Annotated in this window: 60 protein-coding genes, 8 tRNA genes and 1 riboswitch (2 of these 69 cut by a window edge); of the genes, 28 read left to right on the forward strand and 40 right to left on the reverse strand. The window is 58.8% G+C overall.

Translation table 11 applies throughout. The features are described from left to right. The 5 genes in view from surA to BW958_RS17525 are tightly spaced (at most 6 nt apart) and all read left to right on the forward strand, a layout consistent with a single transcriptional unit that may run on beyond the window. Positions 1-310: the end of a peptidylprolyl isomerase SurA gene (gene surA, locus BW958_RS17505; protein WP_076577196.1), read on the forward strand. Its footprint begins 989 nt before the window's first position; the window shows 310 of its 1,299 coding nt (coding positions 990-1,299); its start codon lies beyond the left edge, outside the window; it ends in the stop codon at positions 308-310. Continuing rightward, positions 310-1,293 carry a 4-hydroxythreonine-4-phosphate dehydrogenase PdxA gene (pdxA, locus tag BW958_RS17510; protein ID WP_076577197.1) on the forward strand — a complete coding sequence of 328 codons (984 nt, stop codon included), beginning with the start codon at positions 310-312 and terminating at the stop codon, positions 1,291-1,293. Before surA ends, pdxA begins: the two co-directional genes overlap by 1 nt. Further along, complete coding sequence (gene rsmA / locus BW958_RS17515) at positions 1,290-2,102, forward strand: 16S rRNA (adenine(1518)-N(6)/adenine(1519)-N(6))-dimethyltransferase RsmA (RefSeq protein ID WP_076577198.1); 813 nt, start codon at positions 1,290-1,292, stop codon at positions 2,100-2,102. Before pdxA ends, rsmA begins: the two co-directional genes overlap by 4 nt. Continuing rightward, entirely contained in the window at positions 2,102-2,458 is a 357-nt protein-coding gene (apaG, locus tag BW958_RS17520) for a Co2+/Mg2+ efflux protein ApaG (protein ID WP_076577199.1), read from the forward strand. Before rsmA ends, apaG begins: the two co-directional genes overlap by 1 nt. Before the next feature lie 6 nt (positions 2,459-2,464). After that, positions 2,465-3,286, forward strand: a complete 822-nt coding sequence (locus BW958_RS17525; protein ID WP_076577200.1) for a symmetrical bis(5'-nucleosyl)-tetraphosphatase — start codon at positions 2,465-2,467, stop codon at positions 3,284-3,286. 44 nt (positions 3,287-3,330) lie between these two features. Here the strand turns inward: BW958_RS17525 and folA are convergent, their stop codons facing one another. The 6 genes from folA to rplU all read right to left on the reverse strand — a co-directional run bounded on the left by folA (position 3,331) and on the right by rplU (position 7,156). Continuing rightward, on the reverse strand, positions 3,331-3,825 hold the full coding sequence (folA, locus tag BW958_RS17530; RefSeq protein ID WP_076577256.1) for a type 3 dihydrofolate reductase: 495 nt from the start codon (positions 3,823-3,825) through the stop codon (positions 3,331-3,333). 11 nt (positions 3,826-3,836) lie between these two features. Next, entirely contained in the window at positions 3,837-4,304 is a 468-nt protein-coding gene (locus BW958_RS17535) for a threonine/serine exporter family protein (protein ID WP_076577201.1), read from the reverse strand. Then, positions 4,301-5,098, reverse strand: a complete 798-nt coding sequence (locus BW958_RS17540; protein ID WP_076577202.1) for a threonine/serine exporter family protein — start codon at positions 5,096-5,098, stop codon at positions 4,301-4,303. Before BW958_RS17540 ends, BW958_RS17535 begins: the two co-directional genes overlap by 4 nt. A gap of 116 nt (positions 5,099-5,214) precedes the next feature. Then, a complete protein-coding gene (gene cgtA / locus BW958_RS17545) occupies positions 5,215-6,402 on the reverse strand; it encodes an Obg family GTPase CgtA (RefSeq protein ID WP_076577203.1) in 1,188 nt (395 codons plus the stop codon). A 164-nt stretch (positions 6,403-6,566) separates the two neighbouring features. Continuing rightward, positions 6,567-6,824, reverse strand: coding sequence for a 50S ribosomal protein L27 (gene rpmA, locus BW958_RS17550; RefSeq protein WP_076577204.1), 258 nt, complete (start codon positions 6,822-6,824; stop codon positions 6,567-6,569). Positions 6,825-6,844: 20 nt separating this feature from the next. After that, the gene (rplU, locus tag BW958_RS17555; protein ID WP_076577205.1) at positions 6,845-7,156 is read right to left on the reverse strand and encodes a 50S ribosomal protein L21; all 312 of its coding nucleotides are present in this window, start codon (positions 7,154-7,156) and stop codon (positions 6,845-6,847) included. Between the two features lie 244 nt (positions 7,157-7,400). Between rplU and ispB the strand changes: the two genes are divergently transcribed. After that, positions 7,401-8,372, forward strand: a complete 972-nt coding sequence (gene ispB / locus BW958_RS17560) for an octaprenyl diphosphate synthase (RefSeq protein WP_076577206.1) — start codon at positions 7,401-7,403, stop codon at positions 8,370-8,372. A 70-nt stretch (positions 8,373-8,442) separates the two neighbouring features. On the opposite strand, the gene BW958_RS17565 is transcribed toward ispB, so the two are convergent. From BW958_RS17565 to BW958_RS17610, 10 genes are all read right to left on the reverse strand, one after another. Further along, the gene (locus BW958_RS17565) at positions 8,443-8,631 is read right to left on the reverse strand and encodes a DUF2065 domain-containing protein (protein WP_076577207.1); all 189 of its coding nucleotides are present in this window, start codon (positions 8,629-8,631) and stop codon (positions 8,443-8,445) included. A gap of 60 nt (positions 8,632-8,691) precedes the next feature. Beyond that, complete coding sequence (hflC, locus tag BW958_RS17570) at positions 8,692-9,570, reverse strand: protease modulator HflC (protein WP_076577208.1); 879 nt, start codon at positions 9,568-9,570, stop codon at positions 8,692-8,694. A gap of 3 nt (positions 9,571-9,573) precedes the next feature. Then, positions 9,574-10,737 carry an FtsH protease activity modulator HflK gene (gene hflK / locus BW958_RS17575; protein ID WP_076577257.1) on the reverse strand — a complete coding sequence of 388 codons (1,164 nt, stop codon included), beginning with the start codon at positions 10,735-10,737 and terminating at the stop codon, positions 9,574-9,576. Between the two features lie 46 nt (positions 10,738-10,783). Next, entirely contained in the window at positions 10,784-12,070 is a 1,287-nt protein-coding gene (gene hflX, locus BW958_RS17580) for a ribosome rescue GTPase HflX (protein ID WP_076577209.1), read from the reverse strand. A 53-nt stretch (positions 12,071-12,123) separates the two neighbouring features. Continuing rightward, the gene (hfq, locus tag BW958_RS17585; RefSeq protein WP_076577210.1) at positions 12,124-12,393 is read right to left on the reverse strand and encodes an RNA chaperone Hfq; all 270 of its coding nucleotides are present in this window, start codon (positions 12,391-12,393) and stop codon (positions 12,124-12,126) included. 74 nt (positions 12,394-12,467) lie between these two features. Beyond that, the gene (gene miaA, locus BW958_RS17590; RefSeq protein WP_076577211.1) at positions 12,468-13,415 is read right to left on the reverse strand and encodes a tRNA (adenosine(37)-N6)-dimethylallyltransferase MiaA; all 948 of its coding nucleotides are present in this window, start codon (positions 13,413-13,415) and stop codon (positions 12,468-12,470) included. Continuing rightward, entirely contained in the window at positions 13,387-15,288 is a 1,902-nt protein-coding gene (gene mutL / locus BW958_RS17595) for a DNA mismatch repair endonuclease MutL (protein WP_076577212.1), read from the reverse strand. Before mutL ends, miaA begins: the two co-directional genes overlap by 29 nt. 2 nt (positions 15,289-15,290) lie before the next feature. After that, the gene (locus BW958_RS17600; RefSeq protein WP_256702066.1) at positions 15,291-16,949 is read right to left on the reverse strand and encodes an N-acetylmuramoyl-L-alanine amidase; all 1,659 of its coding nucleotides are present in this window, start codon (positions 16,947-16,949) and stop codon (positions 15,291-15,293) included. A 3-nt stretch (positions 16,950-16,952) separates the two neighbouring features. After that, entirely contained in the window at positions 16,953-17,411 is a 459-nt protein-coding gene (gene tsaE / locus BW958_RS17605; RefSeq protein WP_076577213.1) for a tRNA (adenosine(37)-N6)-threonylcarbamoyltransferase complex ATPase subunit type 1 TsaE, read from the reverse strand. Positions 17,412-17,431: 20 nt separating this feature from the next. Then, entirely contained in the window at positions 17,432-18,925 is a 1,494-nt protein-coding gene (locus BW958_RS17610) for a bifunctional ADP-dependent NAD(P)H-hydrate dehydratase/NAD(P)H-hydrate epimerase (protein WP_076577214.1), read from the reverse strand. On the opposite strand from BW958_RS17610, the gene queG reads away from it, so the two are divergent. The 3 genes from queG (at position 18,924) to BW958_RS17625 (ending at position 22,065) form a co-directional block, all read left to right on the forward strand. Continuing rightward, a complete protein-coding gene (gene queG / locus BW958_RS17615) occupies positions 18,924-20,072 on the forward strand; it encodes a tRNA epoxyqueuosine(34) reductase QueG (protein ID WP_076577215.1) in 1,149 nt (382 codons plus the stop codon). The genes BW958_RS17610 and queG overlap by 2 nt on opposite strands. Before the next feature lie 78 nt (positions 20,073-20,150). Further along, entirely contained in the window at positions 20,151-20,894 is a 744-nt protein-coding gene (gene ppgK / locus BW958_RS17620) for a polyphosphate--glucose phosphotransferase (protein ID WP_076577216.1), read from the forward strand. A gap of 85 nt (positions 20,895-20,979) precedes the next feature. Further along, positions 20,980-22,065: a threonine aldolase family protein gene (locus BW958_RS17625; RefSeq protein ID WP_076577217.1), complete on the forward strand. Its 1,086-nt coding sequence runs from the start codon at positions 20,980-20,982 to the stop codon at positions 22,063-22,065. A 54-nt stretch (positions 22,066-22,119) separates the two neighbouring features. On the opposite strand, the gene BW958_RS17630 is transcribed toward BW958_RS17625, so the two are convergent. The 8 genes from BW958_RS17630 to orn all read right to left on the reverse strand — a co-directional run bounded on the left by BW958_RS17630 (position 22,120) and on the right by orn (position 24,021). Beyond that, on the reverse strand, positions 22,120-22,575 hold the full coding sequence (locus BW958_RS17630; RefSeq protein ID WP_076577218.1) for a hypothetical protein: 456 nt from the start codon (positions 22,573-22,575) through the stop codon (positions 22,120-22,122). Positions 22,576-22,753: 178 nt separating this feature from the next. Then, a tRNA-Gly gene (locus BW958_RS17635) sits at positions 22,754-22,829 on the reverse strand. 24 nt (positions 22,830-22,853) lie between these two features. Next, positions 22,854-22,929, reverse strand: a tRNA-Gly gene (locus tag BW958_RS17640). A 25-nt stretch (positions 22,930-22,954) separates the two neighbouring features. Continuing rightward, positions 22,955-23,030, reverse strand: a tRNA-Gly gene (locus tag BW958_RS17645). Positions 23,031-23,054: 24 nt separating this feature from the next. Beyond that, positions 23,055-23,130: transfer RNA gene (locus BW958_RS17650), tRNA-Gly, on the reverse strand. Between the two features lie 24 nt (positions 23,131-23,154). Then, positions 23,155-23,230 (reverse strand) — tRNA-Gly (locus BW958_RS17655). Between the two features lie 22 nt (positions 23,231-23,252). Next, positions 23,253-23,328 (reverse strand) — tRNA-Gly (locus tag BW958_RS17660). A 147-nt stretch (positions 23,329-23,475) separates the two neighbouring features. Further along, positions 23,476-24,021, reverse strand: coding sequence for an oligoribonuclease (gene orn / locus BW958_RS17665; RefSeq protein ID WP_076577219.1), 546 nt, complete (start codon positions 24,019-24,021; stop codon positions 23,476-23,478). Between the two features lie 79 nt (positions 24,022-24,100). Between orn and rsgA the strand changes: the two genes are divergently transcribed. The 5 genes from rsgA to BW958_RS17690 are packed head-to-tail and all read left to right on the forward strand — an operon-like array spanning position 24,101 to position 26,950. Beyond that, the gene (gene rsgA / locus BW958_RS17670; protein ID WP_076577259.1) at positions 24,101-25,141 is read left to right on the forward strand and encodes a small ribosomal subunit biogenesis GTPase RsgA; all 1,041 of its coding nucleotides are present in this window, start codon (positions 24,101-24,103) and stop codon (positions 25,139-25,141) included. Positions 25,142-25,165: 24 nt separating this feature from the next. Continuing rightward, a complete protein-coding gene (gene asd / locus BW958_RS17675) occupies positions 25,166-26,032 on the forward strand; it encodes an archaetidylserine decarboxylase (RefSeq protein WP_076577220.1) in 867 nt (288 codons plus the stop codon). A 4-nt stretch (positions 26,033-26,036) separates the two neighbouring features. Beyond that, entirely contained in the window at positions 26,037-26,270 is a 234-nt protein-coding gene (locus BW958_RS17680) for a VF530 family protein (RefSeq protein ID WP_076577221.1), read from the forward strand. 17 nt (positions 26,271-26,287) lie between these two features. Next, positions 26,288-26,539, forward strand: coding sequence for a DUF2960 family protein (locus tag BW958_RS17685; protein WP_076577222.1), 252 nt, complete (start codon positions 26,288-26,290; stop codon positions 26,537-26,539). Positions 26,540-26,542: 3 nt separating this feature from the next. Further along, a complete protein-coding gene (locus BW958_RS17690) occupies positions 26,543-26,950 on the forward strand; it encodes a hypothetical protein (RefSeq protein WP_143233137.1) in 408 nt (135 codons plus the stop codon). A 52-nt stretch (positions 26,951-27,002) separates the two neighbouring features. On the opposite strand, the gene BW958_RS17695 is transcribed toward BW958_RS17690, so the two are convergent. After that, positions 27,003-27,500, reverse strand: a complete 498-nt coding sequence (locus tag BW958_RS17695; RefSeq protein ID WP_076577224.1) for a hypothetical protein — start codon at positions 27,498-27,500, stop codon at positions 27,003-27,005. Positions 27,501-27,654: 154 nt separating this feature from the next. On the opposite strand from BW958_RS17695, the gene BW958_RS17700 reads away from it, so the two are divergent. Next, positions 27,655-29,643 (forward strand): sensor domain-containing protein, encoded by a 1,989-nt coding sequence (locus BW958_RS17700; protein ID WP_076577225.1) that lies wholly within the window; start codon positions 27,655-27,657, stop codon positions 29,641-29,643. A 47-nt stretch (positions 29,644-29,690) separates the two neighbouring features. On the opposite strand, the gene rraB is transcribed toward BW958_RS17700, so the two are convergent. The 3 genes from rraB to BW958_RS17715 all read right to left on the reverse strand — a co-directional run bounded on the left by rraB (position 29,691) and on the right by BW958_RS17715 (position 31,867). Next, complete coding sequence (gene rraB / locus BW958_RS17705) at positions 29,691-30,038, reverse strand: ribonuclease E inhibitor RraB (RefSeq protein WP_179078878.1); 348 nt, start codon at positions 30,036-30,038, stop codon at positions 29,691-29,693. Positions 30,039-30,285: 247 nt separating this feature from the next. Beyond that, a complete protein-coding gene (locus BW958_RS17710) occupies positions 30,286-31,602 on the reverse strand; it encodes a HipA domain-containing protein (protein ID WP_083687393.1) in 1,317 nt (438 codons plus the stop codon). Next, entirely contained in the window at positions 31,586-31,867 is a 282-nt protein-coding gene (locus BW958_RS17715; RefSeq protein WP_076577227.1) for a helix-turn-helix domain-containing protein, read from the reverse strand. The genes BW958_RS17710 and BW958_RS17715 overlap by 17 nt, the downstream gene beginning before the upstream one ends. 566 nt (positions 31,868-32,433) lie before the next feature. On the opposite strand from BW958_RS17715, the gene BW958_RS17720 reads away from it, so the two are divergent. Both BW958_RS17720 and BW958_RS17725 read left to right on the forward strand, forming a co-directional pair. Continuing rightward, positions 32,434-32,509 (forward strand) — tRNA-Phe (locus tag BW958_RS17720). 7 nt (positions 32,510-32,516) lie between these two features. Further along, a tRNA-Asn gene (locus BW958_RS17725) sits at positions 32,517-32,592 on the forward strand. Between the two features lie 54 nt (positions 32,593-32,646). Here the strand turns inward: BW958_RS17725 and BW958_RS17730 are convergent. Further along, entirely contained in the window at positions 32,647-33,132 is a 486-nt protein-coding gene (locus BW958_RS17730; RefSeq protein ID WP_076577228.1) for a hypothetical protein, read from the reverse strand. A 171-nt stretch (positions 33,133-33,303) separates the two neighbouring features. Here BW958_RS17730 and BW958_RS17735 point away from each other — a divergent pair, with 171 nt between their 5' ends. Then, positions 33,304-34,569 carry an alpha/beta fold hydrolase gene (locus BW958_RS17735; protein ID WP_076577229.1) on the forward strand — a complete coding sequence of 422 codons (1,266 nt, stop codon included), beginning with the start codon at positions 33,304-33,306 and terminating at the stop codon, positions 34,567-34,569. 42 nt (positions 34,570-34,611) lie between these two features. On the opposite strand, the gene BW958_RS17740 is transcribed toward BW958_RS17735, so the two are convergent. The 4 genes from BW958_RS17740 to trmB all read right to left on the reverse strand — a co-directional run bounded on the left by BW958_RS17740 (position 34,612) and on the right by trmB (position 37,986). Further along, on the reverse strand, positions 34,612-35,913 hold the full coding sequence (locus BW958_RS17740) for a rhodanese-like domain-containing protein (protein WP_076577230.1): 1,302 nt from the start codon (positions 35,911-35,913) through the stop codon (positions 34,612-34,614). 34 nt (positions 35,914-35,947) lie between these two features. Continuing rightward, entirely contained in the window at positions 35,948-36,862 is a 915-nt protein-coding gene (glsB, locus tag BW958_RS17745; protein WP_179078879.1) for a glutaminase B, read from the reverse strand. A 62-nt stretch (positions 36,863-36,924) separates the two neighbouring features. Continuing rightward, positions 36,925-37,257 (reverse strand): YggL family protein, encoded by a 333-nt coding sequence (locus tag BW958_RS17750; protein WP_076577232.1) that lies wholly within the window; start codon positions 37,255-37,257, stop codon positions 36,925-36,927. A 15-nt stretch (positions 37,258-37,272) separates the two neighbouring features. After that, complete coding sequence (trmB, locus tag BW958_RS17755) at positions 37,273-37,986, reverse strand: tRNA (guanosine(46)-N7)-methyltransferase TrmB (protein WP_076577233.1); 714 nt, start codon at positions 37,984-37,986, stop codon at positions 37,273-37,275. A gap of 274 nt (positions 37,987-38,260) precedes the next feature. On the opposite strand from trmB, the gene BW958_RS17760 reads away from it, so the two are divergent. After that, positions 38,261-39,331: a M28 family metallopeptidase gene (locus BW958_RS17760; protein WP_076577234.1), complete on the forward strand. Its 1,071-nt coding sequence runs from the start codon at positions 38,261-38,263 to the stop codon at positions 39,329-39,331. A 159-nt stretch (positions 39,332-39,490) separates the two neighbouring features. Next, complete coding sequence (locus BW958_RS17765) at positions 39,491-40,672, forward strand: aminotransferase-like domain-containing protein (RefSeq protein ID WP_076577235.1); 1,182 nt, start codon at positions 39,491-39,493, stop codon at positions 40,670-40,672. A gap of 65 nt (positions 40,673-40,737) precedes the next feature. On the opposite strand, the gene ilvN is transcribed toward BW958_RS17765, so the two are convergent. The 6 genes from ilvN to BW958_RS17790 all read right to left on the reverse strand — a co-directional run bounded on the left by ilvN (position 40,738) and on the right by BW958_RS17790 (position 45,879). Continuing rightward, on the reverse strand, positions 40,738-41,232 hold the full coding sequence (gene ilvN, locus BW958_RS17770; protein WP_076577236.1) for an acetolactate synthase small subunit: 495 nt from the start codon (positions 41,230-41,232) through the stop codon (positions 40,738-40,740). After that, positions 41,232-42,950: an acetolactate synthase 3 large subunit gene (locus BW958_RS17775; protein ID WP_076577237.1), complete on the reverse strand. Its 1,719-nt coding sequence runs from the start codon at positions 42,948-42,950 to the stop codon at positions 41,232-41,234. Before BW958_RS17775 ends, ilvN begins: the two co-directional genes overlap by 1 nt. Before the next feature lie 364 nt (positions 42,951-43,314). Next, complete coding sequence (locus BW958_RS20420) at positions 43,315-43,467, reverse strand: hypothetical protein (RefSeq protein WP_143233138.1); 153 nt, start codon at positions 43,465-43,467, stop codon at positions 43,315-43,317. A 44-nt stretch (positions 43,468-43,511) separates the two neighbouring features. Beyond that, complete coding sequence (locus BW958_RS17780; protein WP_076577238.1) at positions 43,512-44,618, reverse strand: MJ1255/VC2487 family glycosyltransferase; 1,107 nt, start codon at positions 44,616-44,618, stop codon at positions 43,512-43,514. Further along, positions 44,618-45,121, reverse strand: a complete 504-nt coding sequence (locus BW958_RS17785) for a phosphatase PAP2 family protein (protein ID WP_076577239.1) — start codon at positions 45,119-45,121, stop codon at positions 44,618-44,620. The genes BW958_RS17780 and BW958_RS17785 overlap by 1 nt, the downstream gene beginning before the upstream one ends. A 125-nt stretch (positions 45,122-45,246) precedes the next feature. After that, positions 45,247-45,879 (reverse strand): TetR/AcrR family transcriptional regulator, encoded by a 633-nt coding sequence (locus BW958_RS17790; RefSeq protein WP_076577240.1) that lies wholly within the window; start codon positions 45,877-45,879, stop codon positions 45,247-45,249. A 415-nt stretch (positions 45,880-46,294) separates the two neighbouring features. Here BW958_RS17790 and leuA point away from each other — a divergent pair, with 415 nt between their 5' ends. The 5 genes from leuA (at position 46,295) to BW958_RS17815 (ending at position 51,968) form a co-directional block, all read left to right on the forward strand. Next, complete coding sequence (gene leuA, locus BW958_RS17795; protein ID WP_076577241.1) at positions 46,295-47,857, forward strand: 2-isopropylmalate synthase; 1,563 nt, start codon at positions 46,295-46,297, stop codon at positions 47,855-47,857. 2 nt (positions 47,858-47,859) lie between these two features. Beyond that, on the forward strand, positions 47,860-48,948 hold the full coding sequence (gene leuB / locus BW958_RS17800; protein WP_076577242.1) for a 3-isopropylmalate dehydrogenase: 1,089 nt from the start codon (positions 47,860-47,862) through the stop codon (positions 48,946-48,948). A gap of 13 nt (positions 48,949-48,961) precedes the next feature. Continuing rightward, positions 48,962-50,359 carry a 3-isopropylmalate dehydratase large subunit gene (gene leuC, locus BW958_RS17805; protein ID WP_076577243.1) on the forward strand — a complete coding sequence of 466 codons (1,398 nt, stop codon included), beginning with the start codon at positions 48,962-48,964 and terminating at the stop codon, positions 50,357-50,359. A 10-nt stretch (positions 50,360-50,369) separates the two neighbouring features. Further along, complete coding sequence (gene leuD / locus BW958_RS17810; protein ID WP_076577244.1) at positions 50,370-50,969, forward strand: 3-isopropylmalate dehydratase small subunit; 600 nt, start codon at positions 50,370-50,372, stop codon at positions 50,967-50,969. 63 nt (positions 50,970-51,032) lie between these two features. Beyond that, complete coding sequence (locus BW958_RS17815; RefSeq protein WP_076577245.1) at positions 51,033-51,968, forward strand: transglutaminase-like domain-containing protein; 936 nt, start codon at positions 51,033-51,035, stop codon at positions 51,966-51,968. On the opposite strand, the gene BW958_RS17820 is transcribed toward BW958_RS17815, so the two are convergent. After that, positions 51,923-52,222, reverse strand: a complete 300-nt coding sequence (locus BW958_RS17820; protein WP_076577246.1) for a PilZ domain-containing protein — start codon at positions 52,220-52,222, stop codon at positions 51,923-51,925. The two genes, BW958_RS17815 and BW958_RS17820, sit on opposite strands and share 46 nt — an antisense overlap. Before the next feature lie 67 nt (positions 52,223-52,289). Continuing rightward, positions 52,290-52,382: riboswitch (TPP riboswitch) on the forward strand. 48 nt (positions 52,383-52,430) lie between these two features. On the opposite strand from BW958_RS17820, the gene thiB reads away from it, so the two are divergent. The 3 genes in view from thiB to thiQ are tightly spaced (each overlapping or abutting the next) and all read left to right on the forward strand, a layout consistent with a single transcriptional unit that may run on beyond the window. Further along, the gene (gene thiB / locus BW958_RS17825) at positions 52,431-53,417 is read left to right on the forward strand and encodes a thiamine ABC transporter substrate binding subunit (RefSeq protein ID WP_076577247.1); all 987 of its coding nucleotides are present in this window, start codon (positions 52,431-52,433) and stop codon (positions 53,415-53,417) included. Continuing rightward, positions 53,414-55,021, forward strand: coding sequence for a thiamine/thiamine pyrophosphate ABC transporter permease (gene thiP / locus BW958_RS17830; protein WP_076577261.1), 1,608 nt, complete (start codon positions 53,414-53,416; stop codon positions 55,019-55,021). Before thiB ends, thiP begins: the two co-directional genes overlap by 4 nt. After that, on the forward strand, positions 55,005-55,166 hold the 5' end (the start) of the coding sequence (thiQ, locus tag BW958_RS17835) for a thiamine ABC transporter ATP-binding protein (RefSeq protein ID WP_076577248.1). The gene runs 537 nt beyond the window's last position; the window shows 162 of its 699 coding nt (coding positions 1-162); it begins with the start codon at positions 55,005-55,007; the stop codon falls past the right edge of the window. Before thiP ends, thiQ begins: the two co-directional genes overlap by 17 nt.

Raw genomic sequence — 55,166 nt, forward strand, 5'->3', positions numbered from 1 at the left:
CTCCGAAGATCCGGGCTCTGCCGTACAAGGTGGTGAACTGGGTTGGTCCTCACCGGACATGTATGCGCCGGAGTTTCGCGACATGGTTAACCGCCTGCAACCGGGTCAGATCAGCCAACCGTTCCGTACCAGCTTTGGCTGGCACATCGTTCAGCTCGAAGATCGCCGCAGCCAGGATGCCACTGACAAGGCACTGGAGCAGCGTGCTTATCAGCTGATCTACAACCGCCGCTTCGCCGAAGAGGTGGCAAGTTGGCAGGATGAGCTGCGCGATGGCGCCTATATCCACATTGAAGGCTCACAAGGCTGATGGTTAGCCGTCTCGTTCTGACCCCGGGGGAACCGTCCGGGGTTGGCCCCGACCTGGTACTGCGCATTGCCCAGCAGCCGTGGCCGCATCAACTGGTGGTCGTGGCCGATCCTGCGTTATTAACCGAGCGGGCCTACCTGCTCGGCTTGCCTATTACGCTGCAACCATACGATCCGGCCCAACCGGCTGCCCCTCAGGCTGCCGGAACGCTGACCGTCTGTGCGATTCCACTCGGGGCGCCCAGCCAAGCGGGACAACTGGACGAGCACAACGGCCACTACGTACTGCAAACCCTGCAACGCGCCTGTGACGGCTGCCTGAGTGGGGAATTTGCCGCGCTGGTTACTGGCCCGGTGCACAAGGGCATCATCAATCAGGCGGGTGTTCCATTTAGCGGCCACACCGAGTTCTTCGCCCAGCAATCCAGCACCCCCGATGTGGTGATGATGCTGGCTACCGAAGGGCTGCGGGTTGCGCTGGTGACCACCCACATACCGCTCGCCTACGTGGCCAAGGCCATCACGCCGGAGCGACTGGTTAAGATTATCCGGATTCTGGATGCCGACCTGCGTGCCAAATTCGGCATATCCAAGCCGCGCATCTATGTCTGCGGCCTCAATCCCCATGCCGGCGAAGGCGGTCACCTCGGTCGTGAAGAGATCGATGTGATTGAACCGACGCTGGCCACGCTGCGTGAGGAGGGGCTGAATTTGGTCGGCCCGCTTCCCGCAGATACCCTGTTCCAGGACAAATACCTCAAGGATGCGGATGCGGTACTCGCCATGTACCACGACCAGGGACTGCCGGTGCTCAAATTCAAAGGCTTCGGTAATTCGGTCAACATCACCCTGGGTCTTCCTTTTATCCGCACATCGGTGGATCACGGCACCGCCCTCGATCTGGCTGGCACTGGCCAAGCCGATCCGGGCAGTCTGCTGACCGCCATCGACCACGCCATCAAGATGGTAGAGAAAAGAACATGAGTAACAGCAAGGTGCATATGGGCCACACGGCCCGTAAGCGTTTCGGTCAGAACTTTCTGCACGATCGCTATGTGATTGGACAGATTGTCGATGCCATCCATCCCCAGCCGGGTGAAAACATGGTCGAAATCGGCCCGGGCTTGGCGGCGCTGACCGAACCGGTCTGCGAGCGCATCGACAAAATGACCGTGGTTGAACTGGACCGGGATTTGGCGGCTCGCCTGCGTGAGCACCCCGTGCTTTCGAGCAAGCTCAATGTCATCGAAGCCGATGCCATGCGCTTTGATTTTTCCACCTTGATGCAACCGGGTCGGCCACTGCGCATTTTCGGCAACCTGCCCTATAACATCTCGACGCCGCTCATCTTCCACCTCTGCGAATATGCCGAGCAGGTGCAAGACATGCACTTCATGCTGCAAAAAGAGGTGGTTCTGCGTCTGGCCGCCGGCCCCGGTAGCAAGGCCTATGGCCGTCTGAGCGTCATGACCCAGTATTACTGCCAGGTCATTCCGGTTCTGGAAGTAGGCCCGGGCGCGTTCAAACCGGCGCCCAAAGTGGACTCGGCCGTAGTTCGCCTGATGCCGCACAAGGAAAAACCCTTTGTTGCCAAGGATGTACGCCTGCTGAGCCGGGTCTGCACCGAAGGCTTCGGCCAACGGCGTAAAACCATCCGTAACTGCTTCTCCAACTTCATCACCGCCGAACAGCTCGCTTCGCTTGGCATTGATGGCAACCTGCGCCCGGAAAACCTGTCGCTGGAGCAGTTTGTCACCATCGCCAACTGGCTGGCCGATCAACAGGCAGCCTGATGTCGAGCGTTCTTGTCCGTACCTTCCCCGAGTATGTGGAAGGCAGCAGCGAGCCGTGGCAGTTTCACTACCGCATCGAGATCGAGAATTGCGGTGAGATCTCGGTGCAGCTGCTGCATCGTCGCTGGTTGATCACTGATGCCAACGGCAAGAAGATAGAAGTGGAAGGGCCGGGCGTCGTCGGTGAACAGCCAGTTATCGCACCCGGAGCCACCTTCAGCTACCAAAGCGGCGTCCCTCTCGACACGCCGGTGGGCGTGATGCAGGGCAGTTACCTGCTACAGGATGAAGAGGGTGAACAGTTTGAAACGACTATCGCCCCCTTCACGCTAGCGGTACCCAACATCATCAACTGAGGTTTCATGGCAAACTGTTTTGTAGGTGATATCCAGGGCTGCTATGACGATTTACGCCGTCTGCTGGATCTCGCCAAGTTCGATCCCAGTCAGGATACCCTGTGGCTTTGCGGCGATCTGGTCGCCCGCGGCCCCGATTCACTGAGCGTACTACGCTTTGTCAAATCGCTCGGCGAGCGCGCCATCACGGTGCTCGGCAATCACGATCTACACCTGTTGGCCGTAGCGGGTGGCCACGCCCCGCTTAAGAAAAAAGACAAAATCGAAGAGATCCTCAAGGCGCCGGATTGCGCTGAGCTACTGGACTGGCTGCGCTTTCAGCCGCTGCTGGCCGAGCATCCCGATCATCCGCTGCTGATGGTGCATGCCGGCCTTTCACCGGCCTGGGATGTCACCACGGCCCGACTCTGTGCCCGTGAAGTCGAGAGTCTGCTGCAAGGCGATCAATACCAATGGCTGCTCAAACACATGTATGGCGACCAGCCCGATACCTGGAGCGACAGCCTGACCGGTATCGATCGCTATCGCTACATCATCAACACCTTCACCCGCATGCGCTTCTGCTTCTTTGACGGTCGCCTCGATTTCAAATGCAAGCAGGGTCCGAAAGAGTCGGTGCCCGGCCTGCGCCCCTGGTTCGAGCAGCGTGAACACCATGTTGACGATCCCGTCATCATCTTCGGCCACTGGGCCGCCCTGATGGGACAGTGCCCGGTCGCCGACATCAAGGCGCTCGATACCGGCTGTGTATGGGGTAATACCCTCACCATGTGGCGCTATGAGGACGATGCCCTGATCGCCACGCCCTGCCCGGCTTACGCAAAATAGCATCACCAAAAAGCAGTGAGGCCACCTTTGGGTGGCCTCTTGTCTTATTGCTCGCACACTCGTTGCAGCGTCTCGAAACGATACGAGTAGGGATTACGCTCATCAGGCTGGTGCCGCTCTTCATCCACCTGCTGCCAGACCAACTGCTGGTAATCAGGGAAGTGGGTATCTCCCTCAACCTCCACATCGATGTGGGTCAGATAGAGTGTATCAGCCTGCTCCAGCATCTCTTGGTAGAGCCGGCCCCCACCAATAACCATCACTTCGTCGACCTCAGCGACAGCCTGCAACGCCGCCTCAGGGCTAGCAAATACTTCAACCCCAACCGGCGCATAAGTGGCATCGCGACTGACGACCAGATTGCGCCGTCCCGGCAGAGGGCGACCAATTGATTCAAAGGTGCGGCGCCCCATCAGGATGGGCTTACCCAGGGTCACGGCTTTGAAATGGGCCAGGTCAGCCGGCAGATGCCAAGGCATGGCATTATCCTTGCCAATTACCCGATGCCTGGCCATGGCAACAATCATGGCGATCTTCATCATGGTCACTCTTAGACGATGGGGCGGTTACGGTACACGACCAGCGATGGGATCGCCAGACCGATACTCAGCGCCGCCACGATAAACAGCGCCTTCAGCCCGTTTTCCAGCGCACTCTCGAGCACCGGCATGGTGACACCGCGGGTGTTAAGGTCAACCAGCGCAATCATCGCCTGGAAGGCAAACTTGCCCGGAATCATCGGGATGATACTGGCAACGCTGAACACCGGCCGGGGTACCAACAGGCGACGCGCCCAATAGACACAGACAAAGCCAATGGTGGTGGCGGCTGTCAGGGTTGCCCATTCAATCGAGATGCCAAAGTGCATCAGCAGGGTGCGAAGGCTATGGGCCAATGCACCACCGATGGCGCAATACTTCAGCATGCGTGGCGGCACGTTGAAAATCATGGCAAAGCCGACCGCCGGCACCGCCGAGAGTAGGGCATCTTTAACCAGCAACAGCAGGAGTTCGATCATATCTGCCACCCCCAGATCCCGGTAATAGACATGGCGAGCAAGATTCCCAACGCCGCGCTCACGGTTAGCAGGGTCGCCGTGCCCCAGCGAGCCAGACCGACGTTGAAGTAGCCTTTCACCATGTCGGAGACGGCATTGATCAGCGGGAAGCCAGGCACCAGCAATAACACGCTAGCCGCCATGGCCAGATAGGGCTGCGCCCCCCACTCGTAATAGGTGGCCAGCGAGGCAAGCAGGGTGGCAATAAAGCCGGTAACGGCAAAATTGATAAGTGGACTGTGGTGGTGTCTGGCCATCAATTGCCGTACCCGCATGGCGACCCCGGATGCAAACACCGTCACCAGAAAGACCGGCCAATCGCCACCAAACAGCAGGCTGAACGAACCGCAAGAGAGCCCGACCATCGGCACCACCAGCCAGGGGTGGTAATGGAACGGGACAATCGCCTCGAGCCGTTTACGCACCTCAGCAGCGGCAATCAGCTCTTTCTCAGCCAAAATACAGATGCGCTGCACTTCGCAGACGACCTGCATGTTGATGCCCTGCTCGCGCACCCGCCTCGTGGTGGTGACACAGCTTCCCTGATAGAGACTGGTCACCACGATGGCGCTGGCAGAGATGGCCATTTCAACGCTTTCGAGCCCGAGCGCCAGTCCAACCCGGACTGTGGTCTGCTCGATAATCCGACTTTCGGCTCCAAATTGAGCCAACATCTGGGCAACTTTCACAATAATGCGGGTCACTTCCGTTTGCTGCTCCCGAGAGAGCACCCGCCGAGGACTGATATTTCTCATCTTCCCTGAGATCCTAATACAACGAACGTCAGTATATGACGGGGTGATTATGCACGGTTTGCCCCAAAACAAGAAAGGCCACTGCAAAGAGTGGCCTTTCTGCGGGAAATCCCGACTTAATCACGCACGTAGATCACTTCTACGCCATCATCATCGTCTTCATCCCAATCATCATCGTCGTCATCAAGCACCTCCTCAGCTTTCTGCTCAACCTGAGCCAGCTGATTACGATGGTAGTCATCCCACTTGAATTCGACCTTCTCGATAGCCTCTTTGGCATCCTGCTCGAGCTGACGCGGCATGGTATCGAGCAGATCCAGAATGTCGTAGCAAACCTTCTGGGTGCCTTCCTTGCTGATGGCGGTGATTGCGTAGGTCGGGCCTTCGTGCTCAAGTGCCGCCTTGACGCGCTCCATCACCTCGCCGGCTTCCTCTTCGAGGATAAGATCCAGCTTGTTGAATACCAACCAGCGTGGCTTGGAGGCCAGCTCAGGGCTGTACTTCTCGAGCTCGCGCACGATAGTGACGGCATTTTCAGCCGGATCAGAGCCATCAAACGGGCAGATGTCCACCAGATGGACCAGTACGCGGCAGCGCTCAAGGTGCTTGAGGAAGCGAATCCCCAGACCGGCCCCTTCCGCAGCCCCTTCGATCAAGCCGGGAATATCAGCGATCACGAACGAGCGGCTGTTCTGGCCACGCACCACACCGAGGTTAGGCACCAGAGTGGTAAAGGGGTAGTCAGCGACTTTAGGCTTGGCCGCCGATACGGCGCGGATAAAGGTGGACTTGCCGGCATTGGGCAGGCCCAGCATGCCGACATCAGCCAGCAGCAGCAGCTCGAGGCGCAGGTTGCGCACTTCACCCGGTGTACCATTACTCTTCTGGCGCGGAGCACGGTTAACCGAGCTCTTGAAGCGGGTGTTACCCAGACCGTGGAAACCGCCCTTGGCCACCAGCAGCTTTTGCTCATGACGAGTCAGATCACCGAGCTGTTCGCCGGTATCTTCGTCAATGGCGCGGGTACCGACCGGCACTTTCAGCACCAGATCCTTGCCGCGACGGCCAGTACAATTGGCACCACGACCGTTTTCACCGCGCTCGGCCGCGTGGAAACGCTCGAAGCGGTAATCGATCAGGGTATTGAGGTTTTCGTCGGCTTCCAGATAGACGTCGCCGCCATCACCACCGTCACCACCGTCCGGGCCACCGAAGGGGATGTACTTTTCCCGGCGGAAACTTACACATCCGTTACCACCGTCGCCGGCGTCGGCTCGGATTACGACTTCATCAACAAACTTCATGGGGTCACCGTCACTTTCCTTCGGAAAACCGATACGCAATTATAGTGACACCCGGCCCCCCGGGCGACATACCCGAATAGGCTTCACGCTGTCGCGCCATCAGTTTTCGCAGACAAACAAAAGCCCCGCCTGTTGGCGGGGCCTCGGATCTTAACTGACCGGAATTACTCAGCGACGATGCTGACGTACTTACGGTTGTTCGGACCCTTGGTTTCGAACTTCACCTTGCCGTTCGCGGTAGCGAACAGGGTGTGGTCCTTACCCAGACCAACGTTAGTACCAGCGTGGAACTTGGTGCCACGTTGACGAACGATGATGTTACCAGCCAGTACAGACTCGCCACCGAAACGCTTCACGCCCAGGCGTTTGGCTTCCGAATCGCGACCGTTGCGGGAAGAACCGCCAGCCTTTTTGTGTGCCATTTATCGGACTCCTCTCAAAATTAAGCGCTGATGCCAGTGATCTTGACTTCAGTGAACCACTGACGATGGCCCATCTGCTTACGATGGTGCTTACGACGACGGAACTTGATGATCTGAACCTTTTCGCCACGACCGTGAGCCACGACTTCAGCCAGAACCTTACCGCCTTCAACGAAAGGAGCGCCAACCTTGAAAGTGTCGCCTTGGGCAACCATCAGAACTTTATCGAACTCGATGGCAGCACCGGTCTCGACGTCCAGCTTTTCCAGACGAACGACTTGACCTTCGGCTACACGGTGTTGCTTTCCGCCGCTTTGGAATACCGCGTACATGTTTGAACTCCGTATAGGCACATCTTTTTGCTCATGGCAGATGTGCACAAAAACTTAATAACAATGGGCCGGCATTCTACGCAAATTGATCACCCCAGGCAAGGTGATTTTCTCAAAAAGTTTATTTTGTGCGCACCTCTGCCGGCGCATCACTCGCTTAACTGTAACCCAAAGTGATTTCGTGTAGAATCCCTGCAAACGCAACGGGCAGCGGCTGTGCTGCCGACCAGCATCATTGAGAACTATGGATCAAACGGGAATTCGAGCGCTGACCGAGGCCGACATGACCGCCGTCAACGCCCTGATCATTGACCGGCTGCAATCCGACGTCAGCCTGATCAACCAACTTGGTTATTACATCATCAGCGCCGGCGGCAAACGCATGCGTCCACTGCTCACCGTTCTGGCGGCCCGTTCGCTCGGCTACAGCGGCAGTGATCACATCAAGCTGGCGGCCATCATCGAATTTATCCACACCTCTACCCTGTTGCACGACGACGTGGTGGACGAGTCTGACCTGCGCCGCGGCCGCGAGACTGCCAATGCCATGTTTGGCAATGCGGCCAGCGTCCTGGTTGGTGATTACCTCTACAGTCGCTCGTTCCAGATGATGTCTGAGCTCTCCAATCTGCGCATCATGGAGATCCTGGCGGACGCCACCAACACCATCGCCGAAGGGGAAGTGCTGCAGTTGATGAACTGCAACGACCCGGATACGACAGAGCAGAGCTACATGACGGTCATCTACTGCAAGACCGCCAAGCTGTTTGAAGCGGCCACTCGCCTTGCTGCCGTGCTGACCCATCAGGAGCACACCATCGAGCAGGCGATGACCGACTACGGCAAGTACCTCGGCACCGCCTTCCAAATCATCGATGATGTGATGGACTACTGCTCCGATAGCAAGGAGATGGGCAAGAACGTTGGCGATGATCTGGCCGAAGGCAAACCCACCCTGCCGCTGCTGCGCGCCATGGCGATGGGTAACGCCGAAGAGCGTCAGCTAATCCGTGATGCTATTGAATTGCGTAACGGCATGGAGCATCTCGACCATATCCTGGCCATCCTTGAGCGTACCGGCGCACTCGATTATGCCCGCACCCGCGCTCGTGAAGAGGCTGACAAGGCGATTGCCGCTCTGGCTATCCTGCCTGCCGGCGAGCACCGCGATGCGTTGGAAGCGCTGGCCCACATGGCGGTACAGCGCCGCGCCTGAGTCCGCACTTTTGCATGCGAAAAGAGCCCTGACCGGGCTCTTTTCGTTTTTGGCATTCACACAGACGATATTAACCGTGCAGCTTCATCCATAGGATGACAACACCGCTGACTACCAGACAGCCCCCTAAGCGACGCAGCTGCTGCGGATCGAGCTGACTGATCTGGGCCAGCAACTGTTGCCACAGCCGCGGCGCCAGCAAGGGGCCCAGCCCTTCAAACACCAACAACAGGGCAAACCCCAGCAAAATCGCATCCACCTTGATGACTCCACGAAAAAGGGCCTGACAATGCAGGCCCTTGCTTGAGACGGTGACAAATTACTGCGCGCCATCCTGCTTGAGGTAGCGGAAGAACTCGCTGTCTGGCTTGATCACCATCAGGTCGTTACCCGAGGAGAAGCTCTTACGATAGGCCTCCATGCTGCGCACGAAGCTGAAGAACTCAGGGTTCTTCTTATAGCTGTCGGCGTAGATCTTGGCGGCCTCGGCATCCCCTTCACCACGCAGCTGACGAGCATGACTCTCGGCATCAGCCAACATGACGGTCACCTTGCGGTCGATATCGGCACGTAGCACTTCTGCCTTCTCGCGGCCCTGGGAGCGATGCTCACGGGCTACGGCATTACGCTCGGCACGCATCCGCTGATAGATGGAGTTGGACACTTCTACCGGCAGGTTGATCTGCTTGATCCGCACATCCACCACCCGAATACCGAGCTCGGAGGAGCGCGCCATGTTCTTGAGCGCCTCTTCCATCACAGTACTGCGCTCGCCGGAGACAATGTCCTTGATGGTGCGGCCACCGATCTCAGAACGCAGACCGTTGTTGATCTTGCGCTTGAGCAAAGCTTCCGCCTGCATGCGGTTGCCGCCACCAGTCGCCAGGTAGTACTTGGAGAAATCATCAATCTTCCACTTTACGTAAGAGTCGATGATGAGATCTTTCTTCTCGGAGGTGACGAAGCGGTCGGCCTGGCCATCCAGCGTCTGGATCCGGGAATCCATCTTGCGCACGCTGTCGATGAGCGGCACCTTGAAGTGCAGGCCCGGCTCATAGACGCGAGGGGCGCCTTCGGCATCGCGCTTGACCTTACCAAACTGGACCACGATCCCGCGCTGGCCTTCATCCACCACAAAAATCGAGGTGAAACCCAGCAGGGCAATAACGGCGACGGCGCCAATAGCTACTTTCTTCATCTATTAGTTCCTCCCCGAGCTGAAACGATCACCACCACGGATCGGAGACGGGGTCGAGTTGACGCCGTCATTGGCACCGCTGCTGGGCAACGGATCCACGGTAACAGTCGGGGCAGGCTGCGCGTCACTCGGCTTGACCGGCTTGGCGGCACTGCTCAACTTATCCAGCGGCAGATAGATCATGCTGTTGCTGCCATCCGGCATGTCCACCAGCACCTTGTTAGCACGCTGATAGAGCTCTTCCATGGTCTCGATATAGATACGCTTGCGAGTCAACTCGGGCGCAGCCACATATTGGGGTAACAGCTCGTTGAAGCGAGCAACTTCACCCTTGGCCTTCAGCACCACCTGGGACTTGTAGCCTTCGGCTTCCTGTTCCAGACGCTTAACCTGACCACGGGCCTTAGGTTCAACTTCACGGGCATAGGCTTCGGCTTCACGCAGGAAACGCTGTTCATCTTCCTGAGCGGCAATGGCGTCATCAAACGCATCCTTCACCTCTTCCGGCGGACGCGCCGGCAGGAAGTTGACATCCACCACCTGCAGACCCATTTGATAGGGCTCGACGATCTTCTCGATGCCTTCCCAGGTCTCGCGACGCACCTTCTCACGACCGGTGGTCAGGATGTCATCCATTGAGCTGTGACCGACCACGTAGCGCAAGGCGCTGTCGGTGGCCTGGCGCAGACTCTCATCGGCGTTGGTGACGCTAAACAGATAAGCCTTCGGATCCACGACGCGGTATTGCACATCCATCTCGACGCGCACCACGTTTTCATCCTGGGTCAGCATAAAACCGGATGCCGGCAGGGAGCGCACCGATTCCACATCGACCGGAATCACCTTGTCGATAAAGGTGGGCTTCCAGCGCAGGCCCGGCTCGACGGTGTGGGAGTAGTTGCCAAAACGCAGCACAACACCACGCTCAGCTTCGCGAATTGTGTAGAAACCGCTGACAACCCAAACCACGATGGCCACTGCCGCCGCGACCGACACACCAATCTTGCCGAATTCGCCACCGCTGCGGTTGCCGCTACCGAACAATCCGCCAAAACGACGTGTCAGGTTGCGAAACATGTCATCGAGATCAGGCGGGCCCTGATTTTTGCCGTTATTCCCCCAGGGGTCACGGTCTTTGCCGTTGTTACCAGGCTCGTTCCAAGCCATCAGCGTCTCCATTAACTCATGCGGATGGAAAGTGCACTCACACCACTTAGTGGTGGATGCAACGTTGTAATATGTCGCCCTCTTGCTTCAGCAGGCGGTTCCAGTCGGCGGCGGGCAGACGCACCTCCAGCAGACAATCCCCCTCCTCGTTGAAGCTCTCCTGCTCAATCCCCTTGAGCCGGTAAAACACGCTACGTAATCTGGCCAGCGCCGGCGGCAATCGCAGCAGGTGATGCACCATAGCGCCCGAGAGCAGTTCGGTGAGCGCCTGGTAGAGCAATTCACAACCTTCACCACTTTGTGCCGACAGCCACACCCGAAACGGACGACCTTGTTCGTCACGCTCAAGCTGGGCTGGACGACTCTCCAGCTTGTCGATCTTGTTGCAGATCATCAGCTGGGGACGGTCATCTGCTTCAATCTCGGCCAATACGTTGCGAACCGCATCGATATTGTCCTGCATCTGATCATCGGCACAGTCCACCACATGCAGCAGCAAATCGGCTTCACGCGTCTCCTGCAGGGTTGCTTTGAAGGCAGCGACCAGATCATGCGGCAAGTGCCGAATAAATCCAACCGTATCAGCCAAAATCACATCGCCGACGTCCTGAACATCGAGACGGCGCAAGGTGGGATCCAGTGTGGCAAAGAGCTGATCAGCAGCATACACACTGGCAGCTGTAAGTTGGTTGAACAGGGTCGACTTTCCGGCGTTGGTGTAACCTACCAGTGATACGGTCGGCACCTCGTTGCGGTTACGGGCACGCCGTCCCTGTTCCCGCTGCTTCTCGACCTTCTCCAGACGACGCAGAATGTACTTGATGCGCTCACGCAGCAAACGACGGTCGGTCTCCAGCTGGGTTTCACCAGGACCACGCAAGCCAATGCCGCCCTTCTGCCGTTCAAGGTGGGTCCAGCCGCGAACCAGCCGGGTGGAGAGATGGCGCAACTGGGCCAACTCAACCTGTAGCTTGCCTTCGTGGGTGCGCGCACGTTGCGCAAAGATATCGAGAATAAGACCGGTGCGATCGACGACGCGACACTGGACCAAACGTTCCAGATTGCGTTCCTGGGCGGGGGTCAGGGCATGGTTGAAGATCACCACATCGGCGCCAAGAAAGCGCACTTGCTCGGCGATCTCTTCCGCCTTGCCACTGCCGACGAAAAATTTGGAACTGGGAGCACCGCGACTGGTGGTGACGACGGCCAGGGTGTTAACCCCGGCGGAGCTGACCAGCATCTTGAGCTCTTCAAGATCCTCGCGCTCACCCTCGTCACTGAAGTTCACATGTACCAGTACAGCCTGTTCGCCTCCTTCATAACGGTCAAACAAGCGCAAACTCCTTAGGTATCAGGGGGCTACCCATGTGGGCAGCCCATGTCCTCTCACGCCTCACTGTCATCCTGGGCTTCATCAGCCTGGCCGGGTTGCGCAGTATGAGTGTGGTGATTCACGGCACGCGCCGGTACGACAGTGGAGATAGCGTGCTTGTAGACCATCTGGCTGACGGTGTTTTTCAGCAGGATAACGAACTGATCGAAAGACTCGATCTGACCTTGCAGTTTGATGCCGTTGACCAAATAGATAGAAACCGGAACACGCTCACGGCGCAGCGCATTCAAAAACGGGTCTTGAAGAGATTGCCCCTTAGCCATCTTTCTTTCCTTCATTTTGTTTGTAGTTGTAAAACGTCGATCGTCGATATAACAACCTGATTATACAAGGAGTGTCAAGCCACACCAATGGAACTGAGCACTCGCTGTACATTATCCTCCGCCCCGCTGACCAGCCAGTTAACATCAGACCAACTGCGCAACCAGGTCATCTGTCGCTTGGCCAACTGGCGTGTTGCTGCAATCCCGCGACTGCGCATCTCATCATATCCCACCTCGCCACTCAGGTAATCCCACATCTGGCGATAACCGACACAGCGGATGGCAGGCAGCTCAGGATGCAGATCGCTGCGTTCCCGCAGGCGGCGCACCTCATCTTCAAAACCGGCGTTGAGCATCAGATCAAAGCGCAGCTCAATTCTCCGGTGCAGTTCACTGCGCTCCTCTGGCGCAATCGCAAACTGGCTGACCCGATAAGGCAGTGCCTCGCCCTGAATCTGGGTCAGCTCGGTCAGCGTCTTGCCGCTGACCCGATACACCTCCAGCGCGCGGGTTAACCGCTGCGGATCATTGGGGTGAATCCGCGCGCCAGCGACCGGATCTAGGCGCGTCAACTCATCGTGCAGCGCCTGCCAGCCCAGACGGGCGGCCTCTTCTTCCAATTGGCGGCGCACATCGGCATCAGCCGACGGCAACGGCGACAGCCCTTCGAGCAGCGCCTTGAAATAGAGCATGGTGCCGCCCACCAGCAATGGAATACGGCCTCGGCTGGCGATCTCCTGCATTTCACGCAGGGCATCACGACGAAAATCCGCCGCCGAATAGCTCACTGCCGGGTCGAGGATGTCGATCAGGCGGTGCGGCGCCTGTGCCAGCTCTGCCGCCGAGGGTTTGGCGGTGCCGATATCCATGCCGCGATAGATCAGAGCCGAATCGACACTGATAATGTCGCATGGCAACACCTTGGTCAGCGCAATGGCCAAGTCAGTCTTGCCAGAGGCGGTCGGCCCCATCAAAAACAGGGCACGCGGCAACTTAGCCACCTTCAAACTCCTTAATGACATCATCGAGGGAGACGGGACGTGACAGCGCATTGAGCGCAGTCGGCATCTGCTGCGCCATCTCATGCAGCAATCGGGTCGCTGCAGAGAAGTCGTAACTCTTGCTATCCGCTATACCGTGAGAAAGTAGCCACTGGCAAAGCAGGGTGGTCTCGCCCTGACCCAAGGTATCGGGCAAGCTGGCGAGCAGCTGCAATAGCTCGGGAAAATGGCGAGCCAGATCCCCCTGACGCAGCAATGCCGGCACCCGTGTCAGGATCATGGTGGCGCGCGATCCGCTTTTCAACTCAACGCCGAGCCGGCGCAGCAAGTCACTGCGCACTTCGCACTGCTCACCGAGCGCCTCGGGCAGGGTCAGGGAAATAGGAAGCAGCAGCGGCTGAGCCGTCAGCCCCTGCCCCCACTGCTCCAACAAATGGGGTAACAAGAGTGCCCGCTCGGCCCGTACCAGGCTAAGCAGGCGCAGGGTATCGGCCTGCTGCCACAACAGATAACGCGTCGCCACCAGTGCCAAGGCTCGCGGCGTCCCCATCCCGTCGCTAGCCGGTTCGGGGCTCACGCTGGGCGGTAATGTCGTCATCAGTGCCTGTAGCCCCTGCACCGCGCGAGGGTCGATGGCTGGCGCCGCTTCACGTCCCGCCGAGCCGTAACCATGACTTCCTTTGCTGCTTGCGCCACTACCACTGTAAGCCGGTGCCAGCCGCTCGCCGGCTTGCGCCAACGAGCCACCATCGCGCACATTTTCCTCATGGGCCGGCGCGGGGCGATACGCATGCTCGGCTCCATACCACTCGGCGCGCGGCGCCTGTCCCGGATAATCAGGCTGCTCGGCAACCGGCAAGGTCACCTGCTGGGCCGCCAGCGAGGGCTCGTCGGAACCGTGCTGGCGCAGGGCGCTGTAGAGCGCCTGAAAGATAAAGTCGTGAACCAGCCGGGCCTGATGAAAACGGACCTCGTGTTTGGCCGGGTGGACGTTCACATCGACCTGGCGCGGATCGAGCTCGATATAGAGCACATAGGCGGCATAGTGCTCGGCCGGCAACAAGTCGTCATAGGCTTGGCGAATCGCATGATTGATCAGCTTGTCGCGCATCATGCGGCCATTGACGTAGGTGTACTGCAGATCATTCTGGGTACGAGCACCCGGCGCCGTGGCAATCCAGCCGCGCAGCCGCACATCGCTATGCTCGCTCTCGATGGCCAGAGCATGATGCATAAAGGAGGTGCCACACACCGCAGCCAGACGGCGCTCCTGCTCAGCCACCGAGCTGGCTGCCTTGTATTGGCGCACGACCTTGCCGTTATGGCGCAGCATAAGGGTGATGTCGAAGCGTGACAGGGCGATGCGCCGGATCAGCTCATCAATATGGGCAAACTCGGTCTTTTCGCTGCGCAAAAACTTGCGCCGGGCCGGGGTGTTGAAGAAGAGATCGACCACTTCCACCGTGGTGCCCTGCGGATGGGCCGCCGGTCGCACCATCACCTGCATCTCGCGCCCTTCGGCCTGCGCCTGCCAGGCTTCACTTTGGGCTGCGGTGCGCGAGGTGAAGGTCAGTCGCGACACCGAGCTGATGGAAGCCAGCGCTTCGCCGCGAAAACCGAGGCTATGAATGCTCTCCAGATCTTCCAGTGTTGCCACCTTGGAGGTGGCATGGCGCGACAGAGCCAGCACCAATTCATCCTGCGGCACCCCACAACCGTTATCGCGAATCCGGATCAGCTTGGCGCCGCCCTTCTCGATATCGATCTCGATGCGGTCGGCTCCGGCATCTAGGCTGTTTTCTACCAGCTCTTTGACCACCGAAGAGGGGCGTTCAACCACCTCACCGGCCGCGATCTGGTTCGCCAGAATGGGGGGCAGGATTTGAATGGGCATGATTACTCCTGCGGAATTTTCAGCACCTGGCCAATCTGGATCTCGCGTGAGCGCAGATTGTTATAATCGGCCAGCCGTGCCTGACTGACGCCATAGCGTTCGGCCAGCTTGGAGAGACTTTCGCCCCGTTTGACCTGATGGCGGACCGGCGCTTTGCTGACCACGACCTCCTGGTCACTGCCAGCCGGGACTTTAATCACCTGACCGACCTGGATTTCACGCGAACGCAGGTTATTAAGCTGCACCAGCGTGTTTTGACTCACGCCGTAACGCTCAGCCAGCTTGGAGAGGCTCTCGCCACGCTTGACCACATGACGAGTGGTGGCCATGGCAGAGCCGCCATCATTATCACTGCTGGCCCGGCTGACCGTGCTGGTGCTGTGCATCACCTCGCTGTAGGGGCGAATCACTCCGGCGCCCGAGCCACTACGGCTACGGCTGGCAACCACGTTCTGACTTGAGGCCGGCGCCGTCGATGAACTCACACTGGCTGCGGCCGAGCCACCGCCATTGCGCCGGGCCAGTTGCGGCCCCTTGGTGGGGTGCTGATGAAAATAGGCGCGGATACCGAGGAATATGGCGCGAGCAATCTTCTCCTGATAGTCCGAAGAGGTGAGCAGACGCTCCTCCTGGACATTGGAGATAAAGCCGGTTTCCACCAGCAGGGATGGAATATCGGGCGACTTGAGCACCGCCAGACTGGCATGCTGCGGCGTCTTCTTGTGCAAAATGGCGACCTGACGCAGCTGGCGCAGCACTTGCCGACTCACCTCGTAACCTTCCGCGCGAGACTTATCCATCGAAAGATCGAGGAAGGTGCGGGTCAGATAGGGGTTGGAGTCGGTCTCGGAGATCACCTTGCCCACACCGCCCAACAGATCCGACTGTTTCTCGTGCTGCTCCAGCCAGCGGCCCATCTCGTTATTGGCCCGCTTGGTCGAGAGCACCCACACCGAGGCTCCGCGCGGAGAGCCATGCCCCACGCTATCGGCGTGAATCGAGATCAGCAGTTCAGCCTTGGAGCGGCGAGCGAGCTCGGAGCGGCGATTGAGATCGACGAAGTAATCGCCGGTGCGGGTCATCACCGAGCGCATTCCCGGCTCTTTATCGATCATGGCCGACAGTTTCTGGGCAATTCCCAGCGTCACCCTTTTCTCATAGTGCCCGTTTTGCCCGATAGCACCGGGGTCATCACCGCCGTGGCCAGGATCTACCGCCACCACGATATCGGGCATGCTGCCACTGCTGACGGGTTTGGCCGCCACCTGGCTGCCCTTGTCTTCGTAGGGGAGATCAATCACCAGACGATGGCCATAGGGGCCAGCCGGTGCGAGCGGGAAGACGATCGGCTTGATGGAGGCATTCAAATCCATCACCAACCGCAGTGCCCCTTTATCGAGCGCCGCACTCTCTCTGAGCTTGCGCACCAGCTTGCTCTTGTTCTCGATATGGGCGAGATCGGCGCGATTGCTGGTGCTCTTGATATCGATCACCAGCCGATCCGGGCCGGTCATGGTTGTTACGTTAAAATCAGGAGCACTGGCCATATCCAGCACCACCCGGGTGCTGTCAGGAGAGGGCCAGATCCGGACACTCTTGAGCTGATTGGCCCAGGCGGGCAGGGTCAGCAGGCAAAGCAGAAAAGCAACAGGAAAACGCACGTATCAAATCCGTTGTAGCAGGGATTCACCAATGGCAGAGCGGGCAACCAAATCGGCTTCACGCTGCTCTCCCACATAGCGCAGGGTAATCTCGAGATCGGGCTCCGGCAGCCAGCCTTCTCCTTTCTCCGGCCACTCCACCAGGCACAGGGTCCGGGCGGCGAAGTAATCGCGAATGCCCATGAACTCCAGCTCTTCGGGGTCAGCCAGACGATAGAGGTCGAAGTGGTACACCTGCCAGTCGGACAGTTCATAGGGCTCAACCAGAGTGTAAGTCGGGCTCTTGACCTTACCCTGATGTCCCAAGCCCTGTACCCAACCGCGGGTCAGCGTGGTCTTGCCCGCCCCCAGATCGCCGTGCAGAAATACCACGGTCGCCTGAGTCAGCGCAGCGGCCAGACGGCCACCTAACGCCACGGTTGCCGCTTCGTCAGGCAGCGCCACCAATAACTGTTTTGTCATGTTCTCAATCGTTCACTGTTTTATTGCGGATTGGCCAACCGGCGCAACCAGGGCAGCAGATCGGAAGCCAGCAGACCGCGCTCGCCCTCTTGGGCAGCCAGGTCGCCAGCCTCACCGTGCAGCACGACAGCCAGAGGCACCGCCTGCGCCGCAGCCAGCCCTTGTGCCAGCAGGGCGGCGATTATACCAGATAACAGGTCTCCCATACCGCCACTGGCCATACCGGGATTTCCTTCGGTCGATAGCCAGACTTGCCGGCCATCGCAGACCAGCGTTCCCGCCCCTTTAAGCAGGACCACACCGCCATAGCGCTGCTGCAACTGCATCACGGCGGCAAAGCGATCGGCCTCAATCTCGGCAACGCTGCACCCCAGCAGACGCGCGGCTTCACCGGGATGGGGCGTGAGCACCCAATTATCCCGATGGGAGGGAGCCTGCGCCAGCAAATTGAGTCCGTCAGCATCCACGACCAGCGACACCGGATGACACAGCGCGGCGGCAAAACAACGCCGCGCCCACTCGTCTTGGCCAAGCCCTGGCCCCAGCGCCAACACCGATGGCCATGGTTCATTCAAGCTGGCCGGATCGCCCTGCATCAACTCGGGTTGACTGAGACTCGGCGGCGGCAACTGCGGATGTTGATAGACCCGCACCAGCCCGGCACCAGTGCGCAGGGCCGCTCGCGCCGCCAATACAATCGCCCCCTGCATGCCGAGATTGCCCCCCACCAGCGCAACCCGGCCATGCTCGCCCTTGTGGGCCGTGCGGTGGCGAAGCGGCAACTGATGGGCAAGCATCGGATAGTCGATGCGAAGCGCCGCCGGCGTACCCCAGCGTTCGATGTCGATACCCAGCGGCGCCAGTTCAAGCAGGCCGACCTGATCGGGCGCAGCACCGGTAAGCTGCCCCTGTTTGAGACCGACGAATGTCAGCGTGGCATCGGCCGTGACGGCAACGCCGGGAGCGGCCCCGCTATCGGCCTGTAAGCCGGAGGGAAGATCCACCGCCAGCACGGCGCTGCCATCGCGCCGCCACTGGTTAATGCGTTCAATCAAGGCGGCCACTGCGCCACTGGGCGCGTCGCCCAGACCAGTGCCAAGCAGTGCATCGACAATCAAATCCGGCTGACCGAGAGCGCCATCGGGCTGATGCACGCTGCCACCGGCTCTGAGCCAGTCACTGGCAGCGCGGGCCGCATCACCTGTCAGCTGCTCCGGCGCCCGAGTGGCCATCACGCAGGGCACTGCACCACGCGCTCGCAGCAAACGGGCGAGCACGTAACCATCACCGCCATTATTGCCGGGGCCGCAGCAGATAAGGATCCGTCGCGCCGCCGGCCAGTGCCGGTCGATATGAGTCAGCAGCGCATGCCCTGCCCGCTCCATCAAATCGTGCAGCGTGATGCCAGCGGCCGCAGCCAGTTCGCGTTCGGCCGCTCTGACCTGTTCGGTGCGCCAGAGGCTATGTGGTAAACTTGTTACTCTTTCCTTGCCAACCCCGATGACCTCACCCATGACGGCCCCCGACTCATCCGCTGTATCGTGCGATTTGCACAGGCTAGCCCACGATATCAAGCTATGGGCACGTGAGCTAGGTTTTGACCAGGCCGGCATCACCGACACCGATCTCCGTGCCGAGGAGCCCAAGCTGCAGGCCTGGCTCGATGCGGGCTATCACGGCAACATGGAGTACATGGCGCGCTATGGCATGCTGCGCGCCAGAGCTCACGAATTGCAGCCGGGAACCCTGCGGGTCATCTCGGTGCGCATGAACTACCTGCCTTTTGAAGCGGGCTTTGCTGCGGTGCTGCGCGATCCGCGCCTGGGCTATATCAGCCGTTATGCACTGGGGCGCGACTATCACAAGGTGCTGCGTAACCGTTTAAAACAGCTTGGCGAGCGCATCGAACAAGCCGTCGGGGCTTATGGCTATCGCCCCTTTGTTGACTCGGCGCCCATTCTCGAGCGCCCACTGGCAGCCAAGGCCGGGCTCGGCTGGGTGGGCAAACACACCTTGCTGCTCAACGAGCAGGCCGGTTCGTTCTTCTTTTTGGGCGAGCTGCTGATCGATCTGCCGCTGCCCCTCGATAAACCGATCACCAACGAGCAGTGCGGCAAGTGCACGGCCTGTATCAGCATCTGCCCGACCGGCGCCATCGTCGAACCTTATGTGGTGGATGCCCGCCGCTGCATCTCCTACCTCACTATCGAAAGTGAGGATCCGATTCCGCTCGAGCTGCGCCGCAAGCTGGGCAACCGCATCTATGGCTGCGATGATTGCCAGCTGATCTGCCCGTGGAATCGCTATGCCAGCAGCTCGACTGAGCCTGACTTCGCACCGCGCACCAGCTTGCACCGGCCAGCGCTCCTGACCTTATGGCAGTGGAGCGAAACCGAATTTCTGCGCCACACTGAAGGCAGCCCAATCCGCCGCATTGGCTATCAGCGCTGGCGGCGTAATCTGGCTGTGGCGCTTGGTAATGGACCCGCCGATGCCGAGGTGATAGCGGCGCTGCAGAGCGCCCTGCTAGCGGCATCCACTCTGGTGGCCGAGCATATCGAATGGGCACTGGGTGAGTTACAGAGTCGTATGGAGCAAGAGAACAAAAAAACATTGCGGCTTATCCGCTGCATTGAAAAAGGCTTGCCGGATCACGCCTGACCATAGTGGGGCTTGCACTTCGCGCAATCGTTTACCATTCTGTGCCGCCAACAGGCGGTGTCGTTCAAGGAGTCAGTCATGCAGATTTTGGGTGTCGATATCGGTGGTTCAGGTATCAAGGGATGTCTGGTCGATACCGAAACGGGCGAATTGATTGGCGAACGCCACCGCATTCCAACACCGCTGCCGGCTACTCCGGCCGCCGTTGCGCATACCCTCAAGGCGCTGGTCGAACACTTTGACTGGAAAGGACCGGTCGGCTGCGGTTTTCCCGCCACCATCCATCACGGCGTGGCCAAAAATGCCTCCAACATCGATACCAGCTGGATTGAGACTGATGCCGAGTGGCTGTTTCGTGAAGTGACCGGCCTGCCCTGCTATGTGCTCAACGATGCCGATGCCGCCGGTATGGCCGAGATGCGTTTTGGTGAAGGCAAAGGGCGCGATGGTGTCATTATTCTGATCACGGTGGGCACCGGTATCGGCACCGCGCTGTTCGTTAACGGCCACCTGCTGCCCAACACCGAGCTGGGCCACCTGATCCTCGAGGGGATGATCGCCGAGCGCTACTGCTCGGATGCGGCCCGCAAACGGGAAGAGCTGAGCTGGGGTAAATGGGGCAAGCGCTTCAACCAGTATCTGGCGCGTCTGGAGTTCTTGTTCTCGCCCGATCTCTTCATTCTGGGGGGCGGTAGCGCGGCCAAGCTCGACAAGTTCATCGACAAGATTGAAACCCGCGCACCACTGGTGGCAGCTGCCAGCCTCAACCAGGCCGGGATCATCGGTGCGGCGCTGTTTGCCGCGGCCAGAGAAGCGCAATAATCCAAGCCTCGCAGGGGCGTTGCACTCACGACGCCCCTCCTCTAGTCTCCTTGTTTTGCCCCACCTTAAGGACAAGGAGTCCCTCATGTCCGGCGATCTGCGCCTGCAATGCCACACCGTTGTTCCGGGCCACCGCGCCCTGAGTGCCACCGAGGAGTTTGCCGCCATGGCGGCCTGGAGCCGCGAGCATGACGTGGCTCACGACACCTACGGCAAAGGTGAACTTATCGAGCGTTTTGAACAGGAGATTGCCGACTTGCTGGGCAAAGAGGCCGCCCTGTTTGTGATGACTGGCACCCTGACACAATCCATTGCGCTGCGACTGGCTTGCGAAGGAGCGGCAACGCCCAGAGTGGCCATGCATCCGAGCTGCCACATTCTCAAGCATGAGGGGCAGAACTTTCAGCTCAACCGCTGGTTTGTGGCACTCCCGACCGGCAGTGCCTACCGCCCCTGGCAGGTGACCGATTTGGCGGCGTGGCCCGAGCCCCTGCAAGCCGCGCTCTATGAGCTACCGATGCGGGAGATCGGTGGACAGCTGCCCAAGTGGGATGAGCTGCAAGCCATCAGCCAATGGTGCCGTGCACAAGGCGTCCATTTTCATATGGATGGAGCCAGATTGTGGGAAGCCGCCGCGGGCTATGACAAACCGCTGGCCGAGATCGCTGCCTTGTTCGACAGCGTCTATGTGTCGTTTTACAAAGGAATTGGCGCGCTCGGCGGTGCCATGCTGCTCGGCTCGCGCACGTTTATCGAGCGGGCCCGTTTGCAGGTCAAGCGCGAGGGGGGCAATGTCTATCGCCGCTCACCGTTTGTGGTCTCGGCAGCGATGCAGTTTTCCGGGCGACTGGCGCTGATGCCGACCTTGCTGGCCCGCACCCGCGCCATCTACGCCCTGCTCAAACCCCGTTTCCCGCAGCTGACGTTTAACCCGGCCGAGCCACAGGTCAACATGTTCCACCTTCACCTGCCGGTGGAGGCCGAACGGGCCAACCAGATCCGCGACGAGCTGGCCCGTGAAGACGGGATCTGGCTCTGTGGCGGCTTTAATCCCGGCATGTGGCCGGGGCACAGCTACTGCGAAATCTATGTCGGGGACAGCCTGCTGCAGATGGAGGACAGCCGGCTGGTCGCTATTTTCGAAGCGTTGACCACGCGGTTGTCAGCCTAATCCCAATCACAATCAGGGGAGGCCTTGGCCTCCCCGCTTTATCTGTACCCACACTTACACATCATCGAGTCGATGGGCGCCGTGGACTAACCGTGTCAGGCGCTGCTGCTCGAGCGTGGCTAGTGCATCGAGCACCCGGGTAGTGTTGTCAGTCGGGCACTCGCGAGCCAGCCGTGATAGCTCGCTGACCAGCTTCTCTTCAAACGCCGTGGCCGTCGCAACGATCTCATCGGTGGTCATCGCGGAGGAGAGCTCACAGCGGTTGATGCCGGCTATCAGATCTTCAGCAAAACCGAGCTCCAGCCAGGTGTCAGCCACTGCACTACCCACCTGCTGCTCATAATCGGCCAGATGACCCATAGCCGCATCTTCACGACCACGCAGATAAGCCAACAGCAGGCGGCTGCGCTCGGCATCGGCTTCACGCTCCAGGCGGCCATAGAGACGGGACAACATCTGGTGCACTTGTTCCAGGTAACGTAGCAAGTCCTTGATTTGTTGGAAACGCATGGTGGGATCCTCCCGTCATTGACCTGTTTCAGTATAAAAACCGAAGCGCTTTGGCCAAAGTCACAGGCAAGCGATGGTTGCGTCAGGTCAATCGGAGGTTAAATAAACGACAGCGCACGAAAAACTGGAACAGTTTCTGCGTTGATAAATACAGGAGAAAGAATCTGAGAGGAGATTTTGGAGCGGGAAACGAGACTCGAACTCGCGACCCCGACCTTGGCAAGGTCGTGCTCTACCAACTGAGCTATTCCCGCAACGGAGTGTCATGGTGCAATCTTTGGAGCGGGAAACGAGACTCGAACTCGCGACCCCGACCTTGGCAAGGTCGTGCTCTACCAACTGAGCTATTCCCGCAACAGATTGTTATCGCGCGATGTTTTGGAGCGGGAAACGAGACTCGAACTCGCGACCCCGACCTTGGCAAGGTCGTGCTCTACCAACTGAGCTATTCCCGCAACGGAATGTCATCGTGCGATGTTTGGAGCGGGAAACGAGACTCGAACTCGCGACCCCGACCTTGGCAAGGTCGTGCTCTACCAACTGAGCTATTCCCGCAACAAATTGTCATTGCGTGATGATTGGAGCGGGAAACGAGACTCGAACTCGCGACCCCGACCTTGGCAAGGTCGTGCTCTACCAACTGAGCTATTCCCGCATCGGGCGATCATCATGCAATTTGGAGCGGGAAACGAGACTCGAACTCGCGACCCCGACCTTGGCAAGGTCGTGCTCTACCAACTGAGCTATTCCCGCAACGCACAGCAGCTTGCGCTACTGCACGGGAGCCGAATTATACGGTGGGGCACTTCAATTGCAAGGGCTTTTTCGGCACGCCCAGCGCAACTGCCTAAAAGCTCGCCGAAATGGCGCGCCTTTCGCCGTTAGCGGCCCCACATGGCATTAAATGGTGAAAACGTGCTCACGATAGAAGCGCAGCTCAGCCACCGATTCGCGGATATCGTCCAGCGCCTGGTGGGTACCCTGCTTCTTGAACTGGGCCAGCAGTTCGGGTTTCCAGCGACGAACCAGCTCCTTGATGGTGCTGACATCGACGTTGCGATAGTGGAAGAAGGCTTCCAGCTCTGGCATGTGGCGCACCATGAAACGGCGATCCTGACCAATGCTGTTGCCGCACATGGGGCTGGTACGCTCGGGCACCCACTGGCGCAAAAAGGCCAGCGTCTCGGCAACAGCAGCAGCATGGTCATGCTGGCTTGCTCGCACCCGCTCAATCAGGCCGGACTCCCCGTGGGTTTTCTGGTTCCAGTCATCCATCTTGGCCAGCTCGGCCTCACTCTGATGGATGGCGATCACCGGCCCTTCGGCCAGCACATTGAGATCCTTGTCGGTGACAATGGAGGCGATCTCCAGCACCACGTTCTCATCAGGATCGAGACCGGTCATTTCCATGTCGATCCACACCAGATTCTGCTCGGACACACTCATCTTGCTTACTCTTGGCGGTATTTTGTGAATTTGCATGTATCATACTGGCTTTGTATTTGGCAGCAAAACGGCGAATCGCGTGGCAAAGAAAGCGAAACTCAATCTGGGACAACAACGGCGGGTGCAAGCCAACCGTGACCGGCGTTTGCAGGATCTCGGCAAGGGCAAGCACGCTGCGGTGGATGACTCCCTGCTGGGCGCTCCGCAGGCCGGTGTGGTGATCAGTCGTTTCGGCCAGCACGCTGACGTGGAAGCGCCGGATGGCAGCATCAGCCGCTGCAACCTGCGCCGCACCCTCGGCAGCGTGGTCTGTGGCGATCGGGTCATCTGGCGCCCTGGCAGCAATGACACCGTCCCGGGCGTGATCGAAGCGGTCGAACCGCGTCATTCGGTTCTGACCCGCCCCGACTTCTATGACGGGGTCAAACCGGTTGCGGCCAACATCGATCAGATCATCATCGTCTCGGCCGTGATGCCGGAGTTCTCGACCAATATCGTCGACCGCTATCTGGTGGCCGCCGAGGATGTCGAGATCCCGCCGCTGATTGTGCTCAACAAGGTGGACATGCTCGACACCGCTGCGCGCAGCGCACTTGATCTCCAGCTCGACACCTACCGCCAACTCGGTTATCCGGTGCTGCTGGTCAGCAGCCAAAGCGGCGAAGGCATCGAAGAGCTCAAGGCCGTGCTCGCCGACAAGGTCAGCATCTTTGTCGGCCAGTCCGGGGTTGGCAAGTCGTCGATGACCAACGCCCTGCTGCCGGGGCTGGATGTGCTCACCGGCGAGATCTCCGAAAACTCGGGGCTCGGCCAGCACACCACCACCACAGCGCGCCTCTACCACTTCCCGAGTGGCGGCGATCTGATCGACTCGCCGGGCATTCGTGAATTTGCCCTCTGGCATCTTGAGCCGGAGCGGGTGACCTGGTGTTTCGTGGAGTTTCGCGACTACCTCGGTGGTTGCAAGTTCCGCGACTGCAAGCACAAGGATGACCCGGGCTGCGTATTGCGTGAGGCCGTCGAGCACGGCGCTATCAAACGCGAGCGTTTTGCCAACTATCACCGGATCCTGGAATCGATGCAGGAAACCCGTCATGGCCGCCAACAGGCCCGAATCTGACTTTACTGAATCATCAAGAGCATCATGAACATCACTGACACTCTCAAAATCGCCGGCCAATACTGCCTGCCCAAGCACCTGATCTCCCGCCTCGTCGGTAAACTGGCTGCGGCCGAAGCCGGCACGTTGACCACCCGCATCATCAGCGCCTTTATCACGCGCTATCAGGTCAATATGAGCGAGGCGCTGCATGAAGATCCAGCGCACTACAAGAGCTTCAACGAGTTCTTTACCCGTCCGCTCAAGGATGGTCTGCGTCCGGTGGTTGAGGATGCCATGACTCTGGCGCTGCCGGTGGATGGCACCGTCAGCCAGCTGGGCCCGGTCCAGCAAGGTCGCATCATTCAGGCAAAGGGTCATGACTACAGCGCCCGCGAGCTGCTCGGCGGCTATGACGATCTGGTCGAGCCCTTCAAGGGCGGCGACTTTGCCACCATCTATCTGGCGCCGAAGGATTATCACCGCATCCACATGCCGCTCGATGCCGTGCTCGAGAGCATGGTGTTCGTGCCGGGCGATCTCTTCTCGGTCAACCCGCTGACCGCAGAAAACGTCCCCAATCTGTTTGCCCGTAACGAGCGGGTAGTCGCCACGTTTCGCACCGAGCATGGTCCGCTGGCCATGGTGCTGGTTGGTGCCACCATCGTTGCCAGCATTGAAACTAGCTGGGCCGGTTGCATCGCGCCCTGTGGTCGCAAAGAGGTCAAGCGCTGGGACTATCCGGGCGAGCAGGCCATCACCCTGAAAAAGGGTGAAGAGATGGGCCTGTTCAAACTCGGCAGTACCGTCGTCTGCCTGTTTGGACCGGGCATGCTCGAGCAGTTTGAGCCGCATCTGCAAACCGGTGTAGTCACCCGCATGGGCGCCCCGTTTGCCCGTCTCAAGGGCTAAGCCGATGAGCCAGTCCAACAATCCGCTGCACGGCATCACCCTCGCCATGATGGTCACTGAGTTGGTGGAGCACTATGGCTGGCCAGAGCTGGGACGGCATATCCCGATCCGCTGTTTTACCCAAGACCCCAGCATCAAATCGAGCCTGACCTTTCTACGTCGTACCCCCTGGGCCCGCGAGAAGGTAGAGGCTCTCTACCTGCTGACCCGTCAGCAGGGCGCCGTTTGGCAAAAGTAATAAATCAGAGACCGATCATGGCATTCACCATTACCTACCGTTATCGTAAGCAGCTCAAGTCGATCGGCTATGCCAACGACAAGCATCACAGCATTTATGATGCCATCGCCAGAGCCGAAGGCATTGACATGGTGCGCTATCAAGCCATGGAAGATCAGGTGGCAAACGTCAGCCGCCGTGACCGCAAGATGCTCAAGGAGTTTCGCGAAAATTACTTCCGCGAATTGGGCTTTAGTGACATTGCCATCGTAAGGGATGAGCAGGAGTAACACATGTTACGCATAACAGGGATGGTGGCACTGCTCGGCATGCTGCAAGGATGCGCCCTGATACCCTGGTGGAGTGATGAGGCGCAGGTGCGCGATCAGCACGGCTGCCTACAAAGCGAAGGGTATCGCTGGTCACATCTACTCGGACACTGTCTGCGTCCGGCCGACAAAGCGGTGCCGTTGACGGCATTAACATACGGGGATGACAAACGTGCCTGGGTACTGGTGTCTAACGACAACAGCAGTGCCGAGGTCTATCTGCCGCAGCAGGAGTCCATGCTGTTGCCGCGTCAGAACGAAGGGGACAAACCCATGTGGCAGGGCGGTGACTGGTCACTGCTACGCAGCCGCGGGTTTGTACTCAGTGAAGAGGGGCATGCCGTCTTTCACAACTACGGCAGTCAACCCTGATTCAGGGCAAGCGATAGATCAAGCGGGGCCATGCCCCGCTTTTTCATAGCTATCAGTTGCCGAGTGCGGCAAACAGGCCATTTTCCAGTGAGCCGCGGGAAACACAGACCGGCTTGAGAGACGGCGCCGGCACGCGATCGCCAGAGGATTCGATGTAGAAGAGCTGGGTATTACCCTTCACGTTGACCGTCGCGACGCTGTTATCACCGCTCTGGGTGATGATCAGGTTAACCTGAACGTTGGGATCCCCGGCCACGACCTTGGAACCCATGCTGCCGCAATCGAGCCACTTGAGGCCATCAGCAGCCTGCGGCAGATAGGCGGTCATCAGACCGGCAGCGCGCTGGCTGTTTTCGATTTGCAGACCGTGATCCTTGAACCACTTCTCGGCGCGGGACCACACCAGATCTACCGGGATCTGCATGCTCTGGGTGTTGTTGGTCGCCAACGCTTGCGGCGCGGTATAACGGTAATCTTCGTTGCTGCCATTATCGCTCGCACAGCCAGCCAGCAGCACCGCGATCAGCCCAACTCCATACTTCATTTTCATTGTCTCATTCTCATCAGTGTTTATGGCCCGGCGGCCGGCAGTTATTATCGCTTTGTCCGCTCGACCTGTCAGCAGCCTGTTGTTTTGAATAGCACTTTCTTTACAACGTCCGGCGAGTGGCTTAGATTGCCAAAAACATCGATACAAAAGCGCCGTGGCCATACAGACCATTCCAGACTGGTTGCAGCAGGTGTTTGATAACCTGCCGCTCAGCCTGTTCTGTCGCGACCCCGAAGGTCGCTACCTGTTTTGCAACCGGCAGTTCGCCGCCCAGGCTGGCGTCGCGGAACCCCGTCAGTTGATCGGTCAAACCGATCACTTACTGCCTTGGGGGGATCGCTTCGTTGCCGAGGATCGTGAACTGCTGGCGTCTCGGCGTCCCCTGCTCAGCCAGCAACTTAAGTGTGAAGATCTGCAAGGCGACTGGTGGGTCAAAACCCACAAGGTTCCCTTCTACGCCAACGATGGCACGCCGCTTGGTATTTTTGGCGTCACGGAAGAGATCTCCCACTTCAAGGGCATCGAATCGGCCCTGCTCTCTCATCAGAACCTGCTCCGCCACCTAATTGACGCCATCCCCGATCTCATCTGTCTGGCTCGCACTGATGGCAGTCTGCTGGAATACAATCAGGCACTGCTCGATTTCCTCGCCCTGACCCGCAACCACCCGGATCTGGAACAACCCGGTTGTGTTCCCGGCTATGGTCAGTTGCCGGAAGACAGTGGCGAGCTGGCATTGGCTGATGTCCATGGCGAGCGACATCTGATGGAGGTCACCCGGCTGTCGGTCACAGGTCTAAGCGAACCGGCCTCGCTGCTGGTCTATCGCGATATCACCGGCCTGCGATCCACCCAGTTGCAGCTCAACCGCGCCCGCCATTTTGACAGCCTGACCGGATTGATGAAGCTGGCGACCTTTCTCGACAAGGCGCAGCGTCTGCCGGCCGAGCCGTCTTGCCTGTTGATGGTCGATCTGCAGCATTTTCGCGAGATCAACGATCGCTTCGGAATTCGGATTGCCGACCAGCTGCTCAGCCAAGTAGCCATCCGTTTGCAAGACAGTGCCCCGGCAGGCACCCTGCTCTGCCGTCTGGCGGCTGATGATTTCTGCCTGCTTGCCCCGATATCACGCCTGCCCGACGGACTGATGGGCTGGTGCCATCGACTGGGCAATCTGATTAGCGCCCCCTATGCCGTCGCGGGACACCGCATTCAGATCGACTGTCATATGGGAATTGCCGAGGGGCTCAGTCACGATGCGGAGCGCCTGCTCGGCCACGCAGAAGCCGCACTGGCACGGGCCAAGGAGCAGAGCGCCCCGTTCCACTTCTTTGATCCGGTGCTGGCCGCCCGCGTGCAGCGGCGCAAGCAACTCGAGCAATCGCTGCCCTCCGCCATCCGTCAGCAGCAATTGTTTCTGGTCTATCAACCCATCATGTATGCGGCCGATGGCTCGCTGCATGGTGCCGAAGTGTTAAGCCGCTGGCGTCACCCTGAGCTTGGCATGATCCCGCCGGATGAATTTATCCCGCTAGCCGAACATTTGGGACTGATCAGCCAGTTGGGGTTACAGGTGGCCAAACGCGCCAGCCTGCAGCTGGCGCAATGGCGCAAACACCACCCGGCCTTGCAGTTATCGGTCAATCTTTCACCGCTGCAGTTTCGTAGCCCGGCCCTGTGCCACAAGCTGCAACTATGCGTGAAAGAGGCCAATCTGCCGACCAACAGCCTGGAGCTGGAGATCACCGAAAGCGTGCTGATGGAAAATGCCGAGGAGATCGACAATAACCTGCGTCAGCTGCAGGCTGCCGGCTTCCCGCTGGCCATCGATGATTTTGGCACCGGCTACTGCTCGCTCTCTTACCTGCCTCGTCTGAAAGTGACCAATCTCAAGCTGGATCGCAGCTTTATCAATGAGTTGGAGAACGATGCCACCACCACCGCCATCGTGCGCTCGGTGATTGGCCTGGCCCATGCGCTGGGCATCCAACTCACTGCCGAAGGGGTAGAAACCGAAGCGCAGCGTGCCTGGTTGACCGAGGCCGGCTGCCAACGTCTGCAAGGTTATCTGTTCAGCCCACCACTGGCGGCGAGTGATTTTGCCGAGCGTTTCCTGGATCAAGACCCACTCCCGCACTCATAAAAAAGGACCGCAGCGCGGCCCTCTCTGTTCGGGATATATACTCAGGATTACTCCTGAAAGTAGGTACCCCACCCGTCGTATTCCACACCGTACTTGGCCACGATAGGCAGCATCTTTTCGATGTCGGCCAAAATGGCGTCTGCCTGCAGCGGGCCTTCGGTCACGGCATCAAAGCAAAGGATAGTGGCACCATCGTCCAGCTCCATCTCTTCGGCATCCGTCACTTCGTAACCGGCTTTGAACAGATCCACGGCCGCCTTCTCCAGACGGGCGAAGTCCTGACAGGCAAAGTGGTGCTCGATTTCGTATTGGGCATCGGGGTTGCTGCCATCTTCCAGCAACTCTTCAATGATGGCGTGGGTCTCGTCACGCCACTCCTGCAGGTTGTCGCTCATAACGCCTCCGGGGCTTAATAGTTGGCGCAAGGATACCGCGAGCCAGCAGCGCGCTCAATCGCTCCACCTCGAGCGACCACGCCCGGTCGCAAAATATCGTCCTTCTTGCTGGCAAATCCTTCAGCTTGCTGCAAAGTTAGTCACCTGAATGCAATTTATTGAAATGGGGCTGACGAGTCAGAATGTTTACGGTTTAACGCGCCCCCTCTTACCGTTGGGCAAGAGGGGGGCTTTTACGTGGGATTGATTACAGACCAAGATCGGGCAGCTGCGCAGCTTGTTCCTTAAAATGGCGACAGCGGCGCTCAACATCGTCTTGGTAGCGTTCCAGATAATCCAGCTCGGCGGAATTGTCTGTCTCAACCATGGCAATGGCGGTCTCCAGATGATGGAGGATGTCGTTGGCCATTTTGTGCAAGGTCTGTTGCAGCAGGCGTTTGGGCACGTCACATGTTTCGGCCATATCCAGCAACTGCCATGCGTTGACCCCCTCGGGGGCAAACTCGTCGCCGATAGCCATGGCCAGATGCTGGTTGAACTCTGGATAAAGCCCCACATTGATCAGATCATACCAGGGGGTCGGCGTCAGCCCTGCTCTTGATACGAAGAAGCTGTAATTCTTGCCGTGGGCGTCGTGATTATTGACGCAAAGGTTGAAGAGCAGCCATTGCAGCATGTTCAGTCTGGCCTGCGCCGGATTGATACAAAGGGCGCTGAGACTCAGCAGCCGTGGCAGGCTCACCCCTTCCCGAATATGGGCCACATCCCGACCGTCACCGAAGTTGCGTTCATATTTTCGCGTGACGGGAAACCCCAGCCCCTGGCAGGCATCGATCATATGGCGACGGCGTACCCTCAGGCCATCCTCGTCAAGGCGCCGATCAAAGCGCTCCACCAGTAAACTTCGGTGAGAATGCTCATTCTGACCCACGGTGTGTAGCTCGACCCGTGCCACTGGCATGCCCAACAGTGCTGCCAGCCGCATAGTCACAAACTCATTGATCACCAGATGACGGTGGTGTTCGAACTTGAGGATGTGGGTGGAACAGAGTTCACCCTCGCCCAGCCCCAGCGCCCCTCCGAGCCGCAGCACGTTGAGCTTGGCCTGCACACCCGCAACCGAGAGACGGGGGCGGCCATCCCAAACCTCCAGTGGCCAGATCTCGGGCTGATCTAGCCGTAGCAACAGCTCCTCCGGGGTGATGGGGCGAAACCGGGTGGAGAGATCGGGCTCTGCAGGCAGGGTGAAGGTGACAGCTCCGGATGCATCACCGCCTATGCCGTGGATCAGGGCAAAGAGATTACTGCGCGAAACGCAGAGCGCCTCAATCAGATGATCCAGCCCGCGATTTTCTGGCAGCAAGTTGCCAAGATATGCCCGAATTTGGGCGCTGCTGGCTGAGCCATCCAGCGCCAGGGGCGGCGACAGCGGAAATCCCTGCGCTTGCCACTCTGGTGTATAGCCGAGCTGAAACACATCCCTGTCGGAATCATATCCAAGATGACCGATCAGCCGGTTACCCAGCCGAAGTTCAAGCTGATGGTGCTCAGAACCACTCATCATCGACCTCTGGTTGGCTGTTGCTGCTTGCTACCTGCGATCCCGTGTCCTGTACCAGTTGCAGCCTCAGCCCCAGTGCATTCATTACCTGCAATAGGGTCGATAAATAGACATCCCCCCCCTTTTCAATCTTGATCAGGGTCTTTTTGGAGATGCCGCACAGTGAGGCCGTCACTTCCTGGGTCATCTTGGCAGCCTTGCGTCTATCTCGTATCGCCAGCCCCAGTGAGGCGGGATCCAGTTCTTTCGTACCAGTTTCAGCCATCATGATCACGATAAAAGTGTAGGTCGTTACACTTTAACTCAAGGTAAGAGAAAACAGTAACCAAAAGTGTACGATGGTGCACTTTTGATGGTTACGGTGCGGTTTGCCATATAAGAGTGTAGAGAGGTTCACTTTTTAGGGACACTTCGACGGGATTACCCAACAAACAAGCAATCTCGATAGTGCTGCGCCTTTTTCCAAAAGGTGGATGTTCCGTTTCTGTTCTGTATTTGTACAGAGTAGATCGCAGCACTACTGGGTGATTACTCAGAGGCAACTCCAAACGATTATCTTAGCGCTCCAGATAGATGACACAGAGAGTGAGGTGGTCGTTTCCTTAGCAAGATCAACAAACTAATCCGCATTAGAGGGTGATAGGCAGCATCAATATGCGGGAAGCCCTCAGGAAAACCTCGATGGGAGAACCGACCGACAACCGGATCCCGGTATTGAGTCAGGGGCTTCTTGCACACTATCTCACCACTTGGTTCACCCAATGCAAAAACATGCCAGAAACTGGAGTTTCAAGGTTGACACCCCAGTCCAGAAAGGGTTTAATGCGCGCCGTTGCCCAGATAGCTCAGTCGGTAGAGCAGGGGATTGAAAATCCCCGTGTCGGCGGTTCGATTCCGTCTCTGGGCACCACGACTCTTCCTCCGTAGTTCAGTCGGTAGAACGGCGGACTGTTAATCCGTATGTCACTGGTTCGAGTCCAGTCGGAGGAGCCAAATTTGAAAAGCCCGCTCAACTGAGCGGGCTTTTTGTTTTGCTGCTTGGTGTACTCATTCAGCCTGGATTGGACCGCTGGAGCCTGCATCCGAGTCGTGCCAGGTGTCTTCCCCTTTAAGACGGCGATCGCCCTGAATGGTGTATGTAATAAAACCATCCTTGAAGACCAGCGCGCCATCGCTACGCTTGGCCTTGACCCGCTTGCCGTTGACCCATACCTGATCCTTGGCGTTGATACGGATCGTGGCAACTGTTGCGCCACCAGTCCCCTTGGCAACCCACTGCCCGGCATAGGGGTGCTCCGGTGTGGCTTTGCCAGCAGAACCGGCTGGAGCGACGGGCTGCTCGCTCTTAACGGCCCCTTCCTTCATCGCCTTGGCATTCTCGGCCTTGGTCTTGGTGATGTCGCAACCTTGCAGTTCGGTCACCTGAGTGCAGCCGGAGCGCTCCAGTTGTTCGCGATACTTGGCACTGATGGCATGAGCCGGCGCCGTAGCCAGCAAGGCGGTGCCCAGCGCAATCAACACGCACTTCTTCATGGTTCTTGTCCTCTTTGGTTGTTACCCGCGCAATCTAACCCCTTCATTAAAGCCTTGTATAGACTCATTACATCCCTATGACGACACCCTGTAAGGGGATATTCCCCTGCAGCGATTGGTTTTCTCTTTCCCACCGCTATGATGGACGCTCGGCCCAGCAGGAGCGCCTTCATGTCCCCATACGTTCTCGATGGCATCTATTGCCAACCCATGACCTTTCAGGTTCCCCTCGATCACACCCAGCCCGGGGGGAAGCAACTCACTCTGTTTGCCCGTACGCTGACCGACAAGAATCGTCGTAATGAGGAGCTTCCCTTACTGCTGTTTTTGCAGGGCGGACCCGGCTTTGGTGCGCCACGTCCAACCGCCAACAGCGGCTGGCTGAAACGGGCGCTGCAGGAGTTTCAGGTCGTGCTGCTCGATCAGCGTGGTACCGGTCAATCGACCCCGATCAGCGCCAAGGCGCTGGCCCACCTCTCTCCTGCCGAGCAGGCCGACTATCTCCGCCATTTTCGTGCCGACAGCATAGTGCGCGACGCCGAACTAGTTCGCGCCAAACTGAGCCCCGATCGCCCCTGGAGCCTGCTAGGCCAGAGCTTTGGCGGGTTTTGTTGCCTCACCTATCTGTCGCTGTTTCCCGAGGCGCTGCAGGAGGTCTATATCACCGGCGGCATTGCGCCGATTGGACGCAGTGCCGATGAGGTCTACCGCGCCACTTATCGCCGGGTCGCGGCCAAGCAAAAAGCGCTCTGTGAGCGATTCCCGGCCATGCAGGGGATGCTCGATCGTCTGGCGGCGCATCTGCACAGTCAGGATGTGCGCTTGCCCAATGGGCAGCGCCTCACGGTGGAGCAGTTCCAGCAGCAAGGGCTCGATCTGGGCGCCAGTGGTGGGCCGGAAGGGCTCTATTACCTGCTCGAGGGCGCCTTTGACGGTGAGCAGCTCAGTGATGCCTTCCTCTACCAGATGCAGGCGATGCAACCGTTCAACAGCCATCCGGTGTTTGCCATCTTGCACGAGGCTATCTATTCGGAAGGGCCAGCGACCGACTGGGCTGCCGAGCGGGTTCGCCACCAATATCCGGCCTGCCAATGGCAACCGGGTCAGCCACTGCAGTTCACCGGCGAGATGATCTATCCCTGGATGTTCGAGCAGTTTCGCGAGTTGCAGCCGCTCAAAGAGGCCGCCGACCTGCTGGCCGCCAAGGCGGACTGGGGCGCGTTGTATGACCGAGCGAGACTGGCTGCCAATCAGGTGCCGGTGGCTTGCGCCGTCTATGCCGAGGACATGTATGTGGAGTTTGACTACTGCCGCGACGTGCTTGGCTGGCTTGGCAACAGCCGCGCCTGGATCACCAACGAGTATGAGCACAACGGCCTGCGCGCCGACGGCGAGCGAATTTTGGATCGCCTGATCACTCTCAACCGCGACCGCTAAAATAATAAGGCCGGACAACAGTCCGGCCTGGTTCACTCATTATTAATTCGGTTTGCGCTCACCGGTTGCGATGGGGTTCTTGGGATCCATGCTCCACTCGTACCAGCCGCCGTCATAGACACTGATGCGCTTCCAGTCCATCAGCCAGGCATAGTAAAACGCCTCGGAGGCACGCCAGCCGGTACCGCAGTAGAAAGAGACCTGCTTGTCCGGAGTAATACCCCACTGCGCCCACATATCGACAATCTGGGAAGCATCCTTCATGGTGCCGTCCGGATTGTGGTAATCGCTCATGTCGTTGGCATCAACGCCGGCATGACCCCACTTGGCGCCGGGAATGTCGCCCTTCGGCTTGATATAGCTATAACCGGAGGTTTCACCGGTAAATTCAGGCCAGCTACGCACGCTGACCAGCGCGCCATCTTTCTCGGCCAGCACCTTCTTGGCGCCTGGAACGTCAATCAGATACTCCGGATGCTGCGGGATGGTGACACCGAAATCCTTGGCCGGGGCATACTCTTTCGGCAGACCGGTTTCGGTCGGCAGCATGCGCACGTACTGATTCTTCCAGGCTTCAAAGCCGCCGTCGAGCAGGCGCACATCTTCCACGCCGGCATACATCATGATCTGGGCCGCACGGGCAGCTGCCATGGTGTTGCGGCCATAGAGGATGACGGTGGTGTCATGACGGATACCCTTGCCGAGCAGGAACTTCTCCAGATCGGCATTGGCGACCTTGTTCCACAGCGGTTCGGATTCGATAGCGTTGGTGTCGATGTAGCCAGCACCCGGGATGTGCCCCAGCAGGAAGGTCTTGGGAGCACCCCAATCCACTTCAAACAGCTTCCAGTCCCCCTTCGGCGCTTCAACAATCTTCTCGCCCTTGCGCAGAGACTCCAGCCACTGGGGATAAACCAGTTGTTGCCAGCGAGCCAGACGCTCACGCGGTGCGCTCTGCCAGTCGGCCAATTCATAGAGCTTGGTAAAGCCGTGCTTTCTTTCCAGCATCTGGGCCACTTCGGCGACCTGACGCTTGTCGCCGTACAGGGCAACCGGCTGGTCTTTGGTCAGCTTCTTCTCAGCCAGCAAGCGGGGCCACTGCTCATCAGTGATCTTCCAGTCACCGGAGATATTAACGGCGCCGACCACATGGCCACCCTGCTGTTCACCTTCCATCGGCCAACCCTGATAGAAGTTACTGGAGCGCACATCAACGATGCTGGCATGTTTGGCGGCCGCGTCCTGATAGGTCATGGTGAGCAGCTCACCGGCAACGGCCGAGGCGCTCCACCAGACGCTGCCGCAAAGCAGCAGGCCGGCACGGACAAGAGAGGATTTCTTCATGATTATTCCCGTTGGCTCATTTGTAGTTGGATTATCAGAAAATCGAGCGACCCAGCCGCTCGGCAAACAATTCAAGGGCCGCGCTGCCGGCCAGCGAGTTGCCTGCCCGGTTCAGCTCCGGTGACCAGACGCACACGGCCAGCTCGCCCGGTATGATAGCGACGATCCCGCCGCCGACGCCGGATTTACCCGGCATTCCCACCCGATAGGCAAAGTCTCCCGCCTCATCGTACAGACCACAAGTCGCCAGCAGAGCATTGACCTGTTTGGTGGTGCGGGGCTCGAGCAGTGCCGGGCCATCCAGCGGTTGGCCACGGTTGGCCAGATAGACAAAGGTGCGCGACAGATCGACACAGCTCATGCGCAGGGCACAAGCGGTAAAGTAGCTTTGCAGCACCTTATCCACGTCGTTGTGAAAATTGCCGTGCGCCTTCATCAGATAGGCGATGGCGGCGTTGCGGGCCGAGTGTTGGTATTCAGAGCGGGCAACCACCTGATCCGGCATGATGAGCGGATTACCGCTAAGGCGCCGTGCTAGCTCAAGGGTACGCTGCCGAGGGGCCGTCAGCCGGGTTTCCAGCAGATCGCTGACCACCAGCGCACCGGCATTGATAAACGGATTGCGCGGGATACCTCGTTCAAATTCGAGCTGCACCAGCGAGTTGAACGGCTGACCCGAGGGCTCCTTGCCAACCCGGCTCCACAGCTCTTCCTCGCGATAGACCGTCATGGCCAGCGTCAGGCTAAGCACCTTGGAGATACTCTGGATAGAGAAGGCTTCGCAGGCGTCACCGGCAGTAAAAAGCTCGCCGTCCACGGTGCAGACAGCCATGCCGAGCCGATCGCCAGGCACGGATGCCAGCGCAGGGATATAGTCGGCCACCTTGCCCTGCCCGAGCAGCGGGCGGACATCGGCCAGAATGGATTCCAGCAGAGAGGATGAAAGCATCGTCATGTTTGGTTTGGCTATAGAGAAAAATCCCGCCAATGGCGGGATTTTTACATCATGATTCAGGCCGGATCACCGTACCAGATATCGAACAGGGCGGTGGCTTTCACGTTCTCCATCCCCTGGTCACGCAGCCAGCCTTCAACAGCGGCGCGATCTTCATCGCTGCACTTGCCGATGGCCTGGGTGCAGATCATGCCTTCCCAAGCGAGGTGACCGGAGCCGGCAAACGCCAGACCACGCGGCTCGATGATGGCGCGGACAAAGTTGTCCACCAGCGCATCAATCTGCGCTTCGCTGGTGTTAACCGGGAAATTCCAGTTGAGATCGAACCCCAGTTCCTGGAATTCATCCACACGCAGTTTTTTGCGCAGGCGGCGGCTACGATTGGCCATGTCAGACCTCCTCGGTCAGTTGATACGCTCGAAAATCAGATCCCACACACCATGGCCCAAACGGTGGCCACGCTGTTCAAACTTGGTAAGCGGACGCCACTCGGGGCGCTCCACCCAGTTGCCGGTCGCGGAGGTATTGCGATAGCCCTCGGCCACGCTCATCACTTCCAGCATATGCTCGGCGTAATTTTCCCAGTCGGTCGCCATGTGGAAGACACCACCGATCGCCAGTTTTTGACGGATCTTCTGGGCGAACTCGGGCTGGACGATGCGACGCTTGTGGTGACGCTTCTTGTGCCAAGGATCCGGGAAAAACAGCTGCAGGCAGGAGAGCGAACCATCCGGGATCATCAGATCCAGCACTTCAATGGCGTCATGGCAGAACACCCGCAGGTTGGTGACACCCGCTTCGGCGGCAGAGCTCAGGCAAGCCCCCACTCCCGGCGAGTGCACTTCAATACCGATAAAGTTCTTGTCCGGAGCATTCTTGGCCATCTCGACCAGCGACGCCCCCATGCCAAAACCGATCTCGAGCACGACCGGCGCTTCGCGACCGAACAGTGCGGCCAGATCCAGCATGCCCGGAGCAAATTCGACACCCATAATCGGCCACTGCTCGGCCAGCGCCCGCTCCTGTCCCTTGGTCAGGCGGCCTTCACGACGAACAAAACTGCGCACTTTACGCAGAAACTTGCCGTCTTCGTTGAATTGGTCTTGGGTCACAGGCATAGGGCACTCATCAATCGGATTAACACGCTAAAACAGGGTAGCGAATTATCCCAAGATAGCCCGCGAGTGCAACTGGATTCGCGCATTTTCTCTGCATCTGGCCGCTAAGTGACGCCTTACTGTCACCCCGAACCCGTGATCGCTTTATCAATCATGAAACAAATTAAGCAGTGACCACCAGAATTCCAAGCAGGATCACACACAATGTTTGATAAAACATCGATCTTGTCGCCGCTTCAGCTGTAAATAATCAAAATAACAATAGGAATGAATGATGAACAAGACCCTCGTTGCCCTGACCCTGGGCCTGCTGCTCGGCGGCTGCCAAAGCGCCCCTGCCGGCATTGCTTCCCACCCGGGCGAGCGCGCCTTTCACTACATGGCCGAACTAAGCTCACCGAGCGAAGGGATTGGTGCCCGCCCGACCACCACCGAGGCAGAAAGCCGCACCGCCGAGTGGCTCAGTAACCGGCTGACCAGCTGGGGCTATCCGGTGCGCCAACTGCCGTTCGATTACACCGACAAAGCCGGCGCGGCGCAGCATTCGCGCAATATCGAGATCACCCTGCCCGGCAAGAGCAGCCAGATTATCGTGGTCGGCGCCCACTACGACTCTAAAGGCGCTGAGAAGGGATCGCTCGGGACCACCGATAACGCCTCGGGTGTTGCCGCCCTGCTGGCCAGTGCCGAAGCCTTGCGCGGTGAAACCCTGCCCTACACGGTGCGGATGGTCTTTTTTGGTGCCGAAGAGAATGGGGTGAACGGCTCCAAGGCCTATGTTGCCGCGCTCAGTGCCGACGAGCTGGCCAACATCCTTGCCATGGTCAACTACGACACCATCGCCGGTGGCGACATTCTCTATGTTCACTCGGCGCACTCTGACGTCAAAGAGTACAAATGCAGCGACCCGGCCCGCTACCGCTTTGATCCCAAGGTGCGCGATCGTCTGCTCAGCCTGTCACAGCAAGGTGGCATGACCCCTTACCAGCAACATGTGGGCTTTCCCGGCTATCCGGCTGGTGAGACCGGCGGCTGGTCTGATCACGCGCCATTTGCCTGCGCAGGGATTGCGGTCGCCTCGGTGGAGGCCACCAACTTCACCATCAACGGCGAAGAGGGCTATGACGGTTACTCCCAGACCAACAATACGGCACTGTGGGATTGCTATGACAGTGCGACCCAAAGTGCCTGCCATCGTAAGGGCGAATCCCAATGGGGCAAGATCTGGCACACCCGCTTTGATCGTCTGGACCGGTTGCTGCCACTGTTTCCGGGACGACTCGAACAGCAGTTGGCGGATGGCACCCAGTTGATGATGCGGTACTTGCGTGATCCCGCACTGTGATTTAGTTAATTAACAGAGTTTTTGTCTGCTCTTGTCGCCCCCATCCGCGGCAAGAGCGGACAATATGCGTTTGATGGTTGCCACTTTTTTAAAATCTGCTAAAAACGAAAAACCCGGTGATTGAGAAACATGATCACCTTTCGTGCAGAGAGAATCCAAATGCAGCCGTTTTTCGCCCAGCGCTTCGAGCAAGTAGAACCCTCCTTTATCCGAGAAATCCTCAAAGTTGCCACCCGCCCGGAGATCATCTCCTTCGCCGGTGGCCTGCCCAACCCGCACCTGTTTCCGGTGAAGGAACTGGAAGCGGCCTGCCATGCCGTTCTGAGCGAACAGGGCGCTGCTGCGCTGCAATATGCCACCACCGAAGGGTTTGCCCCTCTGCGCCAGTTCATCGCCGACCGCTATCAAAAGCTGTATGGCATGCAGGTTGACCCCGACCTAATCCTCATCACCAGCGGTTCACAGCAAGCTCTCGACCTGCTTGGCAAGGTGCTGGTCAATGAAGGACAAGACCTCATCATTGAAGAGCCGGGTTACCTCGGCGCCATCCAGGCCTTTTCGGTTTACCAGCCGACCTTCCGCCCGGTCACCCTGCAGGAAGATGGTCTGGATCTGGCCGCCTTTGACGCACTGTTGGCCGCCGGCACCTCGGCCCGGATGTTCTACGGCGTCCCCAACTTCCAGAACCCGTCCGGCGTCAGTTACAGCGCTGAAAATCGCCGTGCCATCGCCGAGCGTCTGCAGCAGCACGACCTGCTGATGATCGAGGACGATCCTTACGGTGAGCTGCGCTTTGAGGGAGAACTGCTGGACCCGATCGCCAAGCTGGCACCGAACAACACCGTGCTGCTCGGCTCCTTCTCCAAAACAGTCGTACCGGCTTTCCGCCTCGGCTGGATGGTGGTACCAGAGTGGCTGCACAAGAAGGTGACTATCGCCAAGCAGGCCACTGACCTGCACAGCAACGCCTTTAGCCAGCAGATCCTGCACCGCTACCTCACCAGCCACTCGCTGGATGAGCATCTGCAGCAGATCAAGGAAGTCTATGGCCGCCAGCGTGCCGCCATGGAAGCCGCGCTTGAGCGCCATATGCCTGCCTCGGTGCGCTGGACTCGTCCTGAGGGTGGCATGTTCCTGTGGCTGACCCTGCCGGCCCATATCTCGGCCATGGCGCTGTTCGATGAAGCCATCAAGGAGAAGGTCGCGTTTGTCCCGGGCGCGCCTTTCTATGTGCGTCCAGAGATTCAGAACACCCTGCGTCTGAGCTTCTCTTGCGTGGACGAAGCCACCATCGAGGAAGGGGTGCAGCGCCTGGCCCGCGCCATGCAGCGCATGCTCTGATTGCCCCAGCCTGAAAAACCAAGGGGGCACATCATGTGCCCCCTTCTCTTTTACTCAGCAGACTATCAGGCGTGCAGCGCCTTTTCGGCGCGCGAGATACCGCACACGCCGGAGCGCACCACCTCGACAATCTCGTTACTCTGGGCGGCGGTCTTGATAAAGGCATCCAGCTTCTCGCTGGTGCCCACCAGTTGCACCGTGTAGAGGTCCGGAGTCACATCGACAATCTGGCCACGGAAGATATCTACCAGTCGCTTGAGCTCGTCACGGGCTGCACCGGCGGCACGCGCCTTAATCAGCGCCAGCTCACGCTCGATGTGTTCGCCTTCGGTGATGTCGGACACCTTGAGCACGTCCACCAGCTTGTGCAGCTGCTTGTTGATCTGCTCGAGCACCCGCTGATCGCCCATGGTGACAATGGTCATCCGCGACAGGGTGGGATCGTCGGTCGGGGCCACGGTCAGGGTTTCGATGTTGTAACCACGCTGAGAAAACAGACCCACCACCCGGCTCAGGGCGCCGGACTCGTTTTCCAGCAATACCGATATGATGTGTCTCATCAGGTTCTCTCCGTCTTGCTCAGCCACATTTCATCCATGGCGCCAAACTTGATCTGCATGGGGTAGACGTGTTCATCCGGGTCAACCGAGATATCCATGAATACCAGACGATCCTTGATGGCAAAGGCCTTCTCCATGGCGCTTTCCAGCTCCGCCGGATCGCTGACCGCAATCCCGACATGACCATAGGCTTCGGCCAGCTTGACGAAGTCAGGCAGGGACTCCATGTAGGAGTGGCTGTGACGGCCGCCGTAGAACATCTTCTGCCACTGTTTGACCATGCCAAGCGCACGGTTGTTGATGGAGATGATCTTGATAGGCACACCGTATTGCAGGCAGGTAGAGAGCTCCTGAATGTTCATCTGCACCGAGCCGTCACCGGTCACGCAGCAGACCACCGCCCCCGGGTTGGCAAACTGGGCGCCCATTGCAGCGGGCAGACCAAAGCCCATGGTGCCAAGGCCCCCTGAATTGATCCACTGACGCGGCTTGGCAAACGGATAATAGAGCGCGGCAAACATCTGATGCTGGCCCACGTCGGAGGCCACAAAAGCCTCACCCTTGGTCACCTTATAGAGGGTCTCGATCACCTGTTGCGGCTTGATCTGGGTGGCACTGCGCTGATAGCTCAGGCACTTGCGCTCACGCCACTGGTTGATCTGACTCCACCACTCATCCAGTGCCTGCTTGTCGTTGTCAAAGCCGTTTTCATTGATGGCTTCGAGCATCTGTTCCAGCACTGTGTCTACCGAGCCAACGATGGGAATGTCCACCTGCACCGTCTTCGAGATGGAGGTCGGATCGATATCGATATGGATCACCGTGGCATGCGGGCAGAACTTGGCCACGTTGTTGGTCACCCGATCATCGAAGCGCGCACCCACCGCCAGGATCAGATCCGAGTTGTGCATGGTCTTGTTAGCTTCGAAGGTGCCGTGCATGCCAAGCATGCCGATAAACTGGGGATGTGTTCCCGGGAACGCACCCAACCCCATCAGGGTGGTGGTGACTGGCAGGTTGAAGCGCTCGGCCAGCTTGGTCACCAACCCCTCGGCGTTGGCAGCAATCGCGCCCCCCCCCACATACATGACCGGACGGGTTGCATCAGCCAACGCCTTGGCGGCGCGCTTGATCTGCCCCTTGTGACCGGCCTTGGTCGGGTTGTAGGAGCGCAGGGAGACCGACTCGGGATAGTGGTACGGGAACTTCTCCTTCGGGTTTTGCACATCCTTGGGTAGATCCACCACCACCGGCCCCGGGCGGCCGCTGGCAGCGATATAGAATGCCTTCTTGATGGCTTCAGGGATCTCGCTCGCCTTCTTGCACAGGAAACTGTGCTTCACCACCGGACGGGAGATACCGATCATGTCGGTCTCCTGGAATGCATCCTCACCGATCATGCTGGTCGGCACCTGACCAGACAGAATCACCAGCGGGATCGAATCCATGTAGGCAGTGGCAATGCCGGTGATGCAGTTGGTGGCACCGGGACCCGAGGTCACCAGCACAGTCCCCACCTTACCGGTAGAGCGCGCATAACCGTCAGCCATGTGCACTGCAGCCTGCTCGTGACGCACCAGCACGTGTTCAATTTTGCTGTTTTCAAAGAGAGCGTCGTAGATGTCGAGCACCGAGCCACCGGGGTAGCCGAATAAATGATCAACCCCCTGATCTTCCAGCGCGCGAACCACCATCTGGGCGCCTGATAACATCTCCATGATAAAGCCCTCCAGGCTTTGCTCCGTTTTCGCATGAAGACCCCGCTCCTGCTGCTTCCCGGCACGACTCCGCCCGTTTGTGATGATTATTCCGGGTCAGAATCGAGAACAGGAGATGGGTCATGGTTATCGATACTGCTCACAGCCGTATAAAGGGCTGAAAAACCAACTTAACCTGCCAACCAGAGCTTGTCTACGAGTTTATCCAGACTGGATTCAGCCAGATATATGGTGGTTTCAAGAACATTCAGAGTGATATTGGGACGCGTGCCACCATAACCCGCTGTTTGGCTATGAGAGGCAGCACAAGACTCTACTAAAGAGAGAAACAAACCGCCCGCCATGCGGCGGGCGGCAACGACAATTATGATTCCGATTCAGGCTCCGCCAGCCAAATCTGCTGGTCCGGATCGGTCTCTTCGCTGACCGAGATACTCACGCCCATGTCGAGCAACTCCTTGAGCGTCAGATTGTCGGCCAGGATCATCGACTCCCCGTTTTCATTGGTAAAACGCATGGCGATCCCTCCTTGGCTTCCCATTGGGTGCCTGCTTATCTTAGTCAAAAAGTGCGCAAAGAGGCCAGCCATCCTGCACTGATTCGCTCGCCCCCTTCCAGCTCACATAACCGTTCGGTCACCTCTTCCGGATAGAGGGTTCGTTGCCACAGACGGGCTGAGAGCGCCTCCACCGGCTCTGTCGCGCCAGCTACCAGCCAGCGCGCTACCTCACTAGCCACATCAGGCCAGGTTACCCGGCCGGGCGGCGGCGAATCGAGCCAGGGACGCACGGCATTCGGATCGAGCGAATCCATCAGGGTCGCCAGCCCCATCATCTCCAGCGTCTTGCCGTTGGTCAGTTGCTCGAACTGACCGGTGAGCGGCTTAACCAGCAATTTTTTACCCAGCGACAGCGCTTCGCTGGCCAGCTCAAAACCGGCGTTACTGATCACCCCGCGACAACCACGCAGCACCTCGAGAAAACCCTCGCGCTGGGTTGGGTTGAAGATGAGATTGCGCCACTCGTACGTCGCCAAAACCTCGGGATGAAAGCAGATAAAGCGGTGATGGGTAAAGCGCGCCAGCAGTGCCTGAATATGTTCTATTTGCTCGAATGGGAGATAAACCAGCACGGCGCCATGGTCGGTCGAGGGTTCCAGGGCATCGATGACCGGCGGCAGCAACGGCGCACCAAAGTGAAACCAGTGCAGCCCCAGTTGTTGCTGCACCGGCGCAAAATGGCCCATCAGCCAGCGACTGACGCCATTTTCGCCCCAGCGTGGCACCGGCCACTCAAAACTGGCCTGGTGGCTGATCCCAAGCGAACGCATTCCGATGCGACGCGCGGCATGGGCCGTCAGCGGCTCAAAATCACTGATTACCAGATCATACTGGCTGCAATCGAGTGCGTGCAGATCGCGCCAGAACGAAACCGGGTGGCTATCACGCAGGGTGCGCCAGGGGGAAATCCGCCCCTGATGACTGCTGAAGGTCAGCCCCTGGCAGGCGCGGTAATCGCCAAACTGCTCCATACCGAAGTAGTGGCCGGGAGCTCTGCCGCTAAACAGGTAGTCCACCTCAACATCGCAACGGGCCAGCGCCCGGGCCAGGGTCCGCGAACGAGCAATATGACCATTACCGGTGCCCTGCACACCAAACAGAATGCGCATCATGCCTCCAGCCCCAGCGCCAGCAAGGCGCAGCCACTACCGAGCAGGGCACCGGCGACCAGATCGCTCAGGTAGTGGACCCCCAGCAGCAGCCGCGAGGCGCCCACCAGCATGGCCCAACCAAACAGAGCAACCAGCAAAGCCGGCCAGAAACCGCTAACCACGCAGGCCACAACAAAAGCCGCCGCAGTGTGCCCAGAGGGCAAGCTGTAACGATCCGAGGGGGTGATAAAGACAGGAAGCCCCACCGGCCGCTGGCGTTTAAAGCCATTTTTGAGCAGCAGATAGAGCGGTAACTCCAGCGCAAAGGCCAGCAGCAGGGTTCGTACACAGGGCCAGCTGGTTTCACGATCGAGCCAGAGACCACCGAGCGCCACCAACGCATAAAGGGGACCGTCGCCAGTACGCGAGATAAGGCGACTGACCCGGGCCTGCAGGCGATTGTAAGAGTGGGACAAACAGACCCGACTGACCTGCTCATCCCAATACTGAATCCGGTTCATGGCTGTAGCTCCCTATAGCAACCCAGTTTCAGTGTCGGGGCGCAGGATGACAGCTCATTGACGGTGGGATAACAGAATGATGAAAGGGGCCAAAATGGCCCCTTCTTGCGATCTTGACTTGACGCTTAGTGGGTGGCGCTGGTGCCACCACGCAAACCGGAGGAGATGAGGCGACAGTTGTGCTGCGCCAGACGGGACATGAACTCTTCATTCATGGTCACGCCAAACACCTTCTCATACAGCTCACGCATCATCAGCGGTTGCCACATCAGGTTGAGGAAAGAGAGACGCAGCATGGTCGGATCGAACGAATCATCCAGCTCACCGCTGACCTTCATATTTTCAATCAGAGCATCAAACTGCGGCAATTGGCGGCTGATGAGCTGATTGAGCACGAAGTCACGACCAGGGCTACGCTCGGCAGAGAGGGCGCTGGTCAGCGTCGAGTTGAGCTCGCTGTCCGGGGCCATCACCTGATAGTGGGTTGCCACCAAATCTTCGAGGCTGCGCTGACCTTCGTCATCACGCCACACTTCATCCAGCGGTTGGGCCAGATCACCCAGCACCGCCTGATAGAGGCCTTCCTTGCTACCGAAGTAGTAATGAATCATCGCCAGATTGGAGCCGGCAATTTCAGCAATTTCCCGCGTAGTCACCTTGCTATAGGGATGTTGACGGAAGCACTCTCGGGCGGCGGCCAGCAGCTTGTCGCGGATATCGGAACGGCCTACCGGGCGTCCGGGTCTGCGTTTTTCCATCGTGGTACCTCAAAAATTACGTTGTGGGCCGCCCACATATTTTCTGGTTTTTGAGACGGCCAGTAACAGCTTGAACGGTTGGCATCATCCTGCCGCACAAGCCCCGGCCACAAGAAAATTTGCATTCATTTACAATCCGATTAAATAAACTGACAGTGACATACCGGCACGTTCTGGTTGACAACTGGCGTCATTCTCGTTATTGCTAACAGTGTTTTCGACTGAAGGATTACATTCGTCATGCGTGCCACTGCTCTGCTACTACTAGTTTCCCTATTCGCGTTAAGTCGCGCGGGATCCTTGTAGCCGGGCTAAATGCATAACCGGAATTTACAAAAACCCGTGCGTCCTGCACGGGTTTTTTTATCGGTCGCCGCAGGATGCACGTTCAAGCACAAAGGAAGAGGAAAGCGACATGTCTAATCGGGTCATCATATTCGACACCACCTTGCGTGATGGTGAGCAGGCCCTGGCAGCCAGCCTGACGGTCAAAGAAAAACTGCAGATCGCCCTGGCGCTGGAGCGCTTGGGGGTCGACGTGATGGAAGTGGGCTTCCCGGTCTCCTCCCCCGGTGACTTCCAATCGGTGCAGGCGATTGCCCGTGCCGTCAAAAATAGCCGGGTCTGCGCTCTGGCTCGCGCCCTGCCCAAAGACATCGACGCTGCCGCCGAAGCGCTGAAAGTCGCGGACGCGTTCCGTATCCACACCTTCCTCGCTACCTCGACCATTCACGTGGAGAGCAAACTCAAGAAGAGTTTCGAGGATGTGCTCGAGATGGGCGTCAGCGCCGTTAAGCACGCCCGTCGCTATACCGACGATGTGGAGTTCTCCTGCGAAGATGCCGGTCGCACCCCGATCGACAATCTCTGTCGCATGGTCGAAGCCGCCATCAACGCCGGCGCCCGCACGATTAATATTCCCGATACCGTCGGTTACACCATTCCGACCGAGTTTTCCGGCATCATCCAGACCCTGTTTAACCGCGTGCCCAACATCGACAAGGCCATCATCTCGGTTCACTGCCACGATGACCTCGGCCTGTCGGTCGCCAACTCCATCGGCGCCGTCCAGATGGGCGCTCGTCAGATCGAGTGCACCATCAATGGCATCGGTGAGCGCGCCGGTAACTGCTCCCTCGAAGAGGTGGCGATGATCCTGAAGACTCGCCAGGACTTGCTCGGTATCGAAACCGGCATTCGCCACAACGAGATCCACCGCACCAGTACCCTGGTGAGCCAGCTGTGCAACATGCCGGTCCAGCCCAACAAGGCGATCGTCGGCGCCAATGCCTTTTCTCACAGCTCCGGCATCCATCAGGATGGCGTGCTCAAGGCCAAGAATACCTACGAGATCATCACCCCCGAGAGCATCGGGCTGAACCAAAACAACCTCAACATGACCTCCCGCTCCGGACGCCACGTCATCAAGCACCGCATGGAGCTGATGGGTTATACCGAGAGCAGCTACGATCTCGACCAGCTCTATGCCAAGTTCCTGACTCTGGCCGACAAGAAAGGGCAGGTGTTTGACTACGACCTCGAGGCGCTGGCTTTCTTCAGCCAGATCCATGAAGAGCCGGAGCACTTCAAGCTCGAGTACCTCGGCGTGCAGAGCGGCGGCTCGGTGATTGCAACCGCCTCGGTCAAGCTGAAAGTGGGTGATGAGACCATCAGCGAAGCGGCCACCGGAAACGGTCCGGTCGATGCGGTCTATCAGTGCATCAACCGCATCACCGGCTACGAGATCCGCATCGACAAATATGCCCTTAAGAGCAAGGGTGAAGGGGAAGACGCCCTCGGCCAGGTCGACATCGTCGCCGAGTACAAGGGTCGCAAATTCCACGGTATGGGCCTGGCCACCGACATCATCGAGTCGTCAGCACAAGCCCTGCTGCATGTTATTAACAGCATCTGGCGCGCCGATCAGGTAGCCGAGCAGATGGAACGCAACAACAAGATCAAGACGGAGACTGTGTAAACATGACGAGCTATCGGATCGCGGTATTGCCGGGGGACGGCATCGGTCCCGAGGTGATGGCCGAAGCCATCAAGGTGCTGGGCAAAGTTCAGACCAAATTCGGTTTCACACTGGAGTATGACTGGCACGATGTAGGCGGCATCGCCATCGATAACCACGGCTGCCCGTTGCCGCCAAGCACCATCGCCGGTTGTGAAGCCGCCGATGCCGTGCTGTTTGGCTCGGTCGGTGGCCCGAAGTGGGAGCATCTGCCGCCCAACGATCAACCGGAACGTGGTGCCCTGCTGCCGCTGCGCGCTCATTTTAAGCTGTTCTCCAACCTGCGCCCGGCCCGTCTCTATTCCGGTCTTGAGCACTTTTCGCCGCTGCGCGCCGATATCTCCGGCCGTGGCTTCGATATCCTCTGCGTGCGTGAGCTGACCGGCGGTATCTACTTCGGCCAGCCGAAGGGACGTGAAGGGGAAGGCCCGACCGAGAAGGCGTTTGATACCGAGGTGTACCACCGCTTCGAGATCGAGCGAATCGCCCGCCTTGCCTTCACCGCTGCCCGCGGTCGTCGCGGCAAGGTGACCTCCATCGACAAGGCCAACGTGCTGGCGACCTCGGTGCTGTGGCGTGAAGTAGTCAATCAGGTCGCCAAAGAGTTCCCGGATGTTACCCTCAACCACATGTATATCGACAACGCCACCATGCAGCTGGTCAAAGATCCGGCTCAGTTCGATGTACTGCTCTGCTCCAACCTGTTTGGTGACATCCTCTCTGACGAATGCGCCATGATCACCGGCTCCATGGGTCTACTCCCCTCGGCCAGCATGAGCGAATCCGGTTTCGGCCTTTATGAACCGGCGGGCGGCTCGGCGCCCGATATCGCCGGCAAGGGGATTGCCAACCCGATTGCCCAGATCCTCTCCGCCGCTCTGCTGCTGCGCCACAGCCTGAAGCTGGAAGAGGCGGCCCGCGCCATTGAGCAGGCCGTGGCTGACGCGCTGGCCGATGGCTGGTTTACCGGCGATCTGCACAGTGATGGCGACCGTCATCCGGTGCAGAGCACTTCCGCCATGGGCGATCAGATCGCCGCGCGTATCGCATAATAAGGAGAGAGCAATGTCCAAGACCCTCTATCAGAAAGTATTCGACGCTCACGTGGTGCGTGAGGTGGCAGGGGAAACTCCGCTTATCTATATCGACCGCCATCTGGTGCACGAAGTGACCAGCCCGCAGGCGTTCGACGGACTGCGTCAGATGGGCCGTCAGGTACGTCGCACCGACCGCACCTGGGCCACCATGGATCACAACGTCTCGACCCAGACCAGTGACATCGCCGCCTCCGGCGAGATGGCGCGCATTCAGATGGAAACCCTGATGCAAAACGCCAAAGACTTTGGCGTACCGCTGTATGGCCTCGGCCACCAGTGGCAGGGCATCGTCCACGTCATGGGGCCAGAGATCGGTCTGACCCTGCCGGGCACCACCATCGTTTGTGGTGACTCCCATACCGCCACCCACGGTGCCTTCGGCGCGCTGGCATTTGGTATCGGCACCTCGGAAGTGGAGCATGTGCTGGCCACCCAGACGCTCAAGCAGGGCCGTGCCAAGACCATGAAGATCGAGGTCAAGGGCAAGGTGGCTGCCGGTATCAGCGCCAAGGACATCATCCTCGCCATCATCGGCAAGACCGGCACCGCTGGCGGCACCGGTTATGTGGTCGAGTTCTGCGGCGAAGGCATCCAGGCGCTGTCGATGGAAGAGCGCATGACGGTGTGCAACATGGCGATCGAAATGGGCGCCAAGGCCGGCATGGTCGCGCCGGATCAGACCACCTTCGATTACCTCAAGGGCCGTCCGTTTGCCCCCAAGGGCGCCGACTGGGAGGCTGCGGTCGACTACTGGAAGACGCTGCACACCGATGATGGCGCTCAGTTTGATGCCGTGGTTACCTTGGATGGCCCGTCCATCGCCCCGCAAGTCACCTGGGGCACCAACCCGGGCCAGGTGATTGCCGTGGATCAACCGATCCCGGCGCCGGCCGATTTCAGCGATGCGGTCTCCCAGCAATCCTGCCAGAAGGCACTGGAGTACATGGCGATCGAAGCGGGCCAGAAGCTCACCGACGTCAAAATCGACAAGGTCTTTATCGGCTCCTGCACCAACGGCCGTATCGAAGACATGCGCGCTGCCGCGCAAATCGCCAAGGGGCGCAAGGTCGCCGCTGGCGTGCAGGCACTGGTGGTGCCGGGTTCGCAGCAGGTCAAGGCGCAGGCCGAGGCCGAAGGGCTGGACCAGATCTTTATCGATGCCGGTTTTGAATGGCGTCTGCCGGGCTGCTCCATGTGTCTGGCGATGAACAACGACCGCCTGCAACCGGGCGAGCGCTGCGCCGCCACCAGTAACCGCAACTTCGAAGGTCGTCAGGGCCGTGGTGGCCGTACCCACCTGGTCAGCCCGGCGATGGCTGCCGCCGCTGCGGTCGCCGGTCACTTTGTCGATATCCGTGAGCTGTAAGGAGCGCGCCATGCAAGAGTTCAAACAACACACTGGTCTGGCTGCGCCGCTGGATGCCGCCAACGTCGATACCGACCAGATCATCCCCAAGCAGTTCCTGCAGAAGGTCTCCAAGCTCGGTTTTGGCAAGCATCTGTTCCACGACTGGCGCTTCCTCGACGAAGCCGGTGAGCAGCCGAACCCGGACTTCATCCTGAATGCCCCGCGCTATCAGGGGGCCAGCATCCTGCTGGCGCGCGAGAACTTCGGTAACGGCTCCAGCCGCGAGCATGCGCCGTGGTCGCTGGCAGATTACGGCCTGCGCGCCATCATCGCGCCGAGCTTTGCCGACATTTTCTACGGCAACTCGCTGAACAACGGCCTGCTGGTGGTTCGCCTCAAACCCGAAGAGGTCGATGCGCTGTTCACGCTGGTTGAGGCCAACGAAGGCCAGACCATCACCGTCGATCTGGAGCAGTGCCAAGTGCGCGCCGCCGATCTGTGCTTCGACTTCGTCATCGACGAGTTCCGCCGCTACTGCATCATGAACGGCCTGGACAACATCGGCCTGACCCTGCAGCACGGTGACGCCATCGACGCCTACGAAGCTAAGCAGCCGGCCTGGTTATAAACCGCCCAGCCACACTAGAATGGGAGCCATCGGCTCCCATTTGTTTTTCAGGACCACACCACTATGCTGCGCACCCTGCTTATCCTGCTTCTGCTTTACGCCTCGCAGCTGTGCGCCGGACAGCTCAGTTTTTCCAATCTCAATGGCGAGATCCACGTCAGTTGGCGCCAGGGCCAGGAGGTGCATCAGGCCACTTACCGCCTGGAGAAAGACACCCTCCCTCCCCTGCTGATCTTCTCCCCGGAGCGCTTTCGCCGGGATGTATTGCAAGCACTGCTCCAGCAATCAGCTGCCAAATGGCCGGATGTGCAGTTTCGTACCCTGGGTAGTGGCGAGCTGCAAATGCTGGCCAGAACGCCCACCCGAGCCAAAGAGGCGCGCGACTGGATTGAGCAAACCCGCCCAGCCATCGAGCAAGAGTGGCTGACCCGTTACTACTTTCAATACTTCACCACGCCTGATGGCCAACAGGCTATCAAGCAGGATCATGTACGGATCGCACTGGAGAGCCGCCCGGCACTGGCGACATTAGCCGAACAGCTCAAGCAAAATGGGGGGAGCGACGAGGAGGCCCGGCGAAAAACGGTCGAAGCGGTGCTCGACTTCGTGCAAGACATCCCTTATGCCCGGCTCGATAACAACGGCATTCGGGGTGGGCGTGGCTTTCTGTCGCCACGGCAGGTGCTCAGTGAAAACCGCGGTGATTGTGACAGCAAGGTCACCCTGATGGCCGCCATCTTAGGGCAGCTTTACCCTGAACTCGGGCAAGTGATGGTATTTATTCCGGATCACGCATTGCTGGGCGTCGCACTGCCGCCCGGCGTTGATGACAAGAAGCTGGAGTGGGAGGGGAAAACCTATCTACTGATGGAGCCTACCGGCCCGGCCGAGCTGCCACTGGGCAAACTCGACCGCACCAGTGCCGTCATGGTGGATAGCAAACAGCTGCAGGCTCAGCCGGTCGAGCCGACCGCCACAAACTCGATGGCGACCAAGTAACCCTCATCCAGCGCCGTGATGCGAATAATGCGCGCCTCGGCTTCAAAGGGGGGCAACAGGTTGTTGCTGGTTGCCAGGTTGACCTTAATTGTCGCATTCGGATCAAGCGATTCGGACTCAACAAACAGTCCCATTCCGTTGGCGCTAAGATCGCGACAAACCCCTGCCAACCTTACATCTCCCTGGCTGATCGTCACCGGGGCATTGATAACCATACGGTGAAACGCTCGTCTTTCCTTGGTAGAAGTGATCATGAGACCCCCTTGTCATCGGACCTAAATCTGCTGGCTCACCCGCATAAACGTTAATACAATGTGTCGCGACGCTCAAACGGGGTGCAGACATACCTGCTGAGATTATACCCGTAGACCTGATCCAGATAATGCTGGCGGAGGAATTTGAGGCCTGACGCGCAGATTGCGCGCGCTCGTCCGTCGGCTCCTTAACAAGGAGTTTCCCCTAATGACCAAATCTGTTCTGGCCGCTCTGGCCCTGATCTCTACCGTCGCGACACCCGCGCTGGCCGAAACGCTCACCGTTTATACCTATGATTCGTTCACGGCTGACTGGGGCCCTGGCCCCAAAATCAAACAGGCATTCGAGAAAGAGTGTAGCTGCACCCTGAACTTTGTTGGGCTGGAAGATGGCGTTGCCATCCTCAATCGTCTGAAACTGGAAGGAAAACACGGCAAAGCAGACCTGGTTCTGGGGCTGGACGACGGTTTGATTGGCGAGGCTGGCAAGAGTGGGCTGTTTGCTCTGCATAACGTCAACCTCTCAGCCCTCACCCTACCCGGCGGCTGGACCAACAATACCTTCCTGCCCTACGACTACGGCTGGTTCGCCTTTGTCTATGACGACACCAAGTTGAAAAACCCGCCGCAGAGCATGCAGCAACTGCTGGAGCGAAGCGATCTCAAGATCATCTATCAGGATCCGCGCACCTCGACCCCGGGGCAGGGGCTGATGCTGTGGATGAAGTCGCTCTATGGTGACAAGGCGCCCGAGCAGTGGGCAAAACTCGCCAGCAAAACCGTCACCGTCACCAAGGGGTGGTCGGAAGCCTATGGCATGTTCCTCAAGGGTGAGGCTGACATGGTGCTCTCTTACACCAGCTCACCGGCCTATCACCGCATTGCCGAAAACAAGCAGCAGTATCATGCCGCCATGTTCAGCGAAGGGCACTATCGTCAGGTGGAAGTGGTCGCCAAACTGGCAGCCAGTCAGCATCAAGCACTGGCTCAGCGTTTTCTTGATTTCGTGCTGACGCCGGTGTTTCAGGATGCGGTGGCTACCGGTAACTGGATGTACCCGGTGACCCATGTCTCCCTGCCAGCCCAGTTTGCCGATCTGCCGGTGCCGGGGACGACGCTCTCCTTCACTCCGCAGCAAGTAGCGGCGTCACGCAAGAGCTGGATCAGCGAGTGGCGTCAGGCGGTTACTCGTTGAGATCGGGATCATCTCTGTGGTGGCTGCCGGGCTCACTGTCCGGCAGTCTGATCCTGCTGCTGGGGCTGGGCCCGTTGGTTGCCCTGCTCTGGCAGGCCGGTGAGCTGGATCTCGCCGGTCTGCTACAAGACGCGTATTTGCGTCACGTGCTCTGGTTTAGCATCATGCAGGCGAGCCTTTCGACCTTGCTCAGCCTGCTGCTGGCCATCCCGCTGGCTCGGGCGCTATCCCGGCGCCGCTTTCCCGGCCGCACTCTGTTATTGAAGCTATTTGGTTTATCACTGGTGCTGCCAGTCATCATTGCCGTGTTTGGTATCGTGGCTGTACACGGCCAGCAGGGCTGGCTGCCGAGCCTGCTGCACATGCTCGGGCTCAACCTGCCCCCTTACCTGTATGGGCTGCCGGGCATTTTGCTCGCCCACGTGTTTTTTAATATGCCGTTGGCGGCTCGCCTGCTGCTGCAAGCGATTGACACCATTCCAGCGTCGAGCTGGCGCTTGGCCAGCCAGTTGGGTCTGCCCTCCCGCCATCTATTCCGGGTGCTGGAGTGGCCGGCGATGCGCGCCCAGCTGCCAGGGCTGGCCAGCCTTATTTTTATGCTCTGCTTTACCAGCTTTACCACCGTACTGGCACTCGGCGGTGGCCCCAAAGCAACCACGCTGGAAGTCGCCATCTATCAGGCACTGCGACTCGATTTCGATCTGGCGACCGCCGGTGGACTGGCACTGCTGCAACTGCTGCTCACCCTGCTGATCCTGCTTGGCCAGCACTGGCTGCACACCCCATCACGTCATCGCTTCACACAAGGTTCTGAATGCGAGCGGCCGGATCGTCACTGCCGATGGAACAAGCTGAGTGATCTGCTGGTGCTGACCATGGCACTGGCAATTTTCTTACCGCCACTGCTGGCAATAGGTACGGCAGGGGTGCGTCCCGAGTTACTGCAGGCACTGACCCTCCCCTTGCTATGGCGAGCGGCGGGCACTTCACTGTCTATCGCGACACTAGCCGGTTTGCTGGCTCTGCTACTGGGGAGTGGATTACTGCTGACCAGCCGGCATCTGCGTACCCGGCGCAACGCGCCGCGTCTTGCCACCCTGTGGGAGAGCTGCGGCTCGCTGATCCTGATGCTACCAGCCGTGGTGATGAGCACCGGGCTGTTTATCCTCTGCATGCCGTGGGTGGATGTCTTTTCTATTGCTCCTTGGCTGGTCGTATTGGTCAACGCCCTGATGGCGCTGCCGTACGTACTGCGTACCTTATCCGGACCGTTATTGCGTATCGCCAACCAATATGACCGGTTGGCCAGCAGCCTTGGGGTGGAAGGTTGGGCAAGATTGCGACTGCTCGAATGGCCGCTGCTACGCCGACCACTGGCGCTGGCGCTGGCACTCTCGATGATTTTGTCGTTGGGCGATTTGGGCGCGATAGCCCTGTTTGGCAGCGATGAGCTGGCCACCTTGCCCTGGCTGCTCTATCAACAACTGGGCAGCTATCAACTCGACAAAGCATCGGCTACTGCACTGCTGTTACTAGTGCTCTGCCTGATATTGTTTACCTTGGTAGAACGCGTGCTTGGAGGAAAACATGCTGATTCTCGATAACCTCATGGCACGTTACCCCGATTGGCAGGTCTGCTTCTCTACCCGCATTCAACCCGGCGAGATCGTTGCTCTGATTGGCCGCAGTGGCGCCGGTAAATCCACCCTACTTGGCATGCTAGCCGGTTTTGTCCCCGTCACGAGTGGC

The organism is Aeromonas sp. RU39B, assembly GCF_900156095.1.
GTDB lineage: Bacteria > Pseudomonadota > Gammaproteobacteria > Enterobacterales > Aeromonadaceae > Aeromonas.

Bases quoted from the DNA above. Each gene is read 5' to 3' on its own strand.
- BW958_RS17690 (WP_143233137.1), top strand. From the start codon at position 26,543: ATGTTACGCATAACAGGGATGGTGGCACTGCTCGGCATGCTGCAAGGA.
- rpmA (WP_076577204.1), bottom strand. From the start codon at position 6,824: ATGGCACACAAAAAGGCTGGCGGTTCTTCCCGCAACGGTCGCGATTCG.
- queG (WP_076577215.1), top strand. From the start codon at position 18,924: ATGACGGCCCCCGACTCATCCGCTGTATCGTGCGATTTGCACAGGCTA.
- BW958_RS17715 (WP_076577227.1), bottom strand. From the start codon at position 31,867: ATGATGGCTGAAACTGGTACGAAAGAACTGGATCCCGCCTCACTGGGG.
- BW958_RS17735 (WP_076577229.1), top strand. From the start codon at position 33,304: ATGTCCCCATACGTTCTCGATGGCATCTATTGCCAACCCATGACCTTT.
- leuA (WP_076577241.1), top strand. From the start codon at position 46,295: ATGTCTAATCGGGTCATCATATTCGACACCACCTTGCGTGATGGTGAG.
- hflC (WP_076577208.1), bottom strand. From the start codon at position 9,570: ATGAAGAAAGTAGCTATTGGCGCCGTCGCCGTTATTGCCCTGCTGGGT.
- glsB (WP_179078879.1), bottom strand. From the start codon at position 36,862: ATGCTTTCATCCTCTCTGCTGGAATCCATTCTGGCCGATGTCCGCCCG.
- tsaE (WP_076577213.1), bottom strand. From the start codon at position 17,411: ATGACAAAACAGTTATTGGTGGCGCTGCCTGACGAAGCGGCAACCGTG.
- BW958_RS17760 (WP_076577234.1), top strand. From the start codon at position 38,261: ATGAACAAGACCCTCGTTGCCCTGACCCTGGGCCTGCTGCTCGGCGGC.
- ispB (WP_076577206.1), top strand. From the start codon at position 7,401: ATGGATCAAACGGGAATTCGAGCGCTGACCGAGGCCGACATGACCGCC.
- BW958_RS17785 (WP_076577239.1), bottom strand. From the start codon at position 45,121: ATGAACCGGATTCAGTATTGGGATGAGCAGGTCAGTCGGGTCTGTTTG.
- BW958_RS20420 (WP_143233138.1), bottom strand. From the start codon at position 43,467: ATGCGTTTTACCAATGAAAACGGGGAGTCGATGATCCTGGCCGACAAT.
- asd (WP_076577220.1), top strand. From the start codon at position 25,166: ATGAACATCACTGACACTCTCAAAATCGCCGGCCAATACTGCCTGCCC.
- BW958_RS17540 (WP_076577202.1), bottom strand. From the start codon at position 5,098: ATGAGAAATATCAGTCCTCGGCGGGTGCTCTCTCGGGAGCAGCAAACG.
- trmB (WP_076577233.1), bottom strand. From the start codon at position 37,986: ATGCCTGTGACCCAAGACCAATTCAACGAAGACGGCAAGTTTCTGCGT.
- BW958_RS17685 (WP_076577222.1), top strand. From the start codon at position 26,288: ATGGCATTCACCATTACCTACCGTTATCGTAAGCAGCTCAAGTCGATC.
- BW958_RS17525 (WP_076577200.1), top strand. From the start codon at position 2,465: ATGGCAAACTGTTTTGTAGGTGATATCCAGGGCTGCTATGACGATTTA.
- cgtA (WP_076577203.1), bottom strand. From the start codon at position 6,402: ATGAAGTTTGTTGATGAAGTCGTAATCCGAGCCGACGCCGGCGACGGT.
- BW958_RS17535 (WP_076577201.1), bottom strand. From the start codon at position 4,304: ATGATCGAACTCCTGCTGTTGCTGGTTAAAGATGCCCTACTCTCGGCG.
- BW958_RS17820 (WP_076577246.1), bottom strand. From the start codon at position 52,222: ATGATCACTTCTACCAAGGAAAGACGAGCGTTTCACCGTATGGTTATC.
- BW958_RS17775 (WP_076577237.1), bottom strand. From the start codon at position 42,950: ATGGAGATGTTATCAGGCGCCCAGATGGTGGTTCGCGCGCTGGAAGAT.
- hfq (WP_076577210.1), bottom strand. From the start codon at position 12,393: ATGGCTAAGGGGCAATCTCTTCAAGACCCGTTTTTGAATGCGCTGCGC.
- mutL (WP_076577212.1), bottom strand. From the start codon at position 15,288: ATGCCCATTCAAATCCTGCCCCCCATTCTGGCGAACCAGATCGCGGCC.
- hflK (WP_076577257.1), bottom strand. From the start codon at position 10,737: ATGGCTTGGAACGAGCCTGGTAACAACGGCAAAGACCGTGACCCCTGG.
- leuD (WP_076577244.1), top strand. From the start codon at position 50,370: ATGCAAGAGTTCAAACAACACACTGGTCTGGCTGCGCCGCTGGATGCC.
- BW958_RS17710 (WP_083687393.1), bottom strand. From the start codon at position 31,602: ATGATGAGTGGTTCTGAGCACCATCAGCTTGAACTTCGGCTGGGTAAC.
- leuB (WP_076577242.1), top strand. From the start codon at position 47,860: ATGACGAGCTATCGGATCGCGGTATTGCCGGGGGACGGCATCGGTCCC.
- pdxA (WP_076577197.1), top strand. From the start codon at position 310: ATGGTTAGCCGTCTCGTTCTGACCCCGGGGGAACCGTCCGGGGTTGGC.
- miaA (WP_076577211.1), bottom strand. From the start codon at position 13,415: ATGTCATTAAGGAGTTTGAAGGTGGCTAAGTTGCCGCGTGCCCTGTTT.
- BW958_RS17695 (WP_076577224.1), bottom strand. From the start codon at position 27,500: ATGAAAATGAAGTATGGAGTTGGGCTGATCGCGGTGCTGCTGGCTGGC.
- BW958_RS17750 (WP_076577232.1), bottom strand. From the start codon at position 37,257: ATGGCCAATCGTAGCCGCCGCCTGCGCAAAAAACTGCGTGTGGATGAA.
- BW958_RS17815 (WP_076577245.1), top strand. From the start codon at position 51,033: ATGCTGCGCACCCTGCTTATCCTGCTTCTGCTTTACGCCTCGCAGCTG.
- BW958_RS17790 (WP_076577240.1), bottom strand. From the start codon at position 45,879: ATGGAAAAACGCAGACCCGGACGCCCGGTAGGCCGTTCCGATATCCGC.
- BW958_RS17740 (WP_076577230.1), bottom strand. From the start codon at position 35,913: ATGAAGAAATCCTCTCTTGTCCGTGCCGGCCTGCTGCTTTGCGGCAGC.
- orn (WP_076577219.1), bottom strand. From the start codon at position 24,021: ATGAGTGTGTCCGAGCAGAATCTGGTGTGGATCGACATGGAAATGACC.
- rplU (WP_076577205.1), bottom strand. From the start codon at position 7,156: ATGTACGCGGTATTCCAAAGCGGCGGAAAGCAACACCGTGTAGCCGAA.
- BW958_RS17610 (WP_076577214.1), bottom strand. From the start codon at position 18,925: ATGGGTGAGGTCATCGGGGTTGGCAAGGAAAGAGTAACAAGTTTACCA.
- BW958_RS17730 (WP_076577228.1), bottom strand. From the start codon at position 33,132: ATGAAGAAGTGCGTGTTGATTGCGCTGGGCACCGCCTTGCTGGCTACG.
- ppgK (WP_076577216.1), top strand. From the start codon at position 20,151: ATGCAGATTTTGGGTGTCGATATCGGTGGTTCAGGTATCAAGGGATGT.
- BW958_RS17780 (WP_076577238.1), bottom strand. From the start codon at position 44,618: ATGCGCATTCTGTTTGGTGTGCAGGGCACCGGTAATGGTCATATTGCT.
- apaG (WP_076577199.1), top strand. From the start codon at position 2,102: ATGTCGAGCGTTCTTGTCCGTACCTTCCCCGAGTATGTGGAAGGCAGC.
- leuC (WP_076577243.1), top strand. From the start codon at position 48,962: ATGTCCAAGACCCTCTATCAGAAAGTATTCGACGCTCACGTGGTGCGT.
- ilvN (WP_076577236.1), bottom strand. From the start codon at position 41,232: ATGAGACACATCATATCGGTATTGCTGGAAAACGAGTCCGGCGCCCTG.
- BW958_RS17625 (WP_076577217.1), top strand. From the start codon at position 20,980: ATGTCCGGCGATCTGCGCCTGCAATGCCACACCGTTGTTCCGGGCCAC.
- rraB (WP_179078878.1), bottom strand. From the start codon at position 30,038: ATGAGCGACAACCTGCAGGAGTGGCGTGACGAGACCCACGCCATCATT.
- BW958_RS17680 (WP_076577221.1), top strand. From the start codon at position 26,037: ATGAGCCAGTCCAACAATCCGCTGCACGGCATCACCCTCGCCATGATG.
- BW958_RS17765 (WP_076577235.1), top strand. From the start codon at position 39,491: ATGCAGCCGTTTTTCGCCCAGCGCTTCGAGCAAGTAGAACCCTCCTTT.
- rsmA (WP_076577198.1), top strand. From the start codon at position 1,290: ATGAGTAACAGCAAGGTGCATATGGGCCACACGGCCCGTAAGCGTTTC.
- folA (WP_076577256.1), bottom strand. From the start codon at position 3,825: ATGAAGATCGCCATGATTGTTGCCATGGCCAGGCATCGGGTAATTGGC.
- thiB (WP_076577247.1), top strand. From the start codon at position 52,431: ATGACCAAATCTGTTCTGGCCGCTCTGGCCCTGATCTCTACCGTCGCG.
- BW958_RS17630 (WP_076577218.1), bottom strand. From the start codon at position 22,575: ATGCGTTTCCAACAAATCAAGGACTTGCTACGTTACCTGGAACAAGTG.